Here is a 56,306-nt window from a genome sequence, read left to right as displayed (position 1 = left end):
ATGCTTTCACGAACTTAGTCACCGTTAGCTACTCCTTGCTGACCCAACCCGCCACGCGGCTTCACATCCGCAAGCCTTCGAAGAAGTTCCAGCTGTCCTGCCCCTTCACTTCTTTCAGGTAGTAGGCGTAGTTGGCGGTGGTGGTGTAGATCAGCGTCACCGCCAGGCCCAGCATGCGGCTCATGAAGTCGGCAGCGCGGCTATCGGGCCCCAGGATGGCGTACATGATGATGTCGATGACGATCGTCGCCACCACCACCGCAATGCCCATCAGGGCCTTGCGCCACAGGCCGAGTATGAAGAAGTAGATCGGACCAAACAGGAACGCCAGGATGCTGCTGCCGATCTTAATGCGCTGCATGAAGGGAAGCGCCTTGAAGGCTTGCTTGTAGCTCGGCGTGCCGGGAGCACCGTTGGCTTCCAGGAACGCAAAACGCTCCTGCCACTTCGCTGGGTATTTGCTGTATGCCTGGGCATTCATGTTGAACCACGCTTTCTAGTCAGGACGAAAGCCCCAACTATGGAGTGGCTACCCGAGGCAGACCATACAGATCAATCTTGAAAACAACGATCGATCGCTTTGAAGATGGTGGCGAGCAGCGAAACCTGCCGCTCAGGACAGCGGAATCTCCGGCGCCAATCCCGCCAGGTGCCCAGCCAGCGTGGCGTCTTCGGAGAGGATCTCGAAGCCCTCGTATTCGAATGCAGGCGCCACTAGGCAAGTCACCAGAGTGTAGCGGCCGAGTGGCCGAGCGGCCTGCCACGCACCGGCAGGCACGACGATCAGCGTGTCCACGCCTGGGGCCAAGGGCCCGAGACAGCAGCGCTCCAGGCGCTTGTTGTCCGCGTGGTAGATCAGCAGCTCCAACGGCTCGCCTTCGACGTAGTGCCAGACTTCCTCGGCATCGACCCGATGCCAGTGGCTGAATTCGCCGGCCTCGAGCAGATAGTGGATCGCACTCAACGAGGGCCGGGCGCTGGCGCCGTCGCCGCCCGCCTTGGGCGGATGGATCCGCCGATAGTGTCCGCCTTCCACGTGCGGCTGCAGCTGCAGCATCTCTTTCAGTTCAGCAGCGCGGGCAGCGGCATCGGTCATGTGGCTGGCGCGTCGGTGGGCTTGATCAACCAGCGTACCGCCAGCATGCCCAGCTCATAGAGCAGGCACATCGGAATGGCCAGCATGATCATCGAGGTGATATCCGGCGGCGTGATGAAGGCGGCAATGGCGAACGCGCCCACCACGGCGTAACGACGACCGCTGCGCAGCTGCTCCAGGTTCACCACGCCGATCGCGGCGAGGATCACCACCGCCACCGGCACCTCGAAGCACAGGCCGAAGGCGAAGAACATCAGCATCACGAAGTCGAGGTAGTGCGTGATGTCCGTCATCATTTCCACGCCCTGCGGCGTCACCGCCGTGAGGAAGCGGAAGGCCGCCGGCAGCACCAGGAAATAGGCGAACGCACTGCCGAGATAAAACAGGAACAGCGCCGCCACCAGCAACGGCCGCGCCAGTCGTTTCTCGTTGCGGTACAGGCCGGGGCTGACGAACGCCCACAGCTGGTAGACGATCATCGGCATGCTGATGAACAGGGCCGCATAGAAGGCCAGCTTCAGCGGCGTCACGAACGGACTGGCCACCTCGGTGGCGATCAGATGGGCCCCCTGCGGCAGGCGCGACACCAGCGGCGCGGCCAGCTCCGTGTACAAGCGGTTGGCGAACGGCACGAGGGCGCCCAGCACCAGCAGCACGGTCACGATCGCGCGCATCAGTCGCGAGCGCAGTTCGATCAGATGCGAAAAGAGACCTTGTTCCAGGTCATCGGCCCCAGGGCCTTCGAGCTCAGGCGCTGCCATGCGGAGCTTCCTTGGTCGCGGTGGCGGCGGCCACGTCCGCTACCGGCTCGGCAACGGTTGGCTCGGACGGTTTCGACGGCACGCCCTCTGGGCGCATCTTGCGCAGGGTCTCGTCCAGGTCGGCCTGGGCGGCCTCGGCTTTGGAGGCCACTTCGCGCGCCTGGCGGCGGATTTCTTCCACCTGCAGTTCGCGCTCCACTTCTGCACGCACGCTGTCCCAGCCGGTGCGCACGCGGCGCAGGAACACACCCGCAGTGCGTGCCGCGTGCGGCAGCTTTTCCGGGCCAAGCACGATCAGCGCGACGAGCGCGAGCAATACCAGCTTGCCGAAGCTGATCTCAATCATGACCCGCGAGCCGCCTTACTTGGGTTCGGTGGTGTCGTGCTGGTTCTGCGTCTGGGTGGGACCAGCGGGCGGCGGATCGGCGCGCAGGGTCGCGCTGGGATCGTTCGGCTTGGGGGCTTCGTCGCCGCCATCCAGACCCTTCTTGAAATCGCGGACGGCGCCGCCGATGTCGCCGCCGATGTTGCGCAGCTTCTTGGTGCCGAAGATCAGCACGACGACGACCAGCAGGATGAGTAGATGGGTGATGCTCATTGAATCAGGCCTCGAATGGTAAGCGGCGGAACGAAACTGTCACGCCGTGTCGCGCCGCCGCTCCCTATCATCGCTGAGTGTACTCCTCAAGGCGATCCCTGAAATCGACCACCTGGGTCGGCACGTTGCCCACGCCGCCCTCGAAGATGCGGCGCGGGGTGATGCCCTTGCCGTAAATGGCCTCGTTGGCGTCGTAGTCGATGCGCAGCGCCGAGCCGTCCAGGGCCACGCCGGCGAACAGGCCGCGCGAGCGGGAATAGGAGTAGATCTCGGCCTTGAAGTCGCTGTCGGTGGAGGCCTGGGCGGTGCGGCCCACCGGGCCGGCCGCGGCGGCGGCGTCCGCGCCGATCGTGAATTTACCGTTGACGATGCTATCCACGCCGCGCTGGGTACGGAACACCAGGATCACGTCGGTCGACGAGGCGCCGGCCTGGAAGCCCACGCTGCCGCCCGTCATGGTGATGAAGCTGGGGTTGGACCAGGTGCCGTCCGGCCCCTTCACCGAGATCAGGCCCTCGCCGCGACGGCCGCCGAACACGAAGCCCACCTTGAGCAGGTCCGGGATCACCGCGATGGCCTTGGCCTGTTTGAGCAGGTCGGTCGGGATCGATTTGTCCGGCGCCTCCATGATGTCGCTCAACACGCGCACGGCGTTCTGGGCGCGCACCAGCGGCGGGTCTTCGGCGTGCGCGGCCATGGCCGGCAGCAATAGAACCAGGGACGCGAGCAACAGACGGTGCAGCGATGCTTTGAACATGGACGACTCCTTCGCTTGAATTCGGGACGGCAGCCTGCGGCGATGATGTCCACGGCGGCTTCTTTGGCTTGTGGCAGACTTGCGACGGATTTCTCCCGTCTGAGCCACGATGCCACGCAGCGATGACTATACCGGCGTTGCCGGCGCTTCCCGAGACCTACCCGTTCAGGCTGCAGTGCTGTTGGTGAACCTGGGCACACCCGAGGCGCCCACGGCCAAGGCAGTGCGCCCGTACCTCGCCCAATTCCTGGGCGACCGCCGCGTGATCGACTATCCGCGCTGGCTCTGGTGGCTGATCCTGCACGGCGTGATCCTGCGCGTGCGCCCTGCGCGCTCGGCCCACGCCTACCAGCGCATCTGGACGCCGCAAGGCTCCCCACTGCGCGTGGGCAGCGAGGCGCTGGCCGCGCGACTGCAGGAAAAGCTTTCGGAAGCATGTGCGGAACCCGTGCGCGTGGCATTGGCGATGCGTTATGGCCAGCCCTCGGTGCCCGCGCAAATCGAACGGCTGCAACGCGAGGGCGTGCGTCACCTGTTAGTACTGCCGCTGTATCCCCAATATTCCGCCACCTCCACCGGTTCGGTGATCGATGCGGTGGCCGAGGCCATGCAATCGTTGCGCTGGCCGCCCGAGCTGCGGCTGGTCAACGACTATCACGACGACCCGGGCCACATCGAGGCGCTCGCGCGCAGCATCGAGCAGTGGTGGGCGGGGCACGGCCGCGGCGACAAGCTGCTGCTGTCCTTCCACGGCATTCCCGAGCGCTATGTGCGCGAAGGCGATCCGTACTTCGACCAATGCCAGGCCACGGCGCGAGCGCTGCGGCAGCGACTGGCGCTGGACGAGTCGCAGCTGCTGGTGAGCTACCAGTCGCGCGTGGGACGCGAATCCTGGCTGCACCCGTACACCGACGCCACCGTGCGCGAGCTGGCGGCAAGCGGCATCAAGCGGCTGGACGTCGCCTGCCCGGGCTTTGCCGTGGACTGCCTGGAGACGCTCGAAGAAATCGCCATGCAGAACCGCGACTTCTTCCTCGACGCCGGCGGCAGCGAACTGCGTTACATCCCGGCGCTCAATGACACCCCCGAGCAGGTCGACAGCCTGGCCGCGCTGGTGAGGCGCCACACCGGCGGCTGGTCGGCGTTTGCGCCACGCGCCGGCACGTCGACATGACGGGCCCGGTCGAGCGCGAGGTACGGCTGCCGCACCTGCGCCTGAGCGCGCAGGTATGGGGCGATCAACAAGCGCCGCCGCTGCTGGCCCTGCATGGCTGGCTGGACAATGCGTGGAGCTACGCTCGGCTTGCACCTCTGCTGGCCGAGCGCTGGCAGGTGATTGCGCTCGAACTGCCGGGTCACGGCCATTCCGATCATCTGCCGCCCGGCATGCAGTATCACCTGGTCGACTATGTGCGCTCGGTGCTCGGTGCGATCGATGCGCTGGGCCTCACGCGTTGCCATCTGCTGGGTCACTCGCTGGGCGCAGGCATCGGCTCGATGGTGGCGGCCGCCAGGCCGGAACGCATCGATCGACTTCTGTTGATCGAAGGGCTGGGCCCGATAGCCGACGACGGCCACCACACGCTGCGCCAGTTCCGCGATGCGATGGCGAGCGAGGCGACTGGCCGGTCGCTGCGTTCGTTCCCGTCCATCGACATGGCGATCAGCGCACGCACCATGGCCAGCGGCCTGCCCGCGGCGCAGGCGCGTCCGATCGTGGAGCGCGGCCTGCACAAGAGCGAGCACGGCTGGTACTGGCGCAGCGATGCACGCGTCAATCGCCCTTCGTCGATCCGACTGACGGAGGAACAGGTTCACGCCATCCTTCGCGGCATCGAGTCGCCGACCGCGCTGTTGCTCGCCAGGCCCGACACGCCCTACCTGCCCGGAGCCCGCATGCAGGCACGCGCCGCCTGCGTGGCTGATATCGCGGTGACCCATATGGATGGTGGCCACCATCTGCAGCTGGAACACCCTGAAGCCGTCGCCCGCTGGGCAAACATGCATCTGGACGGCCAGCACGCCTGACCTGCGGCACATGCCCCGGCGCGACAGCGGTCTAGACTGGCGCCATGCAACATCTACAGCGCGCCAACTACGGTCAGCCCGAACGGCTGCGGCAACTCGGCGACCTGCAGGTTTCCGCCACGCCGTATGCCGGCGGCAGCGCCCTGCCATGGCATGAGCACGACGAGGCGTATCTCTGCCTGGTCGCCGCGGGCAGCTATAACCAGCAATCGGGCGAGCAGGTACTCGACTGCCGACCGGGTGCCCTGCTGACGCATCCGCAAGGTCATCGACACGCCAATCGCTTTGGGCCGGAAGGGGCGCGCTGCATCAGCATCTTTCTCGCCGACATGGCCAGCGACGGTGTGTCGCGCCTGCTCGGCGATCATCGTCAACTGCGACTGCCCGAGGCCGACCGCTTGCTCGCCCGCATCGAGCGCGAATTGCGCGCGACCGACGATGCCGCTGCCCTCGCCCTGTCGTCAGCGGTGCTGGAACTGGTGGCGCTCGCCTGTCGCTCTGACGACGAGCGACGGCCGGCCTGGCTGCAACGTGTGCTCGATCGCTTGCATGATGACCCGCTCGCCACGCCGTCGCTGCAGGAATTGGCGACCTTGGCAGGCGTCCATCGCTCCCATCTCGCACGCGGCTTTCAGCGGGCCAAGGGCACGTCGATCGGCGAATACCAGCGCGGCTTGCGCATTTCATTGGCGCGTAACGCGCTAAGTGAGTCGCAGCGCTCCATCGCCGAGGTGGCCGCCATGGCCGGCTTCAATGACCAGAGCCATTTCGCCCGCGTGTTCCGTCACCTCACCGGCGAAACGCCGCGTGACTACCGGCACAGAACGCAACGCACGTGCTGATACGCCACGCACGTCCTAGACCGGACGCGCCAACCGACGGACCATGACGGCACCCGACCACGGAGTGTCCCCCATGCAGCATCGCGCCCGCCCCCTGCTTGTGTTGTTGCTCGCCGGTGCACTGAGCCAGGCTTTCGCTGCGCCCGCCGATGACAGCGCCGCCTTGCTGGCCAGCCTCCGCCAGGCCCATGGTGGCGAACGCTGGCAGCACGTCGCCGCACTGAAGGCCGAAGGCCGCGAAGCAGGTGATGGCCTGTCCGGTCCCTGGCAAGCCACGGTGGATCTGCGCAGCGGCCAGTACCTCACGCGCATGCACAACGACGTGTTTGGCACCGCCGAAGGCATCGATGCGCAGGGCCATTGGCGCGAAGACATCACCGGCATGATCCATCCGCTCGATTCGGACGAGGTGCGCACCGTCGACATCACCGCGAGCTGGCTGCGCCGCTTCGGCTTTCTCGATACGGATTCTTCTGTCCAATACCATCGCCTGCCCGATGCTCAGGACAACGGCCATACCTATCAGCGCATCGAAGCCACACCCGCGGGCGGTCGCCTCGTCACCCTGTGGATCGATGCGTCCACGCATCGGCTGGATCGCGCGATCTACGCCACCTCTTTTCTGATCGCCACCGAACGCTACAGCGACTATCGCGAGGTGGATGGCCTGCCACTGCCCTTCCGCATCGCCAGTTCGCGCGCCAACCTCGCCGGCAATGCCGATGGCGAAAGCGTGGACACCGTTGAGCGTTACCGCGTGCTCAATAGCGCTTCGACGAGCGAGCTGAAGCGGCCGGAAGGCAAGGTCCGCGACGTCACCATGCTCAACGGCGCAACGGATGCCGTGACGCCCATGCATCTGGAAGGCGGCATCTTGATAGTGGATGTGAGTATCGACGGCCGCCCACCGATGCCCTTCATCCTCGACACCGGAGGCCACGCAATCCTCACCAGCGACGCAGCAAAACAGCTGGGATTCCAGACGCAGGGCCAGGGCGTAAGCGGCGGCTCAGGCTCCAGCACCATGAGCACGTCCTATACCAAGGTGCACGACACCGGCCTGGGCAACGCGCATATCCGCGATCTCACCTATACGGTGCTGCCGTTTCCCTACAGTTTCTACGAGCGCGGCAACGGCGCGCCGATCGCCGGCATCCTCGGCCTGGAGATGTTCGAGCGCTTTGCGATCACCTTCGACTACGACCATCAACAATTGCGCCTCAAGCCCTATGACATGGGCGAACCGCCGGCGATCCAACAGGGCGACGTGGTGGCGCTGCGCTTCACCGACGACATGCCGCTCGCGCAGGCCAATCAGGACGGCCACACCGGCATGTTCGGCATCGACACCGGCAACGCCGGCTATGTGCTGACCTTCCCCCAATGGGCCGAACGCAATGGCATTGCCGCCCACTACGAAGCAGGCTTACCGACCCCCACCGGCGGTGTCGGCGGCCTGTTCACCGCACACATCGCCCACGCGAGGGAATTCATCCTGGGCACGCAACGCATGGACAACGTGGTCGCCCTGCTTACCCGCAATGACGCCGGCGCCACCGGCAACCCCAGCGAAGCGGGCAATATCGGTCAGGACATCCTGTCGCGCTTCAACGTGCACTTCGACTATCGCCGCCAGCAGATGGTGCTGATGCCCCGCAACCCCGTGCCCGTGTGGCACTACGGTATGGCGGGCTTTCGCGCCGAGAAGTCCCAGGACCACCCGGATCGCTTCAAGGTGATCAACGTGACGCCCGGCAGTCCGGCGCAAGCAGCTGGGCTGAAGCAAGGCGACATGATCGTTGCCGCAAATGTGAAAGCCGCAGCGGATATGAGTTTCGGCGCCCTGCGCGATCTGAGCATGCATCTGCCCGATGGCACGCCGCTGACGTTGAAACTGGCGGATGGAAGGGAGTTGAAGATGATGCTGCGGGATATTGCGCCCAAATAGCCATGTCGCGTCATCCCCCTGTGGGAGCGCACCCTGTGCGCGACAAACCTACAAGGACGAACACTGCGGCACCGCCGTCGCGCACAGGGTGCGCTCTCACAGGGGATTGCGCGACCTTATAGCCAGTCGCAATTCCAATACGGATAGTCGAACACGTTGTCGACCAGACCGGCGCGCAGTGGATTGCACACGATGTAGCGCGCTGCGGCATGCATGTCTTCGTCCCGTCGCAACGCGCGGTCATGGAAGCCGCTACCCCAGACCAGCGTCGACTGCGTGCAGCGAAGACTCTTTGCCGTCAACGATTTGAACCGATTCATCACCAAGGCCAGACTATCGCGGGAACCAAGCTGGACCAGGCCGTGCCAGTGATCGGGCATAAGCACCCAACAAAGCAAAGCGGCATCGCCCCAGCAAAGCGGCTTGTGCAGACACCGGCAGACCGACCGCGCCAACTCAACGTCACGGAACAGCGGGCGGCGGTACGCCGCAACCGTGGTGAGTAGATAGACCTGGCCAGGGAGCGAGATGCGTCCCTGGCGCAGGGTGTGGTATCCGAGCGGGTGGCGCATGGCGTGAACGTGGCATCACGCCAGCCAGACTGTCATCAGCTGTGTTCTGAGTGAATCGTAGGCCTGCGACCTTTAACTCTGCGATGTGGATGGGGGCGGCGGCTTCGTTGTGTCGCGCACAGGGTGCGCTCCCACAGTGAGCACCGTGCACCAGGGTTACGGCTTCTTGAGGCCCAGCGTTTCCAACCCCTGCTCAAACGTCACATCCACCGGAATCTTCGCCTTATCCAGCCGCTTCAGATCGCCCGCCAGCGTGGCGTCGACATTGCCCATGCCGTCGGTGAGCTGCTTGGCAGCGTCGTAGTCACCATCGCCCTGGATGGTGAGCAACTTGGCGGAGAGTGCGTTCATCGCGGCGGTCATCTTGTCGAAGTCGACGCGATAGCGCCCCGTCTTGGCGTCACGGGTGAAAGCACCCTGTTGCTGGAAGAAGTTGAAGCGCACCATATTGGCCTTGGCATGCGCATCGCTGGCGCCGAAGCGCACCGAGCGCAGGATGCCGGCAAGGAAGGTGACGTAGTTGTCCATCAGCTTGGTCTTGTCCAGCTCACCTTTTCCGGCGAGCTTGCTGACCATATAGAGGCCGAGGATGTCGGCCTTGCCTTCTTCGAAGCTCGATGCCTGGTCCTTCAATGCAGTGCGCACCATGCCCTTGCCGTTGAGCGTGTTCTTGATGCCAAGGCCATGCGCGACTTCGTGGAACATGGTGTTCTCGAAGAACGCATCGAAGGTGAGGTGGGACTGCTGATCGTCTGCCACCAACTCCTTGGCGATCGGCAACATGATCTTGTCGAACTTCGCCTGCATCACGTTCTCCAGCTGCAGGCGGCGCGTGCCTTTCTTCAGCTGAACTTCTTCGTCGTTGGGCAGGTTGATCGCGATGGTCTTGGCGCCGACGTTGGCGTCGCCCGCGCAATACACGGCGAAGTAGGCGTTGAGGTCGGCATCGGCGCCGGGCTTCTCGGCCTTGTACTTGTCGTCCACCGGGAGCTCGCGCTGCAGTTCGGGCAGGTACTTGGTGAAGCGCGCGAGCTTGGCGCTCCAGGCCTGGTCTTTCACCAGCACATAGCTTTCGTAGCTGGCCTTGTAGCCGAACAGCTGGTCTTCATAGGTTTCGATGGGACCAATCACGATGTCGACCGGATTGTTCTTCATCGACATCCAGGCGAAATCGCTGGGGCGATAGTCGTCGCTGAGCAAGGCATCGGCGCGCTTCTTGAGATAGCCCGCGAACTCCTTGTCGGCCGACAAATCCGCCGCCTGGCGCAGCAGTCCGGCGGCACGCTGCAGATCGGCCTGATAGGCGTCGTGATAAGGCACCACCGCCAGTGCATTCTGGGCATTTCGACGCAGTACGGTGTAGAGGCCGGCCTTGTCCTTCAGATCGGACTTGTCGAATTCCTCTTTGGTCATGTCAGCCGGATAGAACTGCGCCCCCGGCGGGCGTGGGCCCACGCCGGCGACAAACGGCTGGTCGTTGTTCAAGCGATCCCACGGGCCGTAGTTGATCTCGGCGTACTTGCGTGTGACCTCGTCGGGGATGCGCGCCATCAAGGCAGCCTTGTCGCCCCACGATTGCTGCCAGTAGATGTCGTTGGTGACATCCGCCGCCTCGATAAGCAGCGCGATCATTTGCCTCTGCTTGTCGTCGAAGCGGGAAAGATCCGCCGTGAGCTTGACCGACGCGTAGTTGGCCAGGCCTTGGGTGGCGATATCTGCATCCGTCGACGGCGGCGGCACTGTCGGCGTGGTGCTGGCCGGCACCGGAGCGGAAGCGGTGCCGGCGGGCGCGTTGTTATCGTGCGAGCTGCAGCCGGCCAGGACGGCGATGAGACTGAGGGCGAGCAGATGGCGTCGCATGGCGCTTTCTCGATAAAAAGAAAGCACCATGGTAGCGCGCGGCAAGCCACTTGCGGCCACCTCCATTTCCGTCATTCCGGCGCAGGCCGGAATCCAGTTGCGAAGCGCATGGCCTTCGCGAAAAACCTGATGCACCGAAACTGGATTCCGGCCTGCGCCGGAATGACGAGCACTAGAGCGGCGCCGACCTCAGCCCGAAATCGCCAACCGCTCTGACTGATACAGATGCGCCGTCGCCAGCACGCCCAGAACCGAGGCAGCCAGGCTGCCCGCCAAGCACAGGCCAAACTGGTCCGCCGTGACACCATCGCCGCGCAGCAATTGCATGATGCCCAGGTGCTGTCCAAGCAACGGCACGGCATACATCCATTCCTGCGCCTTGATGGGCATGGTGGAGAGCAGGATGCTGGGAAGTATCGGCACGAACATCAGCAGCGAGACATAGGTCTGCGCTTCGCGATAGCTCTTGGCGAACGCCGCCACCATGGACTGCAGCGCTGCCAGCAGCACGATCAGCGGCAACATGAGCAACAGCACCTGTCCACTGAAACGCAGGCCTAGGTCGAGCTCCATGCCGAGTTTTTCCGTGGGAATGAAGCGGCCCACCACAGCGAACGCCAACAGGCTGATCAAGAGGCTGATCGCAGAGAACGTGCAGATCGCCGCCAGCTTGCCGGCCAGGATCTTCCAGCGCGCCACCGGGTTGGCGAACAGCGGTTCCAGCGATTGCCGCTCACGTTCGCCGGCAGTCAGATCGATTGCCAGGTACATGCCGCCCATGAACACGGTGAGCACGAAGAAATAGGGCAGGATCGAAAACACGAGGGCCGCGCGCGCCTGTGCGGTGGCCTGGTCACGTTTGGCGGCCACTACCGGCCACGCGGTACTGGGTGAAAGCCCGCGCGATACCAGACGCATCGCGCCCTGCTGGCGTGCATACGTTTCGACGACTTGCGACAGGCGATCCACCGCAGCATTGGCATCGCGTTGCGAGGAGTCATAGATCAACTCCACCTGCACGGCTTCACCCTTGCGCCACGCGGTGGCGTAGTCGGGCGAAATGCGCAGCACCACGTCGGCATCCTGCTTGCGCACGGCCAATTCAGGGTTGGCGATGGCGGGCTTGGGCACGATGCCTTCGGCCTTCAATGCGTTGATCAGATTGGGGGCGTACTCGGCCCCGGCCACCGGAACCGGCAGCGGCTTCTCGGCCTTGTCCAGCTGGCGGTTCAGGGTGATGTTGAGCAACATCACCATGATGATCGGCCCAAGCAACGGGCCGGTGAGGAATGCACTCATGATGGTGCGCCGGTCGCGCAGGTTCTCCCGCACTTCCTTCAGGTACACGGTGAGGAAGGCCCGCGTGCGTGCAACGGGAGTTACGGTTTTCATGTTCATGCGGCGAGGCCCTCTTCGCTGCCGATGATCTTCACGAAGGCGTCCTCGAGGTTAGCCTCACCCGTTTGGTCGCGTAGCGCCGCCGGCGATTCGTCGGCCACCACACGTCCGTTGGCGATGACCACGATGCGATCGCACAACGCCGCCACCTCTTGCATGATGTGGCTGGAAAACAGCACGCAGCGACCCTCGCTCTTCAGCTGCTGCATGAACTGCCGCAACGCGCGCGTGGCCATGACGTCCAGGCCATTGGTGGGTTCGTCGAGAATGACGTTGCGCGGATCGTGGATCAGCGCGCGCCCGATCGCCGTCTTCACGCGCTGGCCCTGGGAAAAACCTTCCGTACGCCGATCGGCGAAGTCGCTCATCTCGAGCGCCCTCACCAACGCCTCGCGGCGACTGACGATCAAGTCCTCCGGGAGTCCGTGCAGGCGGGCGAAATAGTCGATGTTCTCGCGCGCGCTGAGGCGCTTGTAGAGGCCGCGCGCATCGGGCAACACGCCCAGCTGGCGCCGTACGGCGAGCGCGTCGGTGGCGGCATCGATGCCATCCACCAGCACCTGGCCGCGATCGGGCCTCATCAGCGTGTACAGCATGCGCAAGGTGGTGGTTTTACCGGCGCCGTTGGGACCGAGCAGGCCGGTGATCTCGCCGTCGCGAGCCTTGAAGCTGACGCCATCCACCGCTTTCACGGCGCCGAACGCCTTGTGTAAATCCTTTACTTCGATCATGGCGTCGCTCCGTTGAAGTCGATGAAGGTCGGCGTGGGATGCATCCGCTCCAGGCAGCTGGTATCGAGCGCCTTGGGGTTGAGGTCTTCGATGAAGTGCTTGACGATCTGTGGCGCACAGCCTGCGTTGATCACGTTGTGACCCTGACCGGTCAGCACGAGATGGCGCGAGTTGGGCAGGTTCTTCGCCACCTGCTCGCCGTAACGCGGCGGTGTGACGGGATCGAACTGACCGGAGAACAGCAGCACCGGCGCATCGGTTTTCAACGGCTCGTGGAAATCGGCCGGGCGATCACCCTTGGGCCACACCGAACACGTGTTGCGCAGCGTGTCGACCATGCGCGTACCCAGGATGCTGTGCGCATCCTCCTCGCGCGGCGTCAGCAGGTCGGCGTCCTCGCTGCAGATCACGGCAAGCTGCATGCCGCCATTCATGGTGTCGGAGAGATCGCCCGACAGCAGTTTGGCCTGCCCTAGCAGCGGACCAACGTCGCCATGCGCGGCGGCATCGATGGACAACGGCAGCAGCGCGGCCGTGAGCGGTGAATAGGCGAACATGCGAACCACGCTGGCCAGCGAATATTCGCTAAGGGTGTGCTGCACACTCTGGTAGGTTTGCGGATCGCGGAAACTCACCTTGTGCGGATTGGCACGCAGCGCATCGCGCAGCTGGAACAGCGTCTGGTACGGATCGTTGAAACGCTTTCGGCATGCCTCGTTCGCCGTGCACTGCGCGAACTGCGCCTTGAGGGCGTCATCGAGGTTGCGTGCAAAGTCTTCGCCGAGCACCAATTCGTTCGGCACCACGCCATCGAGCACCAGGCTGCGCACGGCCTTGGGATAATGCATGGCGTATTGCTGCGCCATGCGCGTGCCGTAGGACACACCGACCAGGTCGAAGGTCGGCGAACCCAGCGCCTTGCGCACGTCTTCCAGATCCTGCGCGGCGATGGTGGTGGTGTAGTAGCGCGGGTCGGCCTTGCCGTCGAGCTGCTTGAGGCATCGCTCGGTTTCCTGCTTCTGGCGCTCGGCGCTCGCGTCGATATCTTCGGAGCCGCCTTCCGTGCCCTCGCCTTCGTCCTTGCAGGTGAGTGGATTGGAGCCGCCGGTGCCGCGCTGATCGAGCAGCAGCACGTGCCGATGCTGGGTCAGCGGCTGCAGAGCGGTCGATACGCCCGGCCACGATTCCGTGGCCGCCTGCCCCGGACCGCCCGCCAGCATCACCAGCATGTCCTTGCTCGCTACTTGTGCACTGCTGCGTATCACCGCGAGCTTGAGGTGGATCTTGCGGCTGTTCGGATCGACGCGGTTCTCGGGCACCTCGAACGGTGCGCACCACGCCGCGGTGGACAGTCCGCTGTTGGGTTCCCCCAGTTCGCACGGCGAGAGCGTGAGCGAACCCAGCGTCCAGGTTTGTGCTTTGGCGGGCTTGGCGGGCGTCGACGTCGTGTCGGCGGAAACCGCAGTGTCCTTCGAGTCCGCGCGCGCCTGTGGATGAAATTGCTTCCAGCCCAGGATCGCCAGTGCGATGACTGCGATGCCTATGCGAAAGGCGGTTCGTCCTTTGCTTGCCATGGGTGTACTCCCCTCACTCCATTGGATGTCGCGAAATCACCGGTGGTGCCACCGGCGGTTCCGGTTCGAAGATCGATTCGATGGAAAGGCCAAACAGCCGCGCAATCTTGAAGGCCAGCGGCAGACTTGGATCGTACTTGCCTGTCTCGATCGCGTTCACCGTCTGGCGCGATACATCCAGACGCTCGGCCAGATCGGCCTGCGACCAGGCGTGCTCGCCGCGCAGTTCACGGACGCGATTGTTCACGGTACGCGCACCAGGGCGCGGTGGCTGCTGTTATTCATCGGGCAGCCCACGCGCGCGCCAACGCCACACGCCCAGCAGCAGCCCAAGCACAGCAGACGCGCCAGCCATGCCGCACAACAGCCCCACGCGGAAGCTGTCCCAATCATGTCGCCATGCATAGAACGCCGCCACGCCGGTGATCAGGGCAAGCAGCAGCAAACGACCCGCCGGCGCGAGACCGCTCTCGCCCGCGCAAGCCGTGTCATGCCCATAGGCACGCGCCACGTACCAGCGGGTGACCCCATAGCAGGCCATCATCAGCGGGAACACCCAGATCAGCACCGAACCATCAAGCGGCAGCACCTGGGCAATCGACAGGAAGCCGCCCAGCAGGCTGAGCGCCGCGGTCACCCCGGTGGCCACGCCCAAACCGATCAGATGGGTGCGCTGCTCCAGCTCATCGCTGTCGCGGATAAGCCGGGCCAGCTGCGCCAGCACGTAGAACATCGGCAGCAGCGGCGCCAGCGCGAGCAGGATCTTCAGAGGCAGGCTGCTGACCGTATGGACGATCGGCCAGACGGACAGCATGAACACCGTATAGAGGGTGATCGCGAACAGCGTGCGCCGCTGGTATTGCCGGTAGGTGAGGCGAGACATAGAGGCCCTGGGTCCGGTGTCAAGCTGACTTGACACAGGCTACGTCCGGCCGCCCAGGCGTGTCAAGCACGCTTTACACGGAGGTCTGTATCGGCCGACCTGACGCAAAACTTAACGGTTTTGGCCATCAGACAACTCCGAAAATGTGACCCAATTTGCACATTGAGCTGCCCAACGCGTCCGATGTGACCCAGCTCGACTCACAAAATTCGTCACTTGCATTTAACAACTACCTCTCACTTTCGGCAGATAGCGGGGTTTTGAGCGTCTCGTCGGCGTTGGCACGGGGGTTGCTTTGAGGCGGGTAAGCGAACTGGAAACCGGCCCGAGGGGTACGGGCCAGAAGCCTAAGAAAGCGCTGCGGGGGCACCTGCCCAGGGTCCGGGAGCGCACCAAACACGATGTATCCACCAAACGTTCAAAAGGACATGGGTATGAAGAAGCTTCTCCTCTCCGCCGTGCTCGCCACCGCCTTCGGCGCCATGGCTATGGCTCCGACCCCGGCCAAGGCCGTCGACGGCGTCATCACCGTCACCGGCTCGGTCGTGGCACAGACCTGCACCGTCGACGGCAACGCTTTCGGCACTTCCGACGCCGTGGCGGTCAAGCTGCCGCTGGTTCTGGCTCCGGTGCTCGCCGGCTCGGGCTCGGTGGCCAACAAGACGGGCTTCTCGCTCGTGGTCGCTGGCTGCGACTCCAGCCTGTCGACGGTCCAGGCTTTCTTCTCGGGCGCCAACATCAACACCACCGACGGCAATCTGAAGAACGCCACCGGCGCCGGCAATGCCACCAACGTCGAAGTGCAGCTGCTGAACGGCAACTCGGTGGTCATGCCGCTTAACGGCGCCACCGCCAATGCGCAGAACTCGCTGCTCACCAACCTGACCGGCACCACCACCAAGGGTGCCACCCTGAACTTCTTCGCGCAGTACTTCGCGACGGGCGTCGCCACTGCCGGTGCGGTGAACACCTCCGTGCAGTTCACGATGAACTACCTGTAAGTAGCTCACCCGGTGCGGCGGACCGCCTGGTTCGCCGCACCACTCCTGCAGCCCGTTCTGGAATCCCCCTATGAAGACCGTCGTCTGCGCCCTGCGCGCGGGTTTGCTCACACTTTGTCTGTTCGCTGCCAGCGCCCATGCCGGCGTGGTGGTCGGCGGCACGCGTGTAGTGTTTCCTGCCCAGGACAACGAAGTCACCGTTCGCCTGACCAATCGCGGGGAGCGCCCTGCCCTGGTCGAGGCATGGGTTGACGACGGCGACATCCAGTCGACGCCGGACAAGGCCAACGTGCCTTTCCTGATCACCCCTCCGCTGTTCCGCATGGAAGGCAACAAGGACCAGAGCCTGCGCATCATTGGCACGGCCGCCCAGTTGCCGCGCGATCGCGAATCGCTGTTTTGGCTTAACGTGCTGGAAGTGCCGCCCAAGCCGGCGGGTACGGATGCGGCGAACGCCAACATCCTGCAATTTGCCGTCCGTTCGCGGATCAAACTTTTCTATCGCCCGGCCAATCTGCCGGGTGATGCCCTGAAGGCACCGGCACAGGTGACCTGGAAGGCCGTTTCCGATGGCCAGGGTTACTCGCTGGAAGTGCACAACCCGTCCCCGTTCTACCTGACCTTTTCCAAGGTCGAGTTCACGGTGGGTGGCACGCACTATTCGGCCGAGCCGGGCATGGTCGCTCCCATGGGCAGCCAGCGCCTGGCAGTGAAGGATCTCAAGCAGTCGCCCGCCAGCGGCACGCCGGTCGCATTCGACGCCATCAATGATTTTGGCGCCAACGTCGGCTTCAACGGTGTGATCGCCCCGTGAGCAACGCCCGCGCCCAACGCCCGGCTTCCGGTCGCTACCGTCTTATGGCATGCCGAAAGGCCGTGCTGTGGACGGGCATCGCGACCGTGCTTGGCACGTGGGGCTGCGCGGCGCATGCAGCAGCGGCTGCTGCAAGTGGCGCTGACGCCAGCGCGATGGAAGCGAGCTTTGATCGCAGCCTGCTGTCCGGCGCAGGCGACAATACGACCGACCTCTCGCGCTTCGAGCGCGGCAACCCGGTGTCGCCGGGTAACTACAGCGTCGATCTTTACGTCAACGGCTCGCATGCCGGTCGCGCAAATGTGCGCTTTGCCGCGGTGAGCGGCCAGGTCAGTGCTGTTCCTTGCGTCGATAAAAAGTTGCTGGAGCAGTTGAAGCTGTCTCCGTCGGCGCTCTCGACCGAGGCGCAGGCGAAGCTCGAGAACCAGACAGGATGCATCGCCATCGGGGACCTGATCCCCGACGCCACGATGGCCTTTGACATGGCGACCCTGCAGTTGGACGCCAGCATTCCCCAGGTGTACATGGGGCAGGCCGCGCGTGGGTATGTCAGCCCCGAATACTGGGACGAGGGTGTCCCCGCCGCGCTGTTGAACTACAACTTCAACACGTATCACATGGACAACCACGGCATCAGCCAGACGTCGGCCTATCTGGGGCTGAACTTCGGTCTCAACGTGGGTGCCTGGCACCTGCGCCAGGACTCCACGGTGAGCTGGCAGTCCGGCGTCGCAGGCGCGCCATCGAGCAACCACTGGCAAAACATCGACACGTATGTGCAGCGCGATATTCCTTCGATGCGCGCGCAGCTCACCGTGGGCGATTCGTATACCGACGGACAAGTATTCGACAGCTACGGCGTGCGCGGTGTGCAGCTGGCAACCGACGACCGCATGCTGCCCGATTCGCTGCGCGGCTACGCACCGGTGATCCAGGGCGTTGCCGAGTCCAATGCCAGGGTAACCGTGCGCCAGAATGGCCTGGTCATTTACGAAACAACGGTCGCTCCGGGTCCTTTCTCCGTCAACGATCTTTACCCGACCGGCTACGGCGGCAATCTCGACGTGACGATTACCGAAGCCGACGGGCGCGTTCGCACGATGGTCGTGCCCTACGCATCGGTGGCCCAGCTGCTTCGCCCCGGCACCACGCGCTTCGATGTTGCCCTGGGCCAACTGCGTGTCGCCAACGTCCACGACACGCCCGCCGTGGGCCAGGCGACGCTCCAGCACGGCTTCACCAATTTGCTGACCGGCTATGCCGGCCTGGCGGGTTCGGAAGGCTACGCTGCGGTGCTGGTGGGCGGCGCGGTGAACACCAAGCTGGGCGCGGTCGCCGTCGACCTCACTCAGTCGCACGCCACCATTCCGGGCTACGCATCACAGTCCGGGCAGAGCATGCGCGTGACGTACAGCAAGATCATTCCCGAGACCAACACCTCGCTGTCGGTTGCCGCGTATCGCTATTCCACGAGTGGATTTCTCAGCCTCACGGATGCAGCGCTGGCACGCGACTACGCACGCCACGGCCTGAACGCTTTCGACGCGCTGCTGCCTGCCACTTCACCCACCATCGATGGCGTGGCGGCCCCCAGCATCCTGACCCCGGCCCAGCAGGCTGCACTCGCCGGCTCGACCTATAACCCTGTTCTCAATGGCACCGCGCTTCAGCGCCAGCGCAATCGCTTCACGCTCACGCTCAGCCAGCGCATCAGTGAAAGCGGCGGCACGATTTTCGTCAATACCGCCGCCAGCGACTACTGGAACAGGACCGGCACCGACACCCAGTTCCAGGCGGGATACAGCAACAGCTTTCATCGCGTGAGCTACAACATCTCGGCGACGCGCACGCGCGATCCGCTGGGTCGCTACGACAATCAATATTTCGCCAGCTTCAGCGTGCCCCTTGGCAACAGCGCGCATGCACCGACGCTTTCCTTCAATGCCACGCATGACCAGTCCTCGGGCAATCAGGAACAGGCCATGCTGACCGGCTCCGCGGGTGCGGACAGCCAATACACCTATGGCGCCACCGCGACGCACAGCAGCAGCGGCGGCAGCGGCAATTCCGCCTCCATCAATGGCGGCTATCGCAGCCCCTACGCGGTGTTGAATGCGACCTACGGCGATGGCAGCGGCTATTCGCAGGCGTCGTTCAGCGCCAGCGGTGCGATCGTCGCGCATCCGGGTGGCATCACCTTCGGCCAGCCGATCGGCGATACGGTAGGTATTATCGAAGTCCCCGGCGCTGCCGGTGCGCGCCTGGGAAATTCCGCTGGCGTGCGCATCGACCATGGCGGCTATGCGCTCGTGCCCTATCTGCAGCCCTACAGCCTCAACACCATCACGGTCGACCCCAAGGGCCTTCCGCTGGATGTGCAGCTGGATTCGACCAGCGCCCAGGTCGCCCCGCACGCAGGCGCCGTGGTGATGCTCAAGTTCAAGACCGACACGGGTCGCACCATCATTGCTCAGGCGAAGACGGAAGACGGCCGTGCACTGCCCTTCGGTGCCGAAGTTTCCAACGAGAAGGGCAGCGTGCTCGGCGTCGTCGGCCAAGCCGGCCAGATCCTGGCGCGCGGCGTCGAGCAGAGCGGCGTGCTGACTGCCCGGTGGGTCGACGATGGTGGCCAGCAACAGGCCTGCTCGTTCTCCTACCAGCTTCCGGCGAAGAGCAAGAACGCGACCGCTTATCAGCAAATTCAAGTCACCTGTGCCCAGCCGCGCGTGGTGGCACAGGTCTCTAGGAGTGGTTCATGAAGCCCGTTTCGCGCCATCGGATTGGGCTTGCCCATCGACTCGCCTGTCTGCTGCTGATCATCGTCGGCACGGCCTGGGCTCCCCTGGCCGCCGCTGCCGCCAACTGCAGCGGCGCCTCCAGTCAGATGTCGTTTCCCGATGTCACCATCCTGACCGGGCAGTCGCCGGCTGTCGGCACGGTATTGGCCACCTCCAACCCCGTCACGATCACGTTCAACTGCACGGGCCTGCCAATCACCACGAAGTCGTCCAACGACTACACTGCCACCGTTCAGGCGGGACAGACGTTGGCCACGCTCGATCCGACCAATGTCCCTGCCGGCCCTGGCATCCGCTTCAGCACCGGTGTCACCGGCGTGGCACTGCTGGTGACCGCAACGCCGGTACAGGCAAGCAGCGAGAGCGGCAACGTCAACGACGGTCCCAACAGCCTGGCCGGCTACCCGGTCGGTTCGGTCACAGCGCCAGGCGGGGCCGCCGTGGGCAGCTATTCCGGATCGACCAGCGCCACCTACGTGGGCAAGCTCATCGTCACCGGGCCCATTACCGCCGGCACGATCAAGGCGAACACACTTATTCCGTTCTGGTGGTACATCTCGGGCGGCTCGGCGAACTCATCCAGCACCAAGATGTCCGCGGCGCTGACACTCGCCAGCAGCGCAATCAAGAATGGCGCCTGCAGCGTCAATACCGACTCGCAAAACCTCACCGTGCAGTTGCCAGCGGCATTCTCGGCGGCGCTGGGGACGGCGGGTGCGACGGCGAACCAGACGCCGTTCTCGATCAACTTCACATGCCTGTCGTCCAACCAGAAACTGGTCATCGCCATGACGGCCAGCAACCCCAGCACGAACACGACGGGCGTCATATTGCCAACCACCGGCACCGGTTTTGCCACCAACGTCGGCGTGCAGATTCTTAATGGAAGCGGCGTCGCCGTGAATGTTCGCGGCACCAAGCAGACCCCGGTCGCAATCACCGCGGGAACGATGTCCATCCCCTATTTCGCCCGGTATTACCGAACGAGCGCACAAGCGATTGGCCCAGGACAGGTCAGCGCAACCATCACCTTCGTCGTGACCTATCAGTAGGAAGCCGGCCGTTGGCGGCGTCACTCAAACGTTTGCGTAAGCAACTTAAGTGATGCCGTATCGGTGCCGATATCCTTGGCATAGCCGGCGAAATACTTGATAACGCGATCGCCGGCCAGCGCAGAGCCTTGCAGCGCCGTGACCCGCAGCTCATAGAGTTGCGAACCATCGGCGGCCGCATCGACGCCTGTGCAAGCGAGGTGCGAGGTTCCTATGGCGCCCGCGCCACTGGCAAGCCGCCCTTGATCGGGCGAACAGGTCGGCGTGACGACGGCCCCGGAAAACGTGATGGTGCCCGTGTTTGCATGCGCCACCGACGCCAATGAAATGGCAATGACGCAACCCATCCAGGTCTTGCGAATCCAGCCCTTCATAAATGCCCCTTCCCGCACCCCCCTTTTTGGGGATACCTGTTGGGATCTATCGGCGTGGGCCCCTTGCGCTTGATATCGAAAACCCGGGCAGGTCTTCGCAGCGTGAACTGCGTCACGTTTTTGGCAGGCGTCGGGAAGACGACCCGTAGAACTACGGATTGGGAAGCAGCGAAGGGCGTCGCTGGGCTGATCCGGTTAGCGGCCGGTCTCAGCCGAACTTGAGCGTCTTGTTGGGCAACGGTTTAGGAACGGTTGCGCGACTCAACGTGAGGAGACGTACTTCTCGCGGCGGATATGCGCCACCGGCAGGCCGAAATCCTTCAGGGCGGTAAACGCCGCATCGACCATATTCGGGTTGCCGCACAGATAGGCGATGTCCCGCTCGGCGCTGGGCGCCAGCTCGGCCAGCACCTGCTGCACATGGCCGGGGCGATCGTTCGGACGCGGCACGTCGCGCGGCTGGCGGCTCAGGCAGCCATGGAAGGTGAAACCGGGGTTGGCCTGGGCGAAGGCTTCGAACTCCTCGCCGTACAGCAGCTCGGTTTCGTTGCGCGCGCCGTACAGCAGCACCACTTCGCGGCCCTGCTTCACCAGTTCGGTGATCTTGGGCAGCATGGCGCGATACGGCGTCACGCCGGTGCCGGTGGCCAGCAGCAGATAACGGCCATTGCTGTCGCCCGGTTGCAGGCAGAAGCGGCCGTAGGGGCCGCTGGCGCTGATCTCGCCACCGATTGGCAGCTCGCCCAGCAACTTGGTGGCGGCGCCGCCTTCCACATAGCTCACGGCAATTTCGATGCGCTGCACCGGAGAGGAGCCGTCACCCACCGTACCCACCGAATAGCTGCGTTTGGTGGCGCTGCCATCGTCGTAATGGAAGTGGATCTGCAGGAATTGCCCCGGCGTGAAGGCCAGCGGCTGCCCGTCGGCGCGCTCGAAAGCCATGTGCCGGACGGTGGGCGCCAGCATGGTGCTGTCGACGAGACGGAGCTGAAAATGATCTGCCATGGGGTTTTCCGGGAAACAGTGCGTGCGTCGGCCGAGGCCGGGCGAGAGAGCAAGCCACGTATAATAGAAGGCTGGCCCCTTCGGTGCAGCCCATGTCCCCCTCTTCAACACCCGCGCTGGTCGTCGAAAACCTGCGCAAGACCTATAACAACGGCGTCGAAGCCCTCAAAGGCATCAGTCTCACGGTTCAGCCCGGCGATTTCTTCGCCCTGCTCGGCCCCAACGGCGCCGGCAAATCCACCCTTATCGGTATTCTTTCCTCGCTGGTGAACGCCTCCGATGGCGACGCCAAGGTATTCGGCGTCTCGGTCAACAAGCAGCGTGGCAAGGCCATGCAGCTGATCGGCCTGGTGCCGCAGGAAATCAACTTCAACCAGTTCGAGAAGCCGTTCGACATCTGCGTGAACGAGGCCGGCTTCTACGGCATCCCGCGCAAGGTCGCGATGGAGCGCGCCGAGAAGTACCTCAAGGAACTGCGCCTATGGGACAAGGCCCACCATCAGGCGCGCATGCTCTCCGGCGGCATGAAGCGTCGCCTGATGATCGCCCGCGCGATGATGAACGAGCCCAAGCTGCTGATCCTCGACGAACCCACCGCCGGCGTGGATATCGAGATCCGTCGTTCGATGTGGCAGTTCGTCAGCGGCATCAACGCCGCCGGCACCACGGTGATCCTCACCACGCATTACCTCGAGGAAGCCGAAAACCTCTGCCGCAACATCGCCATCATCGACCACGGCACCATCATCGAGAACACCTCGATGAAGCGCCTGCTGTCCTCGTTGGACGTGGAGACCTTCGTGCTCGACGTGAACGATGCGCCGACCGATCTGCCCACCATCCCCGGCATCACGCTGCGCCGCATCGACGATCACACGGTGGAAGCGGAAATGTCCCGTTCGCACGATCTCAACTCCCTGTTTGCGGGCCTGAGCGAGCGCGGCATGACGGTGACCTCGATGCGCAACAAGACCAATCGTCTGGAAGAACTGTTCGTGCGACTTGTCGAGAACGGCCGAAAGGACACCACGGAGAAGGCCGCATGAACGGCACGGGCAACCTCGTTGCACTCAACACCATCGTCCGCCGCGAGATCGTGCGCATCATGCGCATCTGGACGCAGACGCTGATCCCGCCCGCCATCACGATGACGCTGTACTTCGTCATCTTCGGCAAGCTGATCGGCAGCCGCATCGGACAGATGCACGGCTTCACCTATATGCAGTACATCGTGCCCGGCCTGGTCATGATGAGCATCATCACCAACAGCTACGGCAATATCTCCAGCTCGTTCTTCGGCGCCAAGTTCAGCCGCGCCGTGGAAGAAATGCTGGTGTCGCCGATGCCGAACTGGGTGATCCTGCTGGGCTATGTCACCGGCGCGGTCACGCGTGGCCTCGTGGTTGGCGCGTTGGTGCTGCTGATCGCGCTGTTCTTCACCGACCTGCACGTGGCGCACCCGGTCATCACCTTCCTCTCGGTGCTGCTTGGCGCCACGGTGTTTTCGCTGGCGGGCTTCGTCAACGCGGTGTTCGCCAAGAAATTCGACGACATCGCGCTGGTGCCCACCTTCGTGCTCACCCCGCTCACCTACCTCGGCGGCGTGTTCTATTCGGTGGACCTGCTGGGCGAGCCGTGGCGCAGCATCTCGATGGTCAATCCCATCCTGTACATGGTGAACGCGTTCCGCTTCGGCGTGCTCGGCGTGAGCGACGTGCAGATTGGCGTGGCGTTCGCGGTGATGCTGGTGTTTGTGGTTGGCCTCGCGGCTGTTGCGCTACACCTGCTCAAGCGCGGCATCGGCCTGCGTTCGTAAGAGCGAATCACCTGTGGGAGCGCACCCTGTGCGCGACTGCAACGCCGCAACGTACCGCTCCGTTGGTTGTCGCGCACAGGGTGCGCTCCCACAGTAGACAGAAAGATTCGATCCATGCGCGTCAACAAATACATCAGCGAAGCCGGCATCTGCTCCCGCCGCGAGGCGGACGAGCTGCTGCTGGCCGGTCGCGTCACCATCAACGGTGAAGTCGTCAGCACCGGCGCCAAGGCGCTGGAAGGCGACGAAGTGCGCGTAGACGGCGAGATCGTCAAGGCGCGCGTGCTGGCGGCGACGCCGGCCGCCAAGCGCGCCGTGTACATCGCACTGAACAAGCCGGTCGGCGTCACCTGCACGACCGATCAGACGGTGAAGGACAACATCGTCGATTTCGTCGACCACAAGGAACGCATCTTCCCGATCGGCCGCCTCGACAAGGATTCGGAAGGCCTGATCCTGCTCACCAGCAACGGCGACATCGTCAACGAGATCCTGCGTACCGAGAACAACCACGAGAAGGAATACCTCGTGGCGGTGAACAAGGCAGTGACCGACGATTTCCTCAAAGGCATGGCGCGGGGGGTGCGCATCCACGGCCAGATGACCAAGCCGTGCAAGGTGCGCAAGATCGCCAAGTTTGGCTTCGGCATCATTCTTACGCAGGGATTGAACCGCCAGATCCGCCTGATGGCCGCAGAGTTTGGCTATCGGGTCACGCAGTTGCGACGCGTGCGCGTGATCAACGTGAAGCTGGGGCACCTGAAGGTGGGCCAGTGGCGCAACCTGACCGAGGTGGAGCTCAAAGGCTTGTTGCCAGGGCGGACGCAGTGGTGAGCTCGGTACACCGCAGCGCGGCGAGGATTTAAAAAAGAACTCGCTGCGCGCCGGCTTCGAAGCTCACCCTTTGTCATGCCGGCTTGTCTGTGGGAGCGCACCCTGTGCGCGACTGCGACGCTGGGGTGTACCGCTCCGTAGGCTTGTCGCGCACAGGGTGCGCTCCCACAAAGAGCGATCGCAAGATTGAATGGGCGCCACAGCGTGCGAAACCCTTGTAGGAGCGCACTTGTGCGCGACCATAGCGCTTGGGTGCACCGCTCCGTCGGCTGGTCGCGCACAAGTGCGCTCCTACAAATAGCGGAACAGCACCCTCACTTCGCCGGCCGCGCCGCCTCTTCAACTTCCCTCGGCTTCCCCTGCTGCGGCGAATCCAACTTCTTGATATCCACCGGCCGGATCTGCTTGATGAAGCACGGCGCATCAGCACCGCCCGTAATCACGCGGTCGAATTTCGCCGACACTTCGCTGGCGCTTGAGGTCAGCGCGATATGGTTGGTGAACTCCAGGTTGCGGCAGCGGCCGTCAAGGTCAATCAACCACGCTTCGTTCGAACGCGTATAGACGGCCAATTCGGTATCGCTCAGAGGCTCCCACGACCACAGGCTGAAGTAGTGGAAACTGCTGACCGGTTCGCCGGCGGCGGCGGCGTACGCCTGCTGGCGGGCTTGCATGCGCGAGGTGTAATCCTTGCCCACGCGGGTGCAGGCGCTGAGCGCTGCGATCACCGCGACGGCGGCAAGTAGGGATTTGGCTGCCATGATTTTCATCTCCATCAGTGCTGGTCTTGCAAACGCATGACGCGCAAGCGCGTGGACCTTATTTCTTTTTGCCGGACGACTTGCTGACCGGCTGCCACTTGGCCGGGTCGAAGCCACCCGTTTCGAACACCAGCGTCACTTTCTTCTCACCGTCCTGCAAGGTCACGTCCATGGTGATTTTCTTGGCCTTCTCGAGCTGGGTGATGAAGCCCTTGTCGTCCTTGAACAACAGGGCCGGCTCGCCCGTGGTCGGCGCAAACGCGGGGATGGTGCCAGGCTTGCCGTCGAACGTCGCCTTGATCGAGCACACGCCCTTGCACACGAAGCCATGCGGGCCGCCATTGAACAGAAACGCGTTCTGCCCCCACTCGGTATGACGGCGCAGCACCAGTCGCACGCGATCCTCGCCCGAAGGCTGGCTGGTATAGATGGTGGCGGTGGACTGCGTGCCGCCCTGCATCGGCGACACTTGGTACAGCCACAAGCCGGCGAGGCGGTTCTTCTCGCTGTTTTCCTTGTAGCGCTGTTCGATCGCCGGGAGGCTCTGCTGCACTTCCTTGGCCGCCTCGGTGTTGGGATAGCGCTTGAGGATCTCGTTACCCATCGTCACCGCCATCTCGTCGTTGCCGATGCGCTGCAACTGACGGTAGGTGTCGAGCTTGCCCGCGGATTCGTCAGCCGGCGCCTGGGCCTGTTGCGGCGCCTGGGCCTGGTCGCCCGACTGGGAGCAGCCGGCAAGCAGGAGCACGGTGCCGAAGGTAGTGGCGGCGAAGCGGAGGCGCTGGTTCATGGGCAAGGTCCTGTTGCGGTTAGGCGCTTAGAGTGGAACGAGGGTGAGTGGCGGTGCAAGCTGGATGGTCTTCGGCCCGGCCGAGTCGCGCACGGGGTGCGCTCCCACAGGTGACTGGCCTTAGGCGCTGACGGGAGTGTCGCCGAAGCGTTCGCGCAGTTGGGTGCGGAAGCGGCGGCTGCACGGCAAGGTGGCGCCGTCGCGCATGGTCAGGCGCGCGTCGCCGGTTTCCAGCGGTTCCATTTCGGAGAGGTAATCGAGGTTCACCAGATAGCTGCGATGCACGCGCACGAAGCGCGTGGGATCGAGCCGCTCCTCGATGCCGGCCATGGTGGCGCGCAGCGGATAGTCGCGTCCGCGCACGTGCAGGTTCACGTAGTTGCCGGAGGCCTGCAGCCATTCGATCTCGCGCGCGGCGACCAGGAATTCCTTGCCGAGCTTGCGTACCAGGAAGCGTTCGGGACGGTCGACCGGCTCGACGGGCGGGCCTTCGTCGGGTTCGGCCAGGAGCGCGGCTTCGCCCTGCAGGCGGCGCATGATGAAGCCGTAGGCGGTGATCAGGCCCACGAACGAGAAATAGGTGCGGATGTCCTTGAGGTACTCGTAGCCCACCTGCAGCGGCCAGTCCTTGCCAAAGTGGTACTGCCAGTCGAAGAAGACCCTGTACGCGATCATGCGCAGCACGATCATCAGCCCGACGTGGGCCAGGCAGAACGGTACGCTCAGGGCCAAGTGAAACTTGAGGCTGCGCGCCCAGGTGTCAAAGCGCATCGGCCAACGCCGGGTCGCCCAGACGACGAAGGGCACCAGCGTCAGGATGGCCACGCTGCTGCTGGCCTCCCAGATCCACGGCTCCAGGCCCGACACCCAGTGGGTGCGATACACCGCATCGAACCATGCGGTCATGCCGTTGAAGACGGTATTGGTCAGCAGCATCACGACCCAGAAGCCGGTCTCGAACGGCCGGCGCCAGCGCTGGAAGCGGGTGTAGTCGAACGAGGACGGAGGGGTCATGCCCGGGATTCTACGTGGAGCGCTGCTTTCGTCCGCACCTTTCGTCCCCGGGGGGCCACCACTCGTCCCTGTCTTCGGTCGATCAATCACTTAGCGGCGGACGCGGCAAGCCGTGACGCGGAGCATGCAGCCATCGCCACCACGGAGTGCCGTTCATGAACCGCCGCCACGATATCGACGCCCTGCGCGTCCTGGCCTTCGCCCTGCTGATCCTCTACCACCTGGGCATGCTCTACGTCGGCCCGGCCGACGACTGGAAGTTCCATCTCAAGAGCAGCTATATCGCCGACTGGTTGGAGCAGCCCATGCTGGCCTCGAGCTTCTGGCGCATGGACCTGCTGTTCCTGATTTCCGGCATGGCGGTGCACTTCCTGCGCGGGCGGCTGAGCCTGCCGCGGCTGGCCTGGAAACGTACGGTGCGGCTGTTGGTCCCGCTGCTGTTCGGCATGGCGGTGGTCGTGCCTATCCAGCCGTATGTGCAAGGCGTGGACAATGGGCTGGTCGCCCCGGGCTTTGCCCGCTTCCTGCTGCGCTACTGGACTGGCGGCCCCTGGCCGGCGGGTGCCTTCGATGGCTGGCAGTTCGGCGTGACCTGGAACCATCTCTGGTACCTGCCCTATGTATGGGTCTACACCCTGGGCCTGATCGCCCTGCTGCCGGTGCTGGAATCGTCGCGGGGACAGCGCGTCATCGGCACGGTTAATCGCCTGCGAGGCTGGCCGCTGCTGGTGCTGCCGGCGCTCCCGCTGGTCGCATTCAACTTCTGGCTGGCGGCCCGTTTTCCGCAGAACCACGCCCTGATCGGCGATTGGTACGCGCACGCCGGCTACGCCACGATGTTCTTCTACGGCTACGCCATCGGCACGCATCCGGCCTTGTGGTCGGAACTGGCGCGCCTGCGTCATCGCGCGCTGGGCCTGGCCGCGTGCTGTTTTGCGGCGCATTTGCTGCTGGATCGGATGGATATCGGCACGTGGTCGGCATCGGCCATCGCCGTCGAGCGGCTGGGCATGCGTGCCCTGCATGGCTTCTACGCCTGGAGCGCCATCGTGGCTGTGCTGGGTTGGGGCCATCGCTACCTCAACCGCCCGTTCCGCTGGTTGCCGTATGCGCGCGAAGCGGTGTTTCCTTGGTACATCCTGCATCAGAGCGTGATGCTCGCGGTGGCGTACTGGCTGCTTCCGCTCAAGCTCGGTCCGGTGCTCGAGCCCACCCTGGTGCTGTTGGGCACCGTAGGCGGCTGCGCCGCGCTGCATGAGTGGGTGATCCGTCGCACGCCGTGGCTGCGTCCGCTGTTTGGCCTCGACGCCAAGCCGCGCGCCGCACGATCGGAAGCGAGCTTGGTGGCGCAGACGCAAAGCGCCTGAACTTGTGGCGGCAGCGGGAGCTCAGCTCTCGCTGCCCATCGAATCGAGATGCTCCACGCGATGGATGTCGCCCAGCCACAGGTAACACGTCCACGCCGGCGCATCGGGCCGCTCCAGACGCACGACACCATTGATGCCCTCATTTTCCTGCGCATCGCGAAACACCTGCACGTTCGGGCGTTCGCACACGACGCCGTCGTAGCTGGTGCCGTCCCTCATCTGCAAGACCACGTGGCCTTGGGTCGGCAACTGGTCGACCAGGGCTTCCAGGCGGCGGATCCTGGCAGGGTCCGTATATACGCGTTCGGCTAACTGGCCCATGCTTCACCTCATCGGCGCGGCGACATCGGCACGCTAGGGCCGGCGCCGCCAAGAGCCGGTCACACTCATGTGAAGCTGCAGTGCTTTGCCATGGCGCTTCAGCTGCCGATAATGGTCGCGCCCCCGCAAGGATCCCCTCATGCCCCCTGCTCCCGCGCAAGCTTCTGCGGAATCGCTGCGCTCGCACCCCGCATTCGTGCAGTTCTGGTTTGCCCGCATCTGCTCGGGCTTTGGCTTCCAGATGTTGTCGGTGGCCGTGGGTTGGCAGATCTATGCCATCACCGGCCGCGCACTCGACCTGGGTCTCATCGGCCTGGTGCAGTTCTTTCCATCGGTGATGCTGGCCTTGCCTGCGGGCCATGTGGCCGATCAATTCGAGCGGCGTCGCATCGTGATGTTCGGGCAGATCGTGGACATGCTGGCGATTGCCGTACTCGCCGTGATCAGTCTGATGTACCTGGCGCACGAGACGACGATACTCGCGCTGGTGTTCGTGATCGGCGTCGCCAAGGCCTTCGAATTCCCGGCACTGCAATCGATGCTGCCGGCACTGGTGCCGTCGTCCATCCTGCCACGCGCGATGGCAGCCAGCGCATCGGCCGGACAGGCGGCGATGATCATGGGGCCTGCCGTTGGCGGCCTGCTCTATGTCGCGGGCGCCGGCGTGGTGTACAGCGTGTGTGCGGTGTTGTATCTCATCGCGGTCGTGCTGATGGCGCGCATGCGTTACGAGCAGGCGCAACCGAAGCGCGAACCGGCCACGCTGAAGAGTTTGTTTGCGGGCGTGCATTTCATCCGCCGTCGGCCCGACGTGCTCGGCGTAATTTCGCTGGACCTGTTCGCCGTGCTGCTCGGTGGCGCCACCGCACTGCTGCCGATTTTCGCCAAGGATATCCTGCACACCGGCCCGTGGGGGCTCGGGCTGCTGCGCGCTGCACCGGCGGTGGGCGCGCTGCTGATGTCGCTGTGGCTGGCACGCCACAGCATGGAGCGTCGCGTCGGGCCGATCATGTTTGCTTCGGTGGCCGGCTTTGGCGTGGCGACACTGGTGTTCGCCTTGTCCAAAGTGCTGTGGCTTTCGCTGATCGCGCTGTTCGCGCTCGGCGCGTTCGACATGGTGAGCATGGTGATCCGCGGCGCGCTGGTCCAGCTGGACACGCCTGACGACATGCGCGGCCGCGTCAGCGCAGTCAATGCCATCTTCATCAACACCTCTAACCAGCTCGGCGAATTCGAGTCGGGCATGCTCGCCGCGTGGCTGGGCGCAATCAACGCCACGGTGATTGGCGGGATCGGCACGCTGGTGGTGGTGGGCTTGTGGATGACGATGTTTCCCACGCTTCGTCGTCGCCAGAGCCTGCGCGCCGAACCGCCGCCGGTGGTGGAGCCGGCGGGAGCGGAGACGATCTAGGTGCGCGAAGCGCGATCCGTCGCGCCGTGCATTGATGTGCATCAAGCGCGCTCTGGAGCTGCTCCTTAGCATGAGGCTGTCTCCAACCCGGCCCTGCATCCCATGCATGTCGATATCGCGATTGTTGGCGCAGGCCCCGCGGGGCTGTGCTTTGCCCGAAGGCTGGCACGTACGGGCCTGAGCATCCTGCTGATCGAGCAGCAGTCGCTGGACTCGCTGCGCGAACCGCCGTTCGATGGACGCGAAATTGCATTGACGCAACGGTCCATGCGTCTCCTGCATGAGCTCGGTGTGTGGCAGCGGCTGTGACCGGCGGATGTCTCGCCGCTGCGCACAGCACGCGTGCTCAATGGACAATCGCCGCACGGACTGCGCGTCACGCCGAACTCCGAAGCTGAGGATGCTCTGGGCTACCTCGTGCCCAATCACTGTATTCGTCGCGCCGCCTACGGCAGCATCGAGCTCGAACCAAACGTGACGCTGGTCTGTGGTACCTCGGTCGAATCGGTGACGCTGGGTGATGACACTGCACGCCTGCGCCTGTCGAGCGGCGCCGACGTGACGGCGAAACTCGTCGTCGCCGCCGATAGCCGCCACTCGCGCGTACGCCGCGACGTGGGCATCGCCGCCGACATGCATGACTTCGGCAAGACCATGCTGGTTTGCCGCATGGCGCTTGAACAGCCGCATCACGATGAAGCGCTGGAATGGTTTGGCCACCACCAGACGCTGGCTGCGTTGCCGTTGAACAATGCAGAGGCCTCGATCGTGCTGACCCTGCCCCCGCACGATATCCAGCGTGTGATGGCCATGGATGACCACGCCTTCCAGGCCGACATCCGTCGCCGCTTCGATGGGCGCTTCGGCGATATGCGGCTCACCTCCACGCGACATGCTTATCCCCTCGTCGGCGTGTATGCGCGCCGCTTCGTGGCGCAACGCCTCGCCCTGATCGGCGACGCCGCTGTCGGCATGCACCCGGTGACCGCGCACGGTTTCAATCTCGGTTTGCGCAGCGTGGAGGCATTGGGCGGCCTGATCACCCAGGTTGCCGCATACCGTGGCGATATGGCTGCCAGCGAACTGCTGCGCCGCTATCAAGGCATGCATCGCCGCGCCACTTGGCCGCTCTACGCAGCGACAACCGCCATCGTCGCGATCTACACCAACGAGACGCCTGCCGCGCGACTGGCCCGCACCACACTGCTGCGGGCCAGCCAGGCCTTCCCGCCCGTGCGGCGCGCCATCGCCCATGCACTGACCGCCCGGCGCCCACTCGCTGCGAACCTGCCCCGCCATCGCAGCTGAACAAACCGCCTGATTATTTACGCATCGCTCACACCACCGCTGGCAACGTGAACAAACCCATTGCAGGAGGACGCCATGAGCCGTCACCACGACCTCGAAAATACCGTCAACGGCGTCCGTGACCGCGTACGCCATTACGCTGGCGAGGCCGCCGATCGCGCGGATGAGCTAGTGGAACGCGGCCGGGATGCCACCCGTCGCTTCGGTCGCAACCGCACGACGTACGCACGTCGTATTGGTCATGCAGCTGAAGATTTCGCCGACGAAGCTAACTACCAGTATCGTCGCCTGCGTCGCCATGTGAACCGCCACCCCGTTGCCACTACCGCGATCATTGCGGGCACGGTAGGCGCGTTCTTCCTGTTGCGACATCTGTTTCGCGGGGACGACGATTGAGGTCGTTCGACGCATGACAGGAACCCGCCGCAAGGCGGGTTTCTTTTGGACGGCCATTTGATCGATTCACGACCCCTGTGGGAGCGCACCCTGTGCGCGACGCTCTGCATGTGGCGCCGTCGCGCACAGGGTGCGCTCCCACAATTGAGGCAACAAAAAAACGCCGCGGTAATCCGCGGCGTTTTTGCTTAGGTCAGCGACCTCAGACCGACTCAGGATTCGGCTTATCCGGATCCAGCTTGTAGGTCTTGATCGCGCGGGCCACGTCCTTCGCATTGACCTTGCCGTCCTTCGCCAGCGCAGCCAGCGCGGCGTGGGCGATCCAGTAGCGGTCGATCTCGAAGAAGCCACGCAGGTGCGCGCGCGTGTCCGAACGACCGTAACCGTCGGTACCCAACACCGTGTAGCGCATGCCGTCCGGCATGAAGGCACGGATCTGGTCGGAGTATTCGCGCACATAGTCGGTCGCGGCAACGGCCGGACCCTGGCGGCCTTGCAGCAGGCCGGTCACGTACGGCACGCGCTGTTCCGATTCCGGATGCAGGCGGTTCCAGCGCTCGGCGTCGAAACCATCGCGACGCAGTTCGCTGAAGCTCGGGCAGGACCAGATGTCCGAGGTCACGCCGAAATCCTTCTCCAGCAGCTCCGCCGCAGCGATGACTTCGCGCAGGATCGTGCCCGAACCCAGCAGCTGCACGCGCGTCTCGCCCTTCTTCGGCTTGCCGGCGTCCTTGAACAGGTACATGCCCTTGATGATGCCTTCCTCGGCACCGGCCGGCATGTCGGGGTGCTGGTAGTTCTCGTTCATCACGGTCAGGTAGTAGTACACGTCCTGCTGTTCCTGCAGCATGCGGCGCGTGCCGTCCTGCAGGATTACCGCGACTTCATAGGAGAACGTCGGGTCGTACGACTTCACGCTGGGGATCGCACCGGACAGCAGATGCGAATGGCCGTCTTCGTGCTGCAGGCCTTCACCGTTGATGGTCGTGCGGCCGGCGGTGCCGCCGATCAGGAAGCCGCGCGCACGCATGTCGCCCGCCGCCCAGGCCAGGTCGCCGATGCGCTGGAAGCCGAACATCGAGTAGTACACGAAGAACGGCAGCATCGGCTGGTTGCTGATGCTGTAGCTGGTCGCCGCAGCCATCCAGGCGGCCATGCCGCCGGCCTCGGAGATGCCTTCCTGCAGCACCTGGCCCTTCTGGTCTTCGCGGTAATACAGCAGCTGGTCGGCGTCCTGCGGACGATACTTCTGGCCGAACGGCGCGTAGATGCCGATCTGGCGGAACATGCCCTCCATGCCGAACGTGCGGGCCTCGTCGGCCACGATCGGCACGATGCGCTCACCGATCTGCTTGTCGCGCAGCATCAGGTTCATGCCGCGCACCAGCGCCATGGTGGTGGAGATTTCGCGCTCGCCGGTGCCCTTGGTGATCTGCTCGAACGCCGACAGTTCCGGCGCCTTGAGCTTCACATCGGAGGTGCGGCGACGCTGCGGCAGCGAACCGCCCAGCGCGCGGCGACGCTCCAGCATGTACTGCACTTCCGGGGAGTCCTTGCCCGGGTGGTAGTACGGCACGTCGGCAAGCTGGTCGTCCGGCACCGGGATGTTGAAGCGGTCGCGGAAGTGGCGCACGGCGTCGGCGTCCAGCTTCTTCTGCTGGTGCGTCGGGTTCTGCGATTCGCCGGCCGCACCCATGCCGTAACCCTTCACCGTCTTGGCGAGGATCACGGTCGGCATGCCCTTGGTCTTCACGGCCTGGTCGTAGGCCGCGTACACCTTGTGCGGGTCATGGCCGCCGCGGTTGAGGCGCCAGATGTCGTCGTCCGACAGATTGGCGACCATCTCGCGCGTTTCGGGGTACTTGTTGAAGAAGTGTTCGCGCGTATAGGCACCACCGAAGGCCTTGCAGGCCTGGTACTCGCCGTCGACGGTTTCCATCATCAGCTTGCGCAGCACACCCTTGGTGTCGCGCGCGAGGAGCGGATCCCAGTAGCTGCCCCAGACCACCTTGATGGCATTCCAGCCGGCGCCACGGAACACACCTTCCAGTTCCTGGATGATCTTGCCGTTGCCGCGCACCGGACCGTCCAGGCGCTGCAGGTTGCAGTTGATCACGAACACCAGGTTGTCCAGGCCTTCGCGGCCGGCCAGCGAGATGGCGCCGAGCGACTCGGGCTCATCGGTTTCGCCGTCGCCCAGGAAGCACCAGATCTTGCGATCGGTCTTGGGCATCAGGCCGCGGTGTTCCAGGTACTTCCAGAACTGCGCCTGGTAGATCGCCTGGATCGGACCCAGGCCCATCGACACCGTCGGCACCTGCCAGTAGTCCGGCATCAGCCACGGGTGCGGATAAGAAGACAGGCCGCGGCCATGACCGGCCACTTCCATGCGGAACAGGTCGAGCTGATCTTCGGCGATGCGGCCTTCCAGGAAGGAACGCGCATACACGCCCGGGCTCGAATGGCCCTGATGGAACACCAGGTCGCCCGGATGATCGGCGCTCGGGGCACGCCAGAAATGGTTGAAGCCCACGTCATACAGGGTCGCCGACGAGGCAAAGCTGGCAATGTGGCCGCCCAGTTCGCCCGGCTTGCGGTTGGCGCGCACGACCATCGCCATCGCGTTCCAGCGGATCAGCGTGCGGATGCGCCATTCCATCGCGGCGTCGCCCGGCATCTTGGCTTCGTTGGCCGGCGAGATGGTGTTGACGTACTCGGTGGTCGGGTTGAACGGCAGGTAGCCGCCAGCCCGGCGCGTCGAATCGACCATCTTCTCCAGTAGGTAATGCGCTCGCTCGGTGCCGTCGTGATTGATGACCGCGTTGAGCGATTCGACCCATTCCTGGGTTTCGGTGGGGTCGAGGTCTTGCTGGAGGATGTCGTCGAGCTGATCCATGGGGAGCTTCTCTCCGCGGCGCCAGGGGGATGGCGCGGCTGTAAGTGGACGTCTCCGCAGGGGGAGACGGGGAACCCTCCGAGTTTAGCTCCGACGGGGTTTTTCGCCAATTGGATCGAGACAATACGGGGGCGAATGGGGGTGGGTGGGGATGGGTTCGACTTTGGTCGGGAGGGGGCGCAGGGTTTTGCTTTTGCTCGTCATCCCGGCGCAGGCCAGCTTTTGCTCGTCATTCCAGCGCGGGCTGGAGGTGCTTTTCAACAGCCGAATGGCTGGTCATCCAGTGACTTTGCACCTCGATTGTCGCCTGGAGGCCAGGGTGCCGCCTGCGCGGCGGGCGTTTCGAACGGCTGCCGCCGCTCGAGTCACTTTTCTCTTGCTGGCCCACGCATGCGCAGGAGCGCATGCGAACGGCGAAGCCGGCCCGAAGGGCGGAGAGCAGGATGCCCGGAGTAAGAGAAAAGTAACCCAAAGAGAATGGCCTGAAAGAGCAAGGGCTCGTAGCGTCGTGTTGGATACGATCGTCTGTCGCTCGAGGGGTTCGGAAGCGTGGCGATCGTCCGACAGGCGTCTCCGCTACCCCGCAACGCGCCACGGCGAAGAGGACTTAAGGCAAAGCCTCGCTACGCATCGGCTTTAGGCATCGCTCCATCCGCGTGCCGGCCGGCTTGTCTGTGGGAGCGCACCCTGTGCGCGACAGCCACGCCGGGGTGTACCGCTCCGTAGGCTCGTCGCGCACAGGGTGCGCTCCCACAAAGAGCCGAGCGGCAGCGTTGATCCGCCTTCGCGTTCCCTTGTAGGAGCGCACCTTGTGCGCGACCGCAGCGCTGGGGTGTACCTCTCCGTCGGCTGGTCGCGCACAAGGTGCGCTCCTACAAGGGAGCTGCCGGGCCGATAACGTCGGACGTTTGTCGGCTCTTGATGTTGCTCTCGGCCTTCGGGGCCCCCGTATGACGCGGCGGGCGAGCCAGGTCGCGATAACGCGACGATCGAAGACTGCCGAAACTGGATGACCAGCCATTCGGCTGTTGAGAAGCGCTTCCTGCCTTCGCAGGAATGACGGGCAGAAGCTACCTAAAGCGGGGCGACGCGTAGAAACGTTCCCGCGAGCACCCACCCCTCACCCCAACCCTCTCCCCGCCGGGGAGAGGGAGAAATCCGCGTACCCCATCGCAACTCGGACGAACCTAATCCACACAAGAAAAACGGGGCCCTCAAGGCCCCGTTCTCAATCACTCATTCGCAAGCGCGCAAAACCTCAGCTGCGCCGCTCAACCTGCGCCTGCCTAATCTGCGCATCCACCGCCGCAATCGCCGTCATATTCACCACCCGACGCGGCGTCGCCGCCGGCGTGAGGATATGTGCGGGCTTGTTGATACCCATCAGGATCGGGCCGATCGCCACGCCGTCCGTCATCACGCGCACCATGTTGTAGGTGATGTTGGCCGCATCGAGATTCGGCATCACGAACAGATTGGCGCGACCGGAAAGCGTGGTGTTGGGGAACATGCGCAAACGCAGCGCCTCGTCCCACGCCGTGTCCGCCTGCATCTCGCCGTCCATGTCGAGCTTGGGATTGCGATGCACCAGGATCTCGCGCACCTTGCGCATCTTGGCCGCGCTGGCGTTCTCGTGGCTGCCGAAATTCGAATGCGAGAGCAACGCGATCTTCGGCTCAATGCCGAACAGCTTCAGGCGATAGCTGGCCTGCAACGTCGCTTCGGCAATCTGCTCGGCAGTCGGATCGCACTGCACATGCGTGTCGAGGAAGAACCACGCGCCCTGATCGTTGATCACGCCGGTCATCGCCGAGGTGCACGACACGCCCGGGTCGAGACCGAACACGCTGCGCATATAGCCAAGCTTCTTGTGGAAGCGACCGACCAGGCCACAGATCATCGCGTCGGCTTCGCCGCGCTCGACCATGATCGAGGCGATGAGGGTGGGACGCGAGCGCAGCAGGTTCTTCGCCGCTGCCGGCGACACGCCGCGACGCTCGGTGAGCGCGTGGTACTGCTGCCAGTACTCGTTGAAGCGCGGATCGTCATCGATATTGGTGAGCTCGAAATCCACGCCCTGGCGCATGCGCAGGCCCAGGCGCTCGATGCGCGTCTCGATCACGCTCGGACGACCGATCAGGATCGGGAACGCCAGGCGCTCGTCGATCACCGTCTGCACTGCGCGCAATACCGTCTCTTCCTCACCCTCGGCGTAGACCACGCGCTTGAGATCAGCGCGCGCGCGCTCGTACACCGGCTTCATCAGCAGGCCGGTGCGATAGATGAATTGGCCGAGCTTTTCCTTGTACGCCTCCATGTCCACGATGGGACGCGTGGCCACGCCCGAATCCATCGCGGCCTGCGCCACCGCCGGCGCCAGCATCACCAGCAGGCGCGGGTCGAACGGACGCGGAATCAGGTACTCGGGGCCGAAGGTCGGTACGTCGCCGCCGTAAGCGCTGGCCAGATCACCGGCTTCCATGCGGGCCAGCTCGGCGATGGCGCGCACGCAGGCGGTCTTCATCGATTCGTTGATGACGGTGGCGCCCACGTCGAGTGCGCCGCGGAAGATGTACGGGAAGCACAGCGCGTTGTTGACCTGGTTCGGATAGTCCGAACGGCCAGTCGCGATGATGCAGTCCGGGCGCACCATCTTGGCGTCTTCCGGCGAAATCTCCGGATTGGGATTGGCCAGCGCCAGGATGATCGGCCGCGCATTCATGGTGGCGACCATTTCCGGACGCAGGATGCCGCCCGCCGAGAGGCCGAGGAAGATGTCGGTACCCGCAACGATATCGGCCAGCGTGCGCTTGTCAGTGTCGCGCGCATAGCGCTGCTTGTCCGGGTCCATCTGGTCGCGGCCGGTGTACAGCACACCTTCGCGATCGAACGCGAGAATGTTCTCGGGTTTGAGGCCCAGCGCCACCAGCATGTCCAGGCAGGCGATGCCCGCGGCGCCTACGCCGGTGGTGGCGAGCTTGACGTCCCGGATCTTCTTGCCGACCACTTCCAGCGCGTTGACGATGGCCGCGCCCACGATGATCGCGGTGCCGTGCTGGTCGTCGTGGAACACCGGGATCTTCATGCGCTCGCGCAGCTTGCGCTCGACGATGAAGCACTCCGGCGCCTTGATGTCTTCGAGATTGATGCCGCCGAAGGTGGGCTCGAGCGAGGCGATGATGTCGACCAGCTTGTCCGGGTCGCGCTCGTTGATCTCGAGGTCGAACACGTCGATGCCGGCGAACTTCTGGAACAGCACGCCCTTGCCTTCCATCACCGGCTTGCCGGCGAGCGGACCGATGTCGCCCAGGCCCAGCACCGCGGTGCCGTTGGTGATCACGGCGACGAGGTTGCCGCGCGCCGTCATTTCGCTGGCAGCGTTGGGATCCTCGACGATGGCTTCGCAGGCATAGGCAACGCCGGGCGAGTAAGCGAGCGCGAGATCGCGCTGCGTGACCATCGGCTTGGTCGCGCTCACCTTGATCTTGCCGGGGCGCGGAAGGCGGTGGTACTCGAGAGCGGCGAGGCGCAGTTCTTCGGTAAGGGCCATGGGATAGGAATCGAGTGATGGGGAGTCGGGTGCCGCGAGGCGGCATTGTCGAATGGTATCACCGCCGGCCACCCTTCCCCGACGATGCGCTGCAGCATGGTGACGTTATGGTTCACACAACTGGTATGCAGTCGACTACCGGGCTGTTGTGGGAGCGCACCCTGTGCGCGACAAGCCAACGGAGCGATACATCCACGCGTGGCATGTCGCGCACAGGGTGCGCTCCCACAGGAGGTCAGTTACAGACTCAGCGAAAGCGCCTCAGCCTGCACCTTGCCCATGTGTATGCGATTGACGAACAACGAGAATGCCAGCTTGCCCGCGAGTCCATGCGCATGCTGCATCCAAGGCGGCAGCCAGCGCGGTGCGGCAATCACGCCCGATTCGAAATACGGTTGCAGGCTGATAACATCGTGCAGCGCCAGCTTGCCCGCAAAAAGATGCCGCAGCATATCCATGCGACGTTGCTTCAGTGCCCAGCGAAAGAACGTGTGCACGGTGAGCAGGCCGGACAGATAGACGTTGTCCTTGGCGAAGGCAGCGCCCCCGGTGAGCGGCACGCCGCGGAACACGCGCTGGGCGGAGTGGAAACTGTCCGCAGGGTTTTGCCCGCACTCGCAAAAGAAGCGGTACACCTCGACGAAATCCGCCCCGCTCAAGGCCATGTCGATGGCCAGGATGCGCAAGCTGATGCGTTTGAGGCGCGAGATATCGATGGCGCCGGACATCAGCTCGGCAAACACCGCCAGCCCTTCCTGCGTCGCCGTGACGCGCGGCGAGGTGCGGCCGAACGATGCCAGCAGCGGCTGCGCACGGCCGTTGAGCGCCGTGAGCGAATGCACCAGCGCTTCATGCGCCAGCAATTGATGCCGGTCGTAGTCGGTAAAGCGCGTGCCGCCGCGAAGCCGGATGCGGGTGGCGCCGGCCGCCGCTTTGGCGGTCAGCTCCGGGTCCACTTCCACGGAAATCAGCGGCGCGCCGAAGAACTCGTCCAGCGTCTTGCTGAGGTCGGCGCGCAGATCCTCGGCGGAAATGGCCACCAGCACGTCATCGGCGATCAGATCCGAACCGAGCTCGTCGGCGAGCTCCACGAAATAACGCGCCGCATCCAGGTTGCTGCGATCGCTGCCGGAAATCAGGTCGCCGGGGCGGCCGTACAGGACGATGGAGGGCGCGGTGACTTGGTCGGTGCCCACCGCCTCGAGCATCTCGGCGGCAATGCGCCACGACTCCGCCGTGCGGGACAGGTACTCGCCCAGGGGATCGTCATAGCCCGCTTCGCGCTCGATCGCGGCCAGTTCGGCACGCTCGGCGGATAGGTCGGGCACGACGTATTGCACCTCAGGCAGCGTGTACTGGCCCCTGGCGTAGGCTGCGATCATGCGGTCTTCCAGCGAGGCCGGCCACGCCACCGTGGACAGGATGCGGATGCCCCTCACTGCCGCCAGCAGGCGCTGGTCGAGGTCGGCGTAGCGTTGGAGGTCCCGCGAAGTCGCGGTGCCATGGCTGTTCATGCCGGCCTCCGGTGACGCAAGGTATCGATGCGCTGGATCAGCTCAGAGGCGATCGGGCTGGGCTTGAATGCGGAAAGCAAACTGGTGCGCCCGATCGGCATGAAGCTGATGTCCTTGCCGAAGACCGGCGACGTCTCACGCAGCGACAAGGTGATGCGTGGCGGGCTCACCATCACCGTGGCATTGACGTTGGTCACGTTGGCCAGCGGCACATGCGCTTGCTCGCCCTTGTTCCTGACTAGCAGCTGGTCGCCTTCGAGCCACACTTCATCGACCAGGCCAAACAGCAGCCATTTGAACAGCGCGTAGCCGAACAAGGCCATGATCAGCGGCCCGGGCAGCGCCGCCAGCATCTTCATGTTGTGCGTGACCAGGGCGCTGCCAGCCCAAACCACCGTCCACAGCGCCAGGAAGCCAAACCAGAACGCGGGAAACACCCGCTTGAAAAAGAACGTCGAACGCGACGACAGCCGCTGCATGCCCGCTTCCCCAACCAAGACGGTTCGATAGTAGTGCACCCGCCGCGCCACGACAGCGCTGCGTTCCACTAATCACGGTCGCGCGAGTGCCGATTCGTATGTGGCTTGGTCGCCGGGCGGCCGCCGCGCTGGCGGCGCAGCTTGGCCTCCAGCGTGGTCGCCTGCTCTTCGCGTTCGTCGCGCAATTTCAAGTAGTTGCGCCAGCGTTCGGCCGACAGGTCGCCGCTGTCGAGCGCCGCCTGTACCGCACAGCCGGGCTCGCTGCCGTGGCCGCAGTCGGCGAAGCGGCACTGCTCGGCCAACTGCTCGATGTCGGCGAACAGATCCAGGTTTTCCTCGCCAGTGAGCTTGAGCTCGCGCATGCCGGGTGTGTCGATCAAGCAGCCGCCGCTGGGCAGCTGCAACAGCGCGCGATAGGTCGTCGTGTGCCGGCCACGGCTGTCGTGGCCGCGCACCGCGCTGGTGGCCATGCGCTCGCTGCCCAGCAGCGTATTGGTGAGGGTGGACTTGCCGGCACCAGACGAACCCACCAGCACAGCGCTGTCACCGAGTTGCAAATACGGCAGCAGCAGGTCGATGCTGGCCGGGTCCTTGCCGTTGATGGCGTGGACGGGGGTGCCCTGGGGCAAGCGCTCGCGCAAGGCGGCAAGCAAGTCGGCGGCATCGTCACGCGTATCGAGCTTGCTCAGCAGCACGACGGGCTGTGCGCCCGAACCTTCGGTAAGCGACAGATAGCGCTCGATGCGGGCCGGATTGAAGTCACCATCCAGCCCGGTCAGCACCAGCACGTAGTCGATGTTGGTGGCGATGATCTGGCGTTCGTAACGCTCGCCGGCGGCGGCACGGGAAAGCACGGTACGGCGCGGCTGCACTTCCACGATGTGCGGCGGCTTGCCGGATTCGATTTCCACGAAGTCGCCCACCGACGGACGATCGGACGGATCCAGGCTGCGCTTGAGGAAATGGCCGGCCGGCTGGGCACCAAACAGGTGCTCGCCGTCGTGCAATTCGTAGCCGGCGCGGTGCTGCGCCACTACGCGGGCCAACTGCCTGCCTTCGGCTGGCAGGGTGTCCCCACGCCAGCCGATCCGGCGCAGTCGCTCGATGGTTTCGGGATGCGTCATGGGGGGCCATTATGCCTTGCCCGATGGCTTGCCCGGAAAATGCCCGAAATGCCTTGATTTTTGGCTCCCCAACCGCGCCGGGACGCTGTTAGCATGCAATTGCGGTCAGGTTCTTGCGCCGCAACAACACCAAGACGAAGGACGCTTGCGTTGGCCTCGATCAAACCCAGTGCGCACCTGGCGGACGTGCGCTATGAAATCCGTGGCGCGCTCACCCGGCGATCCCGTGAGCTGGAGGCGGCTGGCCTGCCGATCATCAAGCTCAACATCGGCAATCCCGGTCGCTACGGCTTTGAAACACCAGCCCATCTGCGCGAGGCGATTGCCCGTCATCTGCATGACAGCGAAGCCTACGGACACGAACAAGGCCTGGAAGAAGCGCGCGACGCTATTGCCGCCCAGCAGCGCCATCGCGGCGCGCGCGGCGTGGAAGTGGAGCGCATCTTCGTCGGCAACGGCGTGAGCGAACTGATCGACCTGAGCCTGCGCGCCCTGCTGGCTCCCGGCGACGAGGTGCTGCTGCCCAGCCCGGATTACCCGCTGTGGAGCGCCGCCACCATCCTCAACGACGGCAAGCCGCGCTATTACCGCTGCCTGGCGGAAAACGGCCACCTGCCCGATCCGGCTGAGGTCGAAGCGCTGATCACGCCGCGGACCCGCGCCCTGGTGCTGATCAACCCGAACAATCCCACCGGCGCCGTGTATCCGCGCGAGCTGCTGGAACGCATGGTCGACATCGCCGCCAGGCATCGCCTGCTGCTGCTCTGCGATGAGATCTACGACGAAATCCTGTACGACGGCACCGTCTTCCAGCCCTTGGCCGAAGTGGCCGGCGACGTGCCCTGCGTCAGCTTTGGCGGACTCAGCAAAGTGCATCGCGCCTGCGGTTACCGCGTGGGTTGGATGAGCCTGTCCGGCGATCCCGCCCGCACGGCGGACTATCGCGACGCCCTGCAATTGCTCGCCGCGCTGCGCCTGTGCGCCAACGTGACCGCGCAGTGGGCCGTGCGTCCCGCGCTGGAAACCGCGCCGACCATCAACGCACTCACGGCGCCAGGCGGCCGCCTGCATGAGGCGCGTCGCGCCGTGCTGGAGGGCATCGCTGCCAGCGAGTTCCTCGACCTGGTGTCGCCGGCCGGCGCGTTGTACGCATTCCCGCGCGTGCGCGCCGATCGCCTCGCCGACTTCGACGACAACGCGTTCGCGCTGCGCCTGCTGGAAGAAGAATCCGTGCTGGTAGTGCCGGGCAGCAGCTTCAACGTGCCGCACAGCCGACACCTGCGCCTGACGCTGCTGCCGCAGCCGGAGCAGTTGCGCGAGGTGTTCGTGCGCATGGAGCGCGTGCTGGCGGGTATGGCGGCCACGCAGAAGCCGCGCACGGCCGCGATCGCCTGACGCCCGATGCGTTATCTCGCCCTGGGTGATTCCTACTCGATCGGCGAAGGCGTGCCCGAAGCGGGCCGCTGGCCGGTGCAGTTGGCGGTGCGCCTGCGCCGCGAGGGCGTGGCGCTGGAGGACCCCTCCATCGTCGCCACTACCGGCTGGACGACGGACGAGCTCTCGGCCGCGATGGACGCGACGCGCTTTGCGCCACCCTATGAGCTGGTCAGTCTGCTGATCGGCGTGAACAACCAGTACCGTGGACGCAGCGCCGACGAGTATCGCGACGAATTCCGCCGCCTGTTCGAGCGTGCGGTGGAGCTTGCCGGCAGGCGCAGCGAGCGCGTGCTGGTGCTGTCGATTCCGGACTGGGGCGTCACGCCGTTTGCGCATGGCAGTGGCCGCGACGTGCTGCGCATCGCCAGCGAATTGGATGTCTATAACGCGATTGGCCGCGAGGAAACCGAACGGCGCGGCGCGCATTTCGTGGATATCACCGGCATCTCGCGCCAGCATCCCGCCTTGCTTGCTGACGATGGATTGCATCCGTCGGCGGCGCAGTATGCGTTGTGGACCGAGGCGGCCGTGCCAACTGCAGTAGCGATGTTGTCCGCCTGAACCCTTGACCATCACCTGTGGGAGCGCACCCTGCGCGCGACCGGTGACGCGGCTGGGATCGCTGTTGGAGCAGCGCCACATCGCACAATTCAGCACCGAGGCGACCCTTCGCTCCGCGGTCGCGCACAGGGTGCGCTCCCACAATGTGACCACGGGGGTCAGGAGCAGCAACGGTTCTGGCGCATTGCGGACGGAAACCACACTGCAACCTCACCGCCATCGTGCGGTGACGTAACCGCGGCACTCTGAGATCCCGGTAACCACCGGGAGAGACTGCCATGGCGACCTTTCACTGCCGCAGCGCCTTCATCTCCGACGTGCACTTGGGCACGCCAGACTGCAAGGCCCGCTATCTGCTCGATTTCCTGCGCAAATTGCGTTGCGAAAAGCTTTACCTGGTCGGCGACATCATCGACATGGAAGCGCTGGCACGCCGTACCTGGTGGCATGCCGACCACGGCGCGGTAATCGCCGAGGTGCTGGATCTGGCGCGCCGCGGCGTCGAGGTCGTCTATATCCCCGGCAACCACGACGCCCCGATGCGCGGCCTGGCCGGCCAACAGTTTGGCGGCGTGAAGATCGAGCTGGATGCCGTGCATGAAGGCGCCGACGGCCGCCGCTACCGCGTCAGCCACGGCGACGAATTCGATCCGGAGCAAGTCGGGCGCACATGGATGGTGCACCTGGGGGAAGTGATGCATCGCTTTATCTGCTGGACCAATCGCCGGGTCCACGCGATGCGCCGCCGCCTGGAACTGCCCTACCTGCCGCTGTCGATCATCGTGAAATCGCATATCGGCAAGGCGCTGGCCTATATCCGTGCCTATGAGGAGCGCGTGGCCAGCGACGCCCGCGAACGCGGCTTCGACGGCCATATCTGCGGCCACATCCATTTCGGCCACGTGCGCGAGATGGACGGCGTGCTGTATCTGAACGACGGCGACTGGGTTGAGCACTGCACGGTGCTGGTGGAAGACCACACGGGCGCGATGGAACTGATCCACTGGAGCGAGCAGTACGCGCCGTTGGGTCGCGCCAGCCGAGAGCTGGTGCTGCCCTCGCCGGCCGCGGCGCTGGCGCTGGCGCCGCTGACACGGGCGAAGCTGGATCTGGCGGCGTTGCGGCCGGCGGCTTGAGACAACCTCTCCACCCCGTCATTCCAGCGAAAGCTGGAATCCAGCGCCTTTCGCCCTACTCGAAAATCAAAGGCACTAGATTCCAGCTTTCGCTGGAATGACGGTGTCGTTGGGGGTTGTCGCTAGCTTTGTGTCGAGCCCCCTTGCATCCCCAAAATCCGCCGGCATATCCACAGGCGCTACAATTTGCCCTCTTTGCCGGAGCCACCGCCCCCATGTCCCTCGACAGCGCCACCCGCGAACGTATTGAATCCCTGCTGCAGAACCACCGCGTGGTGCTGTTCATGAAGGGCACCCGCCAGCAGCCGATGTGCGGTTTCTCCTCGGCGGCCACCAACACGCTCAACGAGCTGTTGCCCGACTACCACACGGTGAACGTGCTGGAAGACCCGGAAATCCGCGAGGGCATCAAGGCTTACGGCGACTGGCCGACGATTCCGCAGCTGTATGTGGGTGGCGAACTGGTCGGCGGCGCCGACATCATTCGCCAGATGTACGCCAGCGGCGAGCTGCACCAGCTGTTCGGCGCCACCGCCCCGGATCGCACGCCGCCTGAGATCACCATTACCGACAAGGCTGCCGAAGCCATCCGTCAGGGCACGGCCAACGCCCAGGGCCTGGCCCTGCATCTGGAGATCGGTCCGGACCACAGCGCCGGCTTCCAGTTGGCACCCGGCAGCGAGCACGACATCGTGGTCTCCTCCAATGGCATCGAAGTGCACTTTGACCCCGGCAGCGCCCAGCGCGCCAAGGGCATCGTGATCGATTGGGTGTCCACCGTGCAGGGCGAAGGCCTGAGCCTGAAATTCCCGGGCGCACAGGAGATCGGCACGCTCACCGTGCAGCAGCTCAAGGAGCGCCTGGCTGCCGGCGACATCACCCTGGTGGACGTGCGTCCGGCCCACGGCCGTGCGGCTGCCGCGCCGCTGGCGCAGGCCCGCATCCTGGAAGAGGAGGGTTACGACGCCCTGGCCAACCTCCCCAAGGATGCCCCGATCGCCTTTATCTGCCACCACGGCGTGTCCAGCCGCGGCGTGGCCGAGCGCTTTGCCGCGCACGGCTTCACCAAGGTCTACAACGTCGAAGGCGGCATGGATGCGTGGGCGCAGCAGATCGATCCCACCGTGCCGCGCTACTGAGCGGCTGGCTCCGGACCTCTCGGCTAACCAAAGCGCCCGCCTCCGGTGGGCGCTTTTTGTTTGCGCCGCCTTCGGCCATTGGAAGGTTCCGACGACGGCGAACTGAAAGGCGTGCCTGTTAGCATATTGCGACCACCTCACTTTCGTGCCCTATGCGCATTCTGCTCGTCGAAGATGATTCGCTCGTATCCGACGCCATATCCCGTGGCCTGATCGGGTCTGGTTATGTAGTCGACGCAGTGGGCGACGCCGAATCGGTGACGTCCCGCCTGGCCGATACCCATTACGACCTGGCCATCGTGGACCTGGGCTTGCCGGGCGAGGACGGCCTGTCGCTGGTGCGGCGCCTGCGTCGCGGCGGCAGCTCGCTGCCGCTGCTGATCGTCACCGCCCGCGACGGCCTGGACGACCGCATCAATGCACTGGACCTGGGCGCGGACGACTACCTGGTCAAGCCGTTTGCCCTGCCGGAACTGGCCGCCCGCTGCCGCGCCCTGATCCGTCGCGCCACCGCCGCTGCCGCCAACGAGATCGTGATCGGCGGCCTGCGCATCGACCTGGCCGGTCGCCGGGCGCTCAACGAAAAGGGTGAAGCGCTCGAACTCACCCGCCGCGAGTGGTCGATCCTGGAGTGTCTGGCGCATCACAGCGGCCGCGTGGTGAGCAAGGAGCGCCTCACCCAGGCCATCACCGGCTGGAGCGAAGACATCTCCGGCAACGCCATCGAAGTGCACGTATCGCGCCTGCGCAGCAAGCTGGGCAGCTCAGCCACGGTGCGCGGTATTCGCGGCCTGGGCTACCGGCTCGAAGACGCCTGAGTGCCCCCGAGGTTCTGATCCAGCCGCTGCGGATGGCATGATGCCGGGCAGGTGTGCGGGGAAAGGAGGAGGTGTATCGCCCGAAACAGGCGGCTTCCACGACCCCTGCACTTTCTCGACATCACCCGTAGGGCCGGTTCGGTGACACCCAATTTCAAGCAAACAGAGCAGGCCAGCCGCCCCACCAGCGTGCACCGGCGACTGCTCAGCTATCTGCTCGCGCCGCTGCTGTTGCTGCTGGTGGCGGGTGTGGCAGTCGACCACCATGTGATCGTCAGCCCGATCCACAACGCCTTCGATCATTCGCTGTCGCGCTCGGCGCTGGCGATCGTCGCGCGCATTCATCCGGGCACGGGTGGCAAGCTCGACGTGGCGCTGCCCTCGCACCCGCCGCCGCCGCTGCGCGCGATGCCCGATGAGCACTTCTTCTATCGCGTAAGCCTGCCCGACGGCACCACCATCGCCGGTTCGCCGGAACTGCCGGTGGCGCCGGACAGCCAGTCCGACGATGGTTTCAGCTACGCCAACATCACCTTCCGCGACGAAGGCTTTCGCCTGGCCAGCTATCGCACCAGCGAAACCGGCGAGCCGCTGGTGGTCACCGTGGCCGAAACCCCGGCACGCCGCGACCGCGCCGTGCATCGCCTGGACGTGGCCTTCCTGATCAACGACACCTTGCAGATGGCGGCCGTGCTGATCATCGCCCTGGTCGGCATCCGCATCGCCCTGCGACCACTGCAGCGGCTGAGCCGGCAGATTGCCGGGCGTCCGGCGGTGGCATTGAACCAATTGCCGACCGATGGCGTGCCCACCGAAGTCTTGCCGCTGGTGGTCTCTCTGAATTCCTTGCTCGGGCGTGTGCGCGATTCGGTGCTTTCGCAGCAGCACTTCCTGGCCAATGCCGCGCACCAGCTGCGCACGCCGCTGACCGGACTGAAGGCCCAGCTCGAAGTGCTGACCCGCGAAACAGCCGACACGCCACTGCAGGAACGCATCAAGTTGCTGCAGGGTGGCGTGGATCGCCTCGCCCACACGGCCAACCAGTTGCTGACGCTGGCGCGTGCCGAGCCTTCAGCCCATCGCGCCAGTCATTTCACCGCGGTCGACCTGCCGCGGCTGATCGGCGAAGTGATCGACAGCTCGCTGGATCGCGCCCTTGCCCGCGGCATCGACCTGGGTGCCGACAGCCAGCCGGTGCAGGTCACCGGGGTGTACTGGCTGCTGCATGAAGTACTCAACAACTTGATCGATAACGCCATCCGCCACACGCCGGTCGGCGGCAACATCACCATCCGCTGCGGCGTGGAGCATGGCCGTCCATTCCTGGAGGTGGACGACAGCGGTGTCGGCATCGCCCCGGAGGAGCGGCAGAAGGTCCGCGAGCGCTTCTACCGGAGCGCAGGCAGCAGTGCCGATGGCTGCGGCCTGGGCCTGGCCATCGTGGACGAAGTGTCACGTGTGCATGGCGCCCAATTGAGTATCCTCGATGGGTCTTCCGGGCGGGGGGCACGGATGCGCATCGACTTCCCTGCCGTCGCCTGAGGACGCGCTGATCCTGGTCAGGGCGCCCTAATTTCAAAAGTTCGGAAAATCGGCACTTTGAATTAGGATGCGTCACCCCCACCGTGGTGGCACCCCCGTAAGGAGTTCCCCGTGTCCATACCCAGTGCCGTCAAGAGCACGCCCATCGGCAGCCGTCAGCAACTCACCGACTACCTGGCTGCGGGTGAAAAACCGCGTGATGCCTGGCGCATCGGTACGGAGCACGAGAAATTCGGCTTCCTCACCGACACCCTGCGCCCGCCCACCTTCGATGGTGACCGCGGCATCCGCGTCCTGCTGGAAACCCTGGCCACCCGCTACGGCTGGGACGTGGCGCGCGAAGGCGACAACCCGGTGGCCCTGTCGCGCGACAAGGCGTCGATCACACTGGAGCCGGCCGGTCAGCTGGAGCTTTCCGGCGCCCCGCTGGAGACCATCCACGACACCTGCAGCGAGGTCAATTCGCACCTCAAGGAAGTCCGCTCGATCGCCGAAGACCTGGGCATCGGCTTCCTCGGCATGGGCTTCCAGCCCAAGTGGCGCCGCGACGAAATGCCGTGGATGCCCAAGGGCCGCTACAAGATCATGCGCGAGTACATGCCCAAGGTCGGCAACCTCGGCCTGGACATGATGACGCGCACCTGCACCGTGCAGGTGAACCTGGATTTCGCCAGCGAAGCGGACATGGTGCGCAAGTTCCGCACCAGTCTTGCGCTGCAGCCGATTGCCACCGCGCTGTTCGCCGACTCGCCGTTCACCGAGGGACGTCCAAACGGCTACCTCTCCTACCGTTCGCACGTATGGGAAGACACCGATCCCCATCGCACCGGCATGCTCGACTTCGTGTTCCAGGACGGCTTTGGCTACGAGCGCTACGTCGACTACATGCTCGATGTGCCGATGTACTTCAGCTACCAGAACGGCCAGTACATCGACCTTTCCGGCCAGGACTTCAAGCGTTTCATGGCCGGTGAACTGCCTGCCGTGCCGGGCGTGCACGCAACGATGAAAGACTGGGCGGATCACCTCACGACCGCGTTCCCGGAAGTGCGCCTGAAGCAGTACCTGGAAATGCGCGGCGCCGACGGTGGCCCGTGGAACCGGCTGTGCGCCCTGCCCGCGCTGTGGGTTGGCTTGCTTTACGACGACGAAGCACTCGACGCCGCCTGGGATCTGGTCAAGGACTTCAGCCGCGAGGAACGCCACGCACTGCGCGACGGCGTGCCGCGCCAGGCCTTGAAGCTGCCGTTCCGTTCGCACAGCGTGCGCGAGCTGGCTGCGGAAACGCTGAAGATCGCCTCGCACGGCCTCAAGCGGCGTGCGCGCCTCAACAAGAGCGGTGCGGACGAAAGCATCTTCCTGGAGCCGATGATCGAGATCGTCGAAGCGAACCAGACGCCGGCCGAGCGCAAGCTCGAGCTGTTCAATGGCGCGTGGAACGGCAGCGTCGATCCGGTGTTCCGCGAATTCGCTTATTGAGCAACGTGCGACCCGAATGATGAAAAGCCCCGCCTAAGTGCGGGGCTTTTTTGTTGACGCAACCGTCAGGGCGATCCCGCCACCTGGATGTCTTCGCTCTTGAGAGGCATCGAACGACCTGTGCGCGTACTTCCCACCGCAAGCCGCAGGCCATCGTTGCGGCACACGTCCAGATTCCGATAGAGGAGGCTGCGGTCGCCGCGAAAGGTCACGCGCACATCGCGGCGGCACGCGCCAGGCGGCACATCCACCATGATGGACGCCTGACCGCCAGGCAGCGGTCGCGCCAGCGTGATGTTGTGAAAGTCGGCACTCCCGCTGGGAGCGATGGCCAGCGCAGTCACACCATCGAAGGTGGCGTTGACGATGCGCAGCGGACGCCTCGACTCAGGTTGTGCACCCGCGGGTGTTGCACACGCGGTCAAGCTGACGAGCATGGCGCCGACTAACAACAAGGGTGCGACAAGACGGGGGGCATGCATGGCTGCTACTCCGGCAGGAATGGGGCGTTCGCCATCCAGGTGCGCGTGACGAACGACCGCATCGGACGCCTTTGCGGCCGTTTCGTGGAAGCGATCCGGGACGAATCGTCGTTACGCAATGACGAATCGTAGTGATTGCCCGCCGCGCTTCTCTCCGTGGATTCAGACGCCTAAGATGGTTCCACGATCCATTCGGATACACGGCGATGAAGGTGCGGCTCGGCAACGCGACCATGGGCCTGTGGCGCTATCTCGGCCTCTGGACGGCCGTGGCTGCCGTATTCGGCGCGCAGGAACTGCTGCGCGACATCGTCGATGATCATCACATCTGGTCGCTGTGGGATTACATCCGCTGGGGCATGGTGCAGTGGTATACCTGGGCCGCGCTGGCGCCCTGGGTGTTCCGCCTGGCCGAGCGCTACCCGATTCGTGCGCCGCTGCGCCTGCGCGGCCTGGGCAAACAGGCGCCATTGAGCCTGGGCGTCACCATGCTGGCGATGGTGATCGGCGCCCTCGTTTCCACCCTTTTCGAACCCAGCGGCTTTACGCAGCAGTTGTGGTACTTCGTTGGCCAGCACTTCGCCACCGGGCTGCTCACCTATTGGGCGCTGTTCGCGATCCAGCAGGCGATGGCTTTCCATGCCGAGAAATCCCGCCGCGAACTTGAAGCGAGCAGGCTCAGCGCGGAATTGGCGCAATCACGGCTGCGCGCACTCAAGTCCCAATTGCAGCCGCACTTTCTCTTCAACACGCTGCATGCGATCGCCACCTTGCTCGATGAAGATGCGCTGTCCGCCGAAGACATGCTGCTGCGCCTGAGCGATCTGCTGCGCGCCTTTCTGGAAGACTACGACGGTCAGGAGATCAGCCTGCGACGCGAGCTGGTGCTGCTCGATCTCTACCTCGGCATCCAGCGCACGCGCTTCAAGGACAGGCTCACCACGCAGATCTACGTGAGCCCGGACACCTTGCACTGCGCGGTGCCCAGCCTGATCCTGCAACCCATCGTGGAGAACGCGATCCGCCATGGCATCGGCGAGCGCATCGGCGTGGACTGCGTCGAGATCGAAGCCCGCCGCGATGGCGACAGCCTGTGCATCGATGTGCGCAATCGAAACAGCACGCTGGAGACAGGCGCCTCGTCCACATCGGGGCACGGCATCGGCTTGTCCAACACCGCGCTGCGCCTGCGCGAGCTTTACGGCGACGACGCCCATGTGCGCCTGGAAATGATCTGGCCGCAGGGCGTGATCTGCCGCTTGCGCCTGCCGTTTCGCGAGATCGAGGAACCGGACGAGTCGCCCGAGGTGGCGACCGCATGAGCATCGCCACGCTCGTGGTGGATGACGAGCCGATTGCGCGGCGCGCCATCGTGCGTCTATTGAAAGACGACCCCGAGATCGCTTTGCTGGCCGAATGCGGCGACGGCGCGTCTGCCGTGCAAGCCATCCGCCAGCACGCACCCGACCTGGTGTTCCTCGACATGCAGATGCCGGCCCTCGCCGGACTGGACGTGGTCGCAGCCATCGGCGTCGCGCAGATGCCGGCCACGGTGTTCGTGACGGCTTATGAGCAGTACGCCGTGCGCGCGTTCGAGGCCAATGCCGTCGACTACCTGGTGAAGCCCTTCAGCCGCGAGCGCTTCGCCCAGACCCTGCTGCGCGTCAAGCAGCGGCTCGCCGCCCGCGGCACGCAGGGCGAACCGTCGCTTGAGCGGATCATGCAGGCGCTCGACACGCTCAAGCAGCGCGACAGTTATCTGCAACGACTGCCCGTGCGCATCGACGAGCACATCAGCTTTGTCGACGTGGACGACATCGTATGGATCAAGGCCAGCGGCAACACGGTGTTGTTGCACTTGACCGACCGCGTCCATGAAATGCGCGAAACGATGACGTCACTCGCGGCGCGGCTCGATCCCCGCCACTTCGCCCGCGTGCATCGCTCGGCCATCATCAATACGCGCCGTGTTCAAGCCATCCACCCGTGGTTCAACGGCCACCACGTGGTCACCATGGATACTGGCCAGAAGCTGCGCATGAGCCGATACCAACACGAAGCGTTTCTGCGGCTGGTGTCGACCCGCGACCTCCGTCCAGACGACTAGACGCCTCCATGGTGGGCATGATCGTCGTTGTCGAAGCTGGCGTGGCCACCCATGCCACCGCCCATGCCGCCACCGGCGCCTTTGCCGCCCCCCTCGCCTTTGGCCTCACCCTTGGCGCGTGTTCCGGCTACGCGCGTCGGCCCCTGCTTCGGAATCACCAGGGCCGCCGGCACCGGTTCGAGATCGAGCACCTTGCGGATGAAATCGCGCAGGGACACCACCAGTTCGGCGGTGTGTGTGGGACGCCCCTGCGAGAGTTCGGTGGCAGCGCGCGCGGCCAGTGCCACCCGTTCCTCGGTACCGAGCAGGATGATGTCGGACAAGGCCGCCTCCACCGCATCGCGCATGCGGCGCGAACGATCGGAACGCTGCGCGGCTGTGCCAGGCGACTCGCCTTCCGCCGAAACTCCTGCCTGGCGCAAGTCGCGCAGATGGGTCGGATCCACCGCAAGGTTGCCGGTAAACGAACCACCCAGCGTCTTGTAGGCGGCGATCAGCGTGCGCAACCGTTCGTTGATCTGGCGATTCTCGCGCTCACGCCGCTTCTGCACGGTATGCATGGCCAGCAGCCGCACGCCGACCATGATCAGCGTGATCAGCGCCAGCCCGACCACGGTCGACAACACGGCATGCCAGGAACTGAAATCCAGGTTACGCATGGGCTAGCTCCGCAACGGCTCGTCGATGAGCTCGATTCACGGAAGGCTTATGACGGCCCGGGCGTGACAGCGGCGTCTGTCTTCGGTCACGTGGCTCAAGTTTTGCGACGTCCAGTCAACCTGAGCGAGGCAGTCAGCCACGCGGGGCGCTTGGCATGCCCTACTGCACAGGCCCAGGCAAGGCCATCGTCTTTACCGGATGCGAGAGCGTCAATTCGGGCACGTAGTAGTAGCCATGCCACGGTTGCTTGTCACCGTCAGGAAATAGTACGACCTTCACTCCGCCCTTCTCCGGCATGGCGACGAATGGATGCGCGGCACAATCAGGCGCACACCACCACACCGTGCCGCCACCTGCCTGCGCATTCAAAGAGAGCACGCTCAGGCCCGCGTTCGCCACATTGCGCGCAAATGGCTCTGAATCCTGTCCCTGCATGCGGATCATCCGTGCGTGCGCATTCCCGATGAGGACGAGCGCGCGCGAGGCCCCGAGCGACTTCATGGATTGAACCAGGAGTGACGCGCCATCAACGTCTATCGGCTGTCGAGCCAACGCCACGACACGCAATGACCCACCCGATTGCGCGGAGAGCTCGATCAGGCGATGAACGAGATCCTGCATCGCGGCGCTATGTCGACCGTCTCTGAATTCCTCCCAAAACACATCCGAACTTGCGTGCGCCCAAACGGCTTCTGGTGGCTGCGCGCCTATGCCATCGAAGTACGCGTTGAACGACTCGGGCAATTCCAGGCCAATCACGCCACGCTTGCCTCCCAGCTGTTGCGCGAACAGGCAAGCGGCTTGCGCAAACACAGCCGGCGACTGCACGGTGCCGTGCATATCGCCGATGACCACCACCTGCGCATGACGCGTGGCTTCGAAGCCCTGCAGTGGCGGGCACGCGCGTGGGGGCGCTGAACGCGCATGCAGCGTTTGTCCCGAAAATCCGAACCAAAGAGCGGCGAGCAACAGTAGGTGAAGTAGACGTGGCATCAGGCGTCCTCATTCCATGATTGATGTGGCTAAGCTTCCGTGCCCCCGATATCGGGCGCAACGTGTGACGAACGACATGGCGCCCCGCTCGCATGACTTCAAGCACGTTCTTCGGCCAGATCGCGAGCGCAAGAATGACCCGGCGACGGAAGTGCGTCAGCAGCTCGTTCCATTCCTGACAGAAGGATCGGTGAGATGAAGCGTGTAGTCGGCGTACTGTGCGCGGCCTGTTGCATCACCGGCCTAGTGGCCGACGCTTCTGCGCAAACCACTGCTCCCGACGCACCGCAGGTGTTCGCACCCGGGGTGGTATCAGGTCCTGCCAACGAAGATTCCGCAGCATTCACGCCAGACGGCAACACCGTATTCTTCGATCGCATCCATTGGCCAAACGCAGCCATCATGGTGTCGCATCGCGTCAACGGGAGCTGGAGTGCGCCGACCGTGGCGCCCTTCTCCGGACAGTGGCTGGACCACGATCCGGCGATGTCCCCGGATGGTTCGTTTCTGATCTTCTCCTCCAACCGCCCCGATGCCGAAGGTGGCAAGCCGCTCGATGCGGTAATGGCAAGTGGCAAGGTGCAACCGGGTTCGGGCGGTCATTTGTGGCGCGTAGAGCGCAAGGGCAACGGCTGGGGAATGCCGGTGCGCCTGCCGGATGCGGTGAACAGCAGCTCGCGCACCTATGCGCCCAGCGTGGTGGCGGATGGCAGCGTGTATTTCCAGCGTCCCGCGGACGATGACGATTTCCGCTTGTTCCGTTCTCAATACCGCAACGGCACCTACTTGCCGCCCGTGCCGGTGATGCTCGGCGAAGCATCGGCGCACAAACTCGATCCCGCCGTCGCGCCCGACGAATCGTTCATCGTGTTCGATGCCAACTTCACCGGCAAGGACGATCCGGACCGGCTGTACATCGCGTTCCGCAAAGGCGACGGCTGGAGCAAACCGGTCGACCTTGGCAAAGAGATCAACGTAAAAAGCCCGTGGGGCTCGCACCTCGGCCCAGACCATCGCACGCTCTACTTCAGCAGCACGCGTTCGATCCCCGTGCACTATCCGCGCAGCCCGCAGCAGGCGCAGGACGACATCGCCCGCATGCAATGGGACAACGGCAACGACAACATCTGGTCGGTGTCGCTGGCGCCGTGGCTGGATGCACATCGCGCCAGCGGCGGCTGATCGGATCAAAGGCCAGCCGCGACTCGCTGTCCCGGTGTTCGTTGCATACGCACAAAAAAAGGGCCGGCATAGCCGGCCCTTTCTGCGTCAGCGAGAAGCAGACATCACTTCTTCTGCGGCGCTTCCTTCAGACCACGGTTGAGCAGCATCGGCTCGATGCTCGGGTCCTTGCCGCGCCAGTTCTTGTAGAGCGTGGCCAGATCCTGCGTGTTGCCCTGCGAGAGGATCATCGCGCGGAAGCGGTCACCGTTCTCGCGGGTCATGCCGCCCTTGTCGACAAAGCCCTGGAAGGCGTCGTCGGCCAGCATTTCGGTCCACAGGTAGGCGTAATAACCAGCGGCATAGCCGTTGCCCCAGATGTGCTGGAAGTAGCTGGAGCGGTAGCGCGGCGGCACGTAGCTCAGGTTGATCTTGGCCTTGGTCAGCGCGTCCATCTCGAACTTGTCCGGATCCTGCTTGGGCGCATCGGCGCTCAGGCTGTGCCAGCTCATGTCGAGCAGGGCGGCGCCGACCAGTTCGGTCATGTCGTAGCCCTTGTTGAAGGTCTTGGCCTTCTTGATCTTCTCGACCAGTTCCTGCGGCATCGGTTCGCCGGTCTTATAGTTCTTCGCGTAGTTGGCGAAGATCTTCGGATCGGTGGCCCAGTGCTCGTTGAACTGCGACGGGAATTCCACGAAGTCGCGCGCGGTGTTGGCGCCGGACAGGCTCGGATACTGCGTGTTGGCGAAGATGCCATGCAGGCCGTGGCCGAACTCGTGGAACATGGTGATCACGTCGTCCGACGACAGCAGCGCCGGCTGGCCCGGTGCGGGCTTGGTGAAGTTGGCGACGTTGAAGATGACCGGCTTGGTGCCCAACAGCTTGGACTGGTCGACCAAGTTGCTCATCCAGGCGCCGCCGTTCTTGTTGTCGCGCTTGTAGTAGTCGCAATAGAACAGCGCCATCGAGGTGCCGTCCTTGTCGAACACTTCGAACACGCGCACGTCAGGCTGCCAGACGGGGATGTCCTTGCGCTCCTTGAAGGTCAGGCCGTAGAGCTGGTTGGCGGCGTAGAACACGCCATTTTGCAGCACGTTGTCCAGCTCGAAGTACGGCTT

The 56,306-nt window shown here is 64.4% G+C and carries 54 protein-coding genes and 1 pseudogene (1 of these 55 running past the window's edge); 26 read left to right on the top strand and 29 right to left on the bottom strand.

Annotated elements, in window-relative coordinates; all coding sequences use genetic code 11:
• From AC1DMY_RS18590 to AC1DMY_RS18560, 7 genes are all read right to left on the bottom strand, one after another.
• Positions 1–22 carry the beginning of a hypothetical protein gene (locus AC1DMY_RS18590; RefSeq protein ID WP_477166351.1) on the bottom strand. Its footprint begins 374 nt before the window's first position, so only the first 22 of its 396 coding nucleotides appear in the window; its start codon is at positions 20–22; its stop codon lies beyond the left edge, outside the window.
• A 39-nt stretch (positions 23–61) separates the two neighbouring features.
• Positions 62–481, bottom strand: coding sequence for a DUF2628 domain-containing protein (locus AC1DMY_RS18585; protein ID WP_477166350.1), 420 nt, complete (start codon positions 479–481; stop codon positions 62–64).
• Between the two features lie 132 nt (positions 482–613).
• Positions 614–1,096 carry a cupin domain-containing protein gene (locus AC1DMY_RS18580; RefSeq protein WP_477166349.1) on the bottom strand — a complete coding sequence of 161 codons (483 nt, stop codon included), beginning with the start codon at positions 1,094–1,096 and terminating at the stop codon, positions 614–616.
• On the bottom strand, positions 1,093–1,857 hold the full coding sequence (gene tatC / locus AC1DMY_RS18575) for a twin-arginine translocase subunit TatC (protein ID WP_477166348.1): 765 nt from the start codon (positions 1,855–1,857) through the stop codon (positions 1,093–1,095). Before tatC ends, AC1DMY_RS18580 begins: the two co-directional genes overlap by 4 nt.
• Complete coding sequence (tatB, locus tag AC1DMY_RS18570) at positions 1,844–2,203, bottom strand: Sec-independent protein translocase protein TatB (RefSeq protein ID WP_477166347.1); 360 nt, start codon at positions 2,201–2,203, stop codon at positions 1,844–1,846. Before tatB ends, tatC begins: the two co-directional genes overlap by 14 nt.
• A 15-nt stretch (positions 2,204–2,218) precedes the next feature.
• Positions 2,219–2,455: a twin-arginine translocase TatA/TatE family subunit gene (tatA, locus tag AC1DMY_RS18565; protein WP_477166346.1), complete on the bottom strand. Its 237-nt coding sequence runs from the start codon at positions 2,453–2,455 to the stop codon at positions 2,219–2,221.
• 67 nt (positions 2,456–2,522) lie between these two features.
• Positions 2,523–3,212 (bottom strand): lipid-binding SYLF domain-containing protein, encoded by a 690-nt coding sequence (locus AC1DMY_RS18560; RefSeq protein WP_441605524.1) that lies wholly within the window; start codon positions 3,210–3,212, stop codon positions 2,523–2,525.
• Between the two features lie 109 nt (positions 3,213–3,321).
• Between AC1DMY_RS18560 and hemH the strand changes: the two genes are divergently transcribed.
• The 4 genes from hemH (at position 3,322) to AC1DMY_RS18540 (ending at position 8,030) form a co-directional block, all read left to right on the top strand.
• The gene (gene hemH, locus AC1DMY_RS18555; protein WP_477166345.1) at positions 3,322–4,386 is read left to right on the top strand and encodes a ferrochelatase; all 1,065 of its coding nucleotides are present in this window, start codon (positions 3,322–3,324) and stop codon (positions 4,384–4,386) included.
• Positions 4,383–5,240: an alpha/beta fold hydrolase gene (locus tag AC1DMY_RS18550; protein WP_477166344.1), complete on the top strand. Its 858-nt coding sequence runs from the start codon at positions 4,383–4,385 to the stop codon at positions 5,238–5,240. Before hemH ends, AC1DMY_RS18550 begins: the two co-directional genes overlap by 4 nt.
• Positions 5,241–5,284: 44 nt before the next feature.
• Positions 5,285–6,082, top strand: coding sequence for an AraC family transcriptional regulator (locus AC1DMY_RS18545; RefSeq protein ID WP_477166343.1), 798 nt, complete (start codon positions 5,285–5,287; stop codon positions 6,080–6,082).
• Positions 6,083–6,155: 73 nt separating this feature from the next.
• Positions 6,156–8,030, top strand: a complete 1,875-nt coding sequence (locus tag AC1DMY_RS18540; RefSeq protein WP_477166342.1) for an aspartyl protease family protein — start codon at positions 6,156–6,158, stop codon at positions 8,028–8,030.
• 116 nt (positions 8,031–8,146) lie between these two features.
• Here AC1DMY_RS18540 and AC1DMY_RS18535 read toward each other — a convergent pair whose 3' ends face one another.
• The 7 genes from AC1DMY_RS18535 to AC1DMY_RS18505 form a co-directional block, all read right to left on the bottom strand.
• The gene (locus AC1DMY_RS18535) at positions 8,147–8,602 is read right to left on the bottom strand and encodes an REP-associated tyrosine transposase (protein ID WP_477166341.1); all 456 of its coding nucleotides are present in this window, start codon (positions 8,600–8,602) and stop codon (positions 8,147–8,149) included.
• A gap of 156 nt (positions 8,603–8,758) precedes the next feature.
• Positions 8,759–10,462, bottom strand: coding sequence for a dipeptidyl-peptidase 3 family protein (locus tag AC1DMY_RS18530; protein WP_477166340.1), 1,704 nt, complete (start codon positions 10,460–10,462; stop codon positions 8,759–8,761).
• 189 nt (positions 10,463–10,651) lie between these two features.
• Positions 10,652–11,854, bottom strand: a complete 1,203-nt coding sequence (locus AC1DMY_RS18525; RefSeq protein ID WP_477166339.1) for an ABC transporter permease — start codon at positions 11,852–11,854, stop codon at positions 10,652–10,654.
• Between the two features lie 2 nt (positions 11,855–11,856).
• Entirely contained in the window at positions 11,857–12,591 is a 735-nt protein-coding gene (locus tag AC1DMY_RS18520; protein WP_477166338.1) for an ABC transporter ATP-binding protein, read from the bottom strand.
• Positions 12,588–14,165, bottom strand: coding sequence for an alpha/beta hydrolase (locus tag AC1DMY_RS18515; RefSeq protein WP_477166337.1), 1,578 nt, complete (start codon positions 14,163–14,165; stop codon positions 12,588–12,590). Before AC1DMY_RS18515 ends, AC1DMY_RS18520 begins: the two co-directional genes overlap by 4 nt.
• Before the next feature lie 13 nt (positions 14,166–14,178).
• On the bottom strand, positions 14,179–14,412 hold the full coding sequence (locus tag AC1DMY_RS18510) for a helix-turn-helix transcriptional regulator (protein WP_477166336.1): 234 nt from the start codon (positions 14,410–14,412) through the stop codon (positions 14,179–14,181).
• Between the two features lie 30 nt (positions 14,413–14,442).
• Entirely contained in the window at positions 14,443–15,048 is a 606-nt protein-coding gene (locus AC1DMY_RS18505; RefSeq protein WP_477166335.1) for a hypothetical protein, read from the bottom strand.
• 434 nt (positions 15,049–15,482) lie between these two features.
• Between AC1DMY_RS18505 and AC1DMY_RS18500 the strand changes: the two genes are divergently transcribed.
• The 4 genes from AC1DMY_RS18500 to AC1DMY_RS18485 all read left to right on the top strand — a co-directional run bounded on the left by AC1DMY_RS18500 (position 15,483) and on the right by AC1DMY_RS18485 (position 20,713).
• Positions 15,483–16,049, top strand: a complete 567-nt coding sequence (locus AC1DMY_RS18500) for a fimbrial protein (protein WP_477166334.1) — start codon at positions 15,483–15,485, stop codon at positions 16,047–16,049.
• Between the two features lie 70 nt (positions 16,050–16,119).
• On the top strand, positions 16,120–16,863 hold the full coding sequence (locus tag AC1DMY_RS18495) for a fimbrial biogenesis chaperone (RefSeq protein WP_477166333.1): 744 nt from the start codon (positions 16,120–16,122) through the stop codon (positions 16,861–16,863).
• Positions 16,860–19,622, top strand: a complete 2,763-nt coding sequence (locus AC1DMY_RS18490; protein WP_477166332.1) for a fimbria/pilus outer membrane usher protein — start codon at positions 16,860–16,862, stop codon at positions 19,620–19,622. The genes AC1DMY_RS18495 and AC1DMY_RS18490 overlap by 4 nt, the downstream gene beginning before the upstream one ends.
• Entirely contained in the window at positions 19,619–20,713 is a 1,095-nt protein-coding gene (locus tag AC1DMY_RS18485) for a fimbrial protein (RefSeq protein WP_477166331.1), read from the top strand. The genes AC1DMY_RS18490 and AC1DMY_RS18485 overlap by 4 nt, the downstream gene beginning before the upstream one ends.
• Before the next feature lie 20 nt (positions 20,714–20,733).
• Here AC1DMY_RS18485 and AC1DMY_RS18480 read toward each other — a convergent pair whose 3' ends face one another.
• Both AC1DMY_RS18480 and AC1DMY_RS18475 read right to left on the bottom strand, forming a co-directional pair.
• The gene (locus AC1DMY_RS18480) at positions 20,734–21,087 is read right to left on the bottom strand and encodes a hypothetical protein (protein ID WP_477166330.1); all 354 of its coding nucleotides are present in this window, start codon (positions 21,085–21,087) and stop codon (positions 20,734–20,736) included.
• 261 nt (positions 21,088–21,348) lie between these two features.
• Positions 21,349–22,092, bottom strand: a complete 744-nt coding sequence (locus AC1DMY_RS18475) for an FAD-binding oxidoreductase (RefSeq protein ID WP_477166329.1) — start codon at positions 22,090–22,092, stop codon at positions 21,349–21,351.
• 92 nt (positions 22,093–22,184) lie between these two features.
• Here AC1DMY_RS18475 and AC1DMY_RS18470 point away from each other — a divergent pair, with 92 nt between their 5' ends.
• The 3 genes from AC1DMY_RS18470 (at position 22,185) to AC1DMY_RS18460 (ending at position 24,742) form a co-directional block, all read left to right on the top strand.
• The gene (locus AC1DMY_RS18470) at positions 22,185–23,138 is read left to right on the top strand and encodes an ABC transporter ATP-binding protein (RefSeq protein WP_477166328.1); all 954 of its coding nucleotides are present in this window, start codon (positions 22,185–22,187) and stop codon (positions 23,136–23,138) included.
• Positions 23,135–23,908: an ABC transporter permease gene (locus tag AC1DMY_RS18465; RefSeq protein ID WP_441605543.1), complete on the top strand. Its 774-nt coding sequence runs from the start codon at positions 23,135–23,137 to the stop codon at positions 23,906–23,908. The genes AC1DMY_RS18470 and AC1DMY_RS18465 overlap by 4 nt, the downstream gene beginning before the upstream one ends.
• Positions 23,909–24,022: 114 nt before the next feature.
• A complete protein-coding gene (locus tag AC1DMY_RS18460) occupies positions 24,023–24,742 on the top strand; it encodes a pseudouridine synthase (protein WP_477166327.1) in 720 nt (239 codons plus the stop codon).
• 314 nt (positions 24,743–25,056) lie between these two features.
• Here AC1DMY_RS18460 and AC1DMY_RS18455 read toward each other — a convergent pair whose 3' ends face one another.
• The 3 genes from AC1DMY_RS18455 to AC1DMY_RS18445 all read right to left on the bottom strand — a co-directional run bounded on the left by AC1DMY_RS18455 (position 25,057) and on the right by AC1DMY_RS18445 (position 27,307).
• Positions 25,057–25,503, bottom strand: a complete 447-nt coding sequence (locus AC1DMY_RS18455; RefSeq protein WP_477166326.1) for a DUF6491 family protein — start codon at positions 25,501–25,503, stop codon at positions 25,057–25,059.
• Between the two features lie 58 nt (positions 25,504–25,561).
• Positions 25,562–26,293 carry a hypothetical protein gene (locus AC1DMY_RS18450; protein WP_477166325.1) on the bottom strand — a complete coding sequence of 244 codons (732 nt, stop codon included), beginning with the start codon at positions 26,291–26,293 and terminating at the stop codon, positions 25,562–25,564.
• Between the two features lie 120 nt (positions 26,294–26,413).
• Positions 26,414–27,307: a LytTR family DNA-binding domain-containing protein gene (locus tag AC1DMY_RS18445; protein ID WP_477166324.1), complete on the bottom strand. Its 894-nt coding sequence runs from the start codon at positions 27,305–27,307 to the stop codon at positions 26,414–26,416.
• 155 nt (positions 27,308–27,462) lie between these two features.
• Here AC1DMY_RS18445 and AC1DMY_RS18440 point away from each other — a divergent pair, with 155 nt between their 5' ends.
• Positions 27,463–28,674, top strand: coding sequence for an acyltransferase family protein (locus AC1DMY_RS18440; protein ID WP_477166323.1), 1,212 nt, complete (start codon positions 27,463–27,465; stop codon positions 28,672–28,674).
• 21 nt (positions 28,675–28,695) lie between these two features.
• Here the strand turns inward: AC1DMY_RS18440 and AC1DMY_RS18435 are convergent, their stop codons facing one another.
• On the bottom strand, positions 28,696–28,995 hold the full coding sequence (locus tag AC1DMY_RS18435; protein WP_477166322.1) for a DUF3247 family protein: 300 nt from the start codon (positions 28,993–28,995) through the stop codon (positions 28,696–28,698).
• A gap of 139 nt (positions 28,996–29,134) precedes the next feature.
• On the opposite strand from AC1DMY_RS18435, the gene AC1DMY_RS18430 reads away from it, so the two are divergent.
• From AC1DMY_RS18430 to AC1DMY_RS18415, 4 genes and pseudogenes are all read left to right on the top strand, one after another.
• The gene (locus tag AC1DMY_RS18430) at positions 29,135–30,406 is read left to right on the top strand and encodes an MFS transporter (protein WP_477166321.1); all 1,272 of its coding nucleotides are present in this window, start codon (positions 29,135–29,137) and stop codon (positions 30,404–30,406) included.
• Between the two features lie 102 nt (positions 30,407–30,508).
• Positions 30,509–30,715, top strand: coding sequence for an FAD-dependent oxidoreductase (locus tag AC1DMY_RS18425; RefSeq protein WP_477166320.1), 207 nt, complete (start codon positions 30,509–30,511; stop codon positions 30,713–30,715).
• A gap of 15 nt (positions 30,716–30,730) precedes the next feature.
• A pseudogene (gene ubiM, locus AC1DMY_RS18420) lies at positions 30,731–31,714 on the top strand (5-demethoxyubiquinol-8 5-hydroxylase UbiM); the annotation flags it as partial.
• Between the two features lie 75 nt (positions 31,715–31,789).
• On the top strand, positions 31,790–32,110 hold the full coding sequence (locus AC1DMY_RS18415; protein ID WP_441605552.1) for a hypothetical protein: 321 nt from the start codon (positions 31,790–31,792) through the stop codon (positions 32,108–32,110).
• Positions 32,111–32,312: 202 nt separating this feature from the next.
• Here AC1DMY_RS18415 and aceE read toward each other — a convergent pair whose 3' ends face one another.
• The 5 genes from aceE to rsgA all read right to left on the bottom strand — a co-directional run bounded on the left by aceE (position 32,313) and on the right by rsgA (position 41,673).
• A complete protein-coding gene (gene aceE, locus AC1DMY_RS18410; protein WP_477166319.1) occupies positions 32,313–35,006 on the bottom strand; it encodes a pyruvate dehydrogenase (acetyl-transferring), homodimeric type in 2,694 nt (897 codons plus the stop codon).
• Between the two features lie 1,258 nt (positions 35,007–36,264).
• Positions 36,265–38,556 carry an NADP-dependent malic enzyme gene (locus tag AC1DMY_RS18405; protein WP_477166318.1) on the bottom strand — a complete coding sequence of 764 codons (2,292 nt, stop codon included), beginning with the start codon at positions 38,554–38,556 and terminating at the stop codon, positions 36,265–36,267.
• Positions 38,557–38,795: 239 nt separating this feature from the next.
• Positions 38,796–40,070, bottom strand: coding sequence for a flavohemoglobin expression-modulating QEGLA motif protein (locus tag AC1DMY_RS18400; RefSeq protein ID WP_477166317.1), 1,275 nt, complete (start codon positions 40,068–40,070; stop codon positions 38,796–38,798).
• Positions 40,067–40,549 (bottom strand): hypothetical protein, encoded by a 483-nt coding sequence (locus AC1DMY_RS18395; protein WP_477166316.1) that lies wholly within the window; start codon positions 40,547–40,549, stop codon positions 40,067–40,069. Before AC1DMY_RS18395 ends, AC1DMY_RS18400 begins: the two co-directional genes overlap by 4 nt.
• Positions 40,550–40,617: 68 nt before the next feature.
• Positions 40,618–41,673 (bottom strand): ribosome small subunit-dependent GTPase A, encoded by a 1,056-nt coding sequence (gene rsgA, locus AC1DMY_RS18390; protein ID WP_477166315.1) that lies wholly within the window; start codon positions 41,671–41,673, stop codon positions 40,618–40,620.
• Between the two features lie 150 nt (positions 41,674–41,823).
• Between rsgA and AC1DMY_RS18385 the strand changes: the two genes are divergently transcribed.
• From AC1DMY_RS18385 to AC1DMY_RS18355, 7 genes are all read left to right on the top strand, one after another.
• Complete coding sequence (locus AC1DMY_RS18385) at positions 41,824–43,068, top strand: aminotransferase class I/II-fold pyridoxal phosphate-dependent enzyme (RefSeq protein WP_477166314.1); 1,245 nt, start codon at positions 41,824–41,826, stop codon at positions 43,066–43,068.
• 6 nt (positions 43,069–43,074) lie between these two features.
• On the top strand, positions 43,075–43,671 hold the full coding sequence (locus tag AC1DMY_RS18380; RefSeq protein ID WP_477166313.1) for an SGNH/GDSL hydrolase family protein: 597 nt from the start codon (positions 43,075–43,077) through the stop codon (positions 43,669–43,671).
• Between the two features lie 278 nt (positions 43,672–43,949).
• Complete coding sequence (locus tag AC1DMY_RS18375) at positions 43,950–44,807, top strand: UDP-2,3-diacylglucosamine diphosphatase (RefSeq protein ID WP_477166312.1); 858 nt, start codon at positions 43,950–43,952, stop codon at positions 44,805–44,807.
• 215 nt (positions 44,808–45,022) lie between these two features.
• Entirely contained in the window at positions 45,023–45,946 is a 924-nt protein-coding gene (gene grxD / locus AC1DMY_RS18370; protein ID WP_477166311.1) for a Grx4 family monothiol glutaredoxin, read from the top strand.
• Between the two features lie 152 nt (positions 45,947–46,098).
• Positions 46,099–46,764, top strand: coding sequence for a response regulator (locus tag AC1DMY_RS18365; RefSeq protein ID WP_121883356.1), 666 nt, complete (start codon positions 46,099–46,101; stop codon positions 46,762–46,764).
• Positions 46,765–46,905: 141 nt separating this feature from the next.
• Positions 46,906–48,306 carry a sensor histidine kinase gene (locus AC1DMY_RS18360; protein ID WP_477166310.1) on the top strand — a complete coding sequence of 467 codons (1,401 nt, stop codon included), beginning with the start codon at positions 46,906–46,908 and terminating at the stop codon, positions 48,304–48,306.
• 111 nt (positions 48,307–48,417) lie between these two features.
• The gene (locus AC1DMY_RS18355) at positions 48,418–49,785 is read left to right on the top strand and encodes a glutamate--cysteine ligase (protein ID WP_477166309.1); all 1,368 of its coding nucleotides are present in this window, start codon (positions 48,418–48,420) and stop codon (positions 49,783–49,785) included.
• Between the two features lie 65 nt (positions 49,786–49,850).
• On the opposite strand, the gene AC1DMY_RS18350 is transcribed toward AC1DMY_RS18355, so the two are convergent.
• Entirely contained in the window at positions 49,851–50,267 is a 417-nt protein-coding gene (locus AC1DMY_RS18350; RefSeq protein ID WP_477166308.1) for a hypothetical protein, read from the bottom strand.
• 206 nt (positions 50,268–50,473) lie between these two features.
• Between AC1DMY_RS18350 and AC1DMY_RS18345 the strand changes: the two genes are divergently transcribed.
• Together AC1DMY_RS18345 and AC1DMY_RS18340 are read left to right on the top strand one after the other, a co-directional pair.
• Positions 50,474–51,589, top strand: a complete 1,116-nt coding sequence (locus AC1DMY_RS18345) for a sensor histidine kinase (protein ID WP_477166307.1) — start codon at positions 50,474–50,476, stop codon at positions 51,587–51,589.
• Positions 51,586–52,374 (top strand): LytR/AlgR family response regulator transcription factor, encoded by a 789-nt coding sequence (locus AC1DMY_RS18340; RefSeq protein ID WP_477166306.1) that lies wholly within the window; start codon positions 51,586–51,588, stop codon positions 52,372–52,374. Before AC1DMY_RS18345 ends, AC1DMY_RS18340 begins: the two co-directional genes overlap by 4 nt.
• Here the strand turns inward: AC1DMY_RS18340 and AC1DMY_RS18335 are convergent.
• Entirely contained in the window at positions 52,371–53,033 is a 663-nt protein-coding gene (locus AC1DMY_RS18335) for a hypothetical protein (RefSeq protein WP_477166305.1), read from the bottom strand. The two genes, AC1DMY_RS18340 and AC1DMY_RS18335, sit on opposite strands and share 4 nt — an antisense overlap.
• 160 nt (positions 53,034–53,193) lie before the next feature.
• On the bottom strand, positions 53,194–54,003 hold the full coding sequence (locus AC1DMY_RS18330) for a hypothetical protein (RefSeq protein ID WP_477166304.1): 810 nt from the start codon (positions 54,001–54,003) through the stop codon (positions 53,194–53,196).
• A 219-nt stretch (positions 54,004–54,222) separates the two neighbouring features.
• Here AC1DMY_RS18330 and AC1DMY_RS18325 point away from each other — a divergent pair, with 219 nt between their 5' ends.
• On the top strand, positions 54,223–55,209 hold the full coding sequence (locus AC1DMY_RS18325) for a hypothetical protein (RefSeq protein ID WP_477166303.1): 987 nt from the start codon (positions 54,223–54,225) through the stop codon (positions 55,207–55,209).
• Positions 55,210–55,313: 104 nt separating this feature from the next.
• Here AC1DMY_RS18325 and AC1DMY_RS18320 read toward each other — a convergent pair.
• Positions 55,314–56,306 (bottom strand): M3 family metallopeptidase (locus AC1DMY_RS18320; protein ID WP_477166302.1); only part of this gene is annotated, 993 nt, incomplete at its 5' end.

This window comes from Dyella sp. 01L423, from assembly GCF_056399945.1.
The sequence above is the reverse complement of the archived record's forward strand: the minus strand, read 5'-3'. Positions and strand labels throughout refer to the sequence as shown.

Coding starts and splice junctions, on each gene's coding strand:
- AC1DMY_RS18585 (WP_477166350.1), bottom strand. CDS start 481: ATGAATGCCCAGGCATACAGCAAATACCCAGCGAAGTGGCAGGAGCGT.
- AC1DMY_RS18580 (WP_477166349.1), bottom strand. CDS start 1,096: ATGACCGATGCCGCTGCCCGCGCTGCTGAACTGAAAGAGATGCTGCAG.
- tatC (WP_477166348.1), bottom strand. CDS start 1,857: ATGGCAGCGCCTGAGCTCGAAGGCCCTGGGGCCGATGACCTGGAACAA.
- tatB (WP_477166347.1), bottom strand. CDS start 2,203: ATGATTGAGATCAGCTTCGGCAAGCTGGTATTGCTCGCGCTCGTCGCG.
- tatA (WP_477166346.1), bottom strand. CDS start 2,455: ATGAGCATCACCCATCTACTCATCCTGCTGGTCGTCGTCGTGCTGATC.
- AC1DMY_RS18560 (WP_441605524.1), bottom strand. CDS start 3,212: ATGTTCAAAGCATCGCTGCACCGTCTGTTGCTCGCGTCCCTGGTTCTA.
- hemH (WP_477166345.1), top strand. CDS start 3,322: ATGCCACGCAGCGATGACTATACCGGCGTTGCCGGCGCTTCCCGAGAC.
- AC1DMY_RS18550 (WP_477166344.1), top strand. CDS start 4,383: ATGACGGGCCCGGTCGAGCGCGAGGTACGGCTGCCGCACCTGCGCCTG.
- AC1DMY_RS18545 (WP_477166343.1), top strand. CDS start 5,285: ATGCAACATCTACAGCGCGCCAACTACGGTCAGCCCGAACGGCTGCGG.
- AC1DMY_RS18540 (WP_477166342.1), top strand. CDS start 6,156: ATGCAGCATCGCGCCCGCCCCCTGCTTGTGTTGTTGCTCGCCGGTGCA.
- AC1DMY_RS18535 (WP_477166341.1), bottom strand. CDS start 8,602: ATGCGCCACCCGCTCGGATACCACACCCTGCGCCAGGGACGCATCTCG.
- AC1DMY_RS18530 (WP_477166340.1), bottom strand. CDS start 10,462: ATGCGACGCCATCTGCTCGCCCTCAGTCTCATCGCCGTCCTGGCCGGC.
- AC1DMY_RS18525 (WP_477166339.1), bottom strand. CDS start 11,854: ATGAAAACCGTAACTCCCGTTGCACGCACGCGGGCCTTCCTCACCGTG.
- AC1DMY_RS18520 (WP_477166338.1), bottom strand. CDS start 12,591: ATGATCGAAGTAAAGGATTTACACAAGGCGTTCGGCGCCGTGAAAGCG.
- AC1DMY_RS18515 (WP_477166337.1), bottom strand. CDS start 14,165: ATGGCAAGCAAAGGACGAACCGCCTTTCGCATAGGCATCGCAGTCATC.
- AC1DMY_RS18505 (WP_477166335.1), bottom strand. CDS start 15,048: ATGTCTCGCCTCACCTACCGGCAATACCAGCGGCGCACGCTGTTCGCG.
- AC1DMY_RS18500 (WP_477166334.1), top strand. CDS start 15,483: ATGAAGAAGCTTCTCCTCTCCGCCGTGCTCGCCACCGCCTTCGGCGCC.
- AC1DMY_RS18495 (WP_477166333.1), top strand. CDS start 16,120: ATGAAGACCGTCGTCTGCGCCCTGCGCGCGGGTTTGCTCACACTTTGT.
- AC1DMY_RS18485 (WP_477166331.1), top strand. CDS start 19,619: ATGAAGCCCGTTTCGCGCCATCGGATTGGGCTTGCCCATCGACTCGCC.
- AC1DMY_RS18480 (WP_477166330.1), bottom strand. CDS start 21,087: ATGAAGGGCTGGATTCGCAAGACCTGGATGGGTTGCGTCATTGCCATT.
- AC1DMY_RS18475 (WP_477166329.1), bottom strand. CDS start 22,092: ATGGCAGATCATTTTCAGCTCCGTCTCGTCGACAGCACCATGCTGGCG.
- AC1DMY_RS18470 (WP_477166328.1), top strand. CDS start 22,185: ATGTCCCCCTCTTCAACACCCGCGCTGGTCGTCGAAAACCTGCGCAAG.
- AC1DMY_RS18465 (WP_441605543.1), top strand. CDS start 23,135: ATGAACGGCACGGGCAACCTCGTTGCACTCAACACCATCGTCCGCCGC.
- AC1DMY_RS18460 (WP_477166327.1), top strand. CDS start 24,023: ATGCGCGTCAACAAATACATCAGCGAAGCCGGCATCTGCTCCCGCCGC.
- AC1DMY_RS18455 (WP_477166326.1), bottom strand. CDS start 25,503: ATGGCAGCCAAATCCCTACTTGCCGCCGTCGCGGTGATCGCAGCGCTC.
- AC1DMY_RS18450 (WP_477166325.1), bottom strand. CDS start 26,293: ATGAACCAGCGCCTCCGCTTCGCCGCCACTACCTTCGGCACCGTGCTC.
- AC1DMY_RS18445 (WP_477166324.1), bottom strand. CDS start 27,307: ATGACCCCTCCGTCCTCGTTCGACTACACCCGCTTCCAGCGCTGGCGC.
- AC1DMY_RS18440 (WP_477166323.1), top strand. CDS start 27,463: ATGAACCGCCGCCACGATATCGACGCCCTGCGCGTCCTGGCCTTCGCC.
- AC1DMY_RS18435 (WP_477166322.1), bottom strand. CDS start 28,995: ATGGGCCAGTTAGCCGAACGCGTATATACGGACCCTGCCAGGATCCGC.
- AC1DMY_RS18430 (WP_477166321.1), top strand. CDS start 29,135: ATGCCCCCTGCTCCCGCGCAAGCTTCTGCGGAATCGCTGCGCTCGCAC.
- AC1DMY_RS18425 (WP_477166320.1), top strand. CDS start 30,509: ATGCATGTCGATATCGCGATTGTTGGCGCAGGCCCCGCGGGGCTGTGC.
- AC1DMY_RS18415 (WP_441605552.1), top strand. CDS start 31,790: ATGAGCCGTCACCACGACCTCGAAAATACCGTCAACGGCGTCCGTGAC.
- aceE (WP_477166319.1), bottom strand. CDS start 35,006: ATGGATCAGCTCGACGACATCCTCCAGCAAGACCTCGACCCCACCGAA.
- AC1DMY_RS18405 (WP_477166318.1), bottom strand. CDS start 38,556: ATGGCCCTTACCGAAGAACTGCGCCTCGCCGCTCTCGAGTACCACCGC.
- AC1DMY_RS18400 (WP_477166317.1), bottom strand. CDS start 40,070: ATGAACAGCCATGGCACCGCGACTTCGCGGGACCTCCAACGCTACGCC.
- AC1DMY_RS18395 (WP_477166316.1), bottom strand. CDS start 40,549: ATGCAGCGGCTGTCGTCGCGTTCGACGTTCTTTTTCAAGCGGGTGTTT.
- rsgA (WP_477166315.1), bottom strand. CDS start 41,673: ATGACGCATCCCGAAACCATCGAGCGACTGCGCCGGATCGGCTGGCGT.
- AC1DMY_RS18380 (WP_477166313.1), top strand. CDS start 43,075: ATGCGTTATCTCGCCCTGGGTGATTCCTACTCGATCGGCGAAGGCGTG.
- AC1DMY_RS18375 (WP_477166312.1), top strand. CDS start 43,950: ATGGCGACCTTTCACTGCCGCAGCGCCTTCATCTCCGACGTGCACTTG.
- grxD (WP_477166311.1), top strand. CDS start 45,023: ATGTCCCTCGACAGCGCCACCCGCGAACGTATTGAATCCCTGCTGCAG.
- AC1DMY_RS18365 (WP_121883356.1), top strand. CDS start 46,099: ATGCGCATTCTGCTCGTCGAAGATGATTCGCTCGTATCCGACGCCATA.
- AC1DMY_RS18350 (WP_477166308.1), bottom strand. CDS start 50,267: ATGCATGCCCCCCGTCTTGTCGCACCCTTGTTGTTAGTCGGCGCCATG.
- AC1DMY_RS18345 (WP_477166307.1), top strand. CDS start 50,474: ATGAAGGTGCGGCTCGGCAACGCGACCATGGGCCTGTGGCGCTATCTC.
- AC1DMY_RS18340 (WP_477166306.1), top strand. CDS start 51,586: ATGAGCATCGCCACGCTCGTGGTGGATGACGAGCCGATTGCGCGGCGC.
- AC1DMY_RS18335 (WP_477166305.1), bottom strand. CDS start 53,033: ATGCGTAACCTGGATTTCAGTTCCTGGCATGCCGTGTTGTCGACCGTG.
- AC1DMY_RS18325 (WP_477166303.1), top strand. CDS start 54,223: ATGAAGCGTGTAGTCGGCGTACTGTGCGCGGCCTGTTGCATCACCGGC.